This is a genomic window from Noviherbaspirillum malthae, from assembly GCF_015352985.1.
GTDB classification, from domain to species: Bacteria; Pseudomonadota; Gammaproteobacteria; order Burkholderiales; family Burkholderiaceae_D; genus Noviherbaspirillum; species Noviherbaspirillum malthae.
Genome location: NZ_JACYXF010000005.1, coordinates 114,869 through 172,275, shown reverse-complemented (window position 1 = coordinate 172,275; position 57,407 = coordinate 114,869). Strand labels below are relative to the sequence as shown.

Genomic DNA, 57,407 nt, shown 5'->3' with positions numbered 1-57,407 from the left:
TTCGGCTTTCAATTTGCTTTCAGCCGGCTGCGCGGATACTGCATCCGGCGCGAATTTCATTCCTCAATCGAGACACCACCATGCGAATTCTCCTGGTCGAAGATCATGCCGAACTGTCGCGCTGGATCAGCAAGGCGCTGCAGGATGCGCGGCTCACGGTCGAATGCGCGATGGACGGCGCCGATGCCGATGCGCTGCTGCACACCCAGGAATATGCGCTGGTCATCCTCGACCTGACGCTGCCGCGCATGGACGGGCTCGAGGTGCTCAAGCGGCTGCGCGCGCGCGGCAGCAAGACGCCGGTGCTGGTGCTGACCGCGCGCGGCGGGCTCAGCGAACGCGTGCAGGGGCTCAACCTCGGCGCCGACGACTACCTCCCCAAGCCCTTTGAACTGGCCGAGCTGGAAGCCCGGGTCAAGGCCCTGCTGCGGCGCTCTCAGGGCAACGAAGCCGTCACCCTGACCTGCGGCGCACTCTCCTTCGATACGGTGTCGCGCATGTTTACCTACGGCGGCGCGCCGCTGGCCCTGACGCCGCGCGAGCATGCGGTACTCGAAGTCCTGCTGACCCGCGCCGGCCGCGCCGTGTCGAAAGAGAAACTGTTCGATGAAGTGTTCGCGCTCGACGACGACGCCAGCACCGATGCCATCGAAATCTACGTGCACCGGCTGCGCAAGAAGCTCGAGCGCAGCGACGGCGAAGCCGGCCGCGTCGCCATCACCACGCTGCGCGGCCTGGGGTATCTGCTGGAAGAAAAGCTGCAATGACGGAACCGGCCGAACGGGCTCCGCTGGGCAGCCTGCGTTCGCAGCTGCTGCGCTGGCTGCTGATTCCGCTGGCGGCGCTGGTCATGATCGACGCGGTTTCCGTCTACAACAATGCGCTGGAGGCGGCCGACCAGGCCTACGACCGCTCGCTGCTGGCATCGACCCGGGCCCTCGCCGAACGGGTCACCATCGCCGGCGGCCGGGTGGTGGCCGACGTGCCTTACGTCGCGCTCGACAGTTTCGAAACCGATACGCTGGGACGCATCTACTACCGGGTCACCGGCGTCAAGGGCGAGCATGTGTCCGGCTACGAGGACCTGCCTCCGCTGCCCAGGAATGCGGCGCGCTCCGATGCCTATCCGGCGCTGGTGTATTTCTATCACGCCACCTACCGCAAGGAGCCGGTCCGCATCGCCGCCCTGTACCAGCCGGTGTACGACGATTCGATGCGCGGCATCGCGCTGATCCAGGTCGGGGAAACGCTGGAAGGCCGGCATGAACTGTCGCGCAAGATCCTGCTCGACACCCTGGCGCGCCAAGCCCTGCTGGTGCTCGCGGCGGCGCTATTGGCATGGTTTGCGGTGCGCTTCGTGCTGCGCCCGCTGATGCAGCTGACCGCCGACGTGGAAGCGCGCTCGCCGACCGACCTGTCCAATTTCGATCCCGACCTTGTCCACCGCGAAGTACGTCCCCTGGTGGCCGCGATGAACGGCTACATGGCCCGCCTGCAGACCCTCATTTCCGGCCAGAGGCGCTTCATTGCCGATGCCTCGCACCAGCTGCGCACGCCGCTGACCGTGCTCAAGACCCAGGCCGAACTGGCGCTGCGGGCCGACGATCCGAAGGCCATGCGCGAGATCGTCGAAAGCATTGCCCGCACCACCGATGCCACGGTGCATCTGGCCAACCGGCTGCTGACGCTGGCGCGCGCCGAGCATGGCGCCGCGGTCGCCGACCTGCAGCCGGTCTCGCTGGTGGAAACCGCTCGCCAGGTCGGCCTCGACCTGGCGCTGCAGGCGGTGCGCAAGGACATCGATCTCGAATTCGACACTGATGGCGAGGAAGACGTTACGGTGCAGGCCAATCCGCTGCTGCTGCATGAGCTCATCTCCAACCTGGTCGACAATGCCCTCCGCTACACGCCCGCCGGCGGCAGAGTCAGCCTGCGCGTATGCAACGACGATGGCGGCTTGCTGGAAATCGAAGACAACGGCCCGGGCATTGCTCCGCCGGAGCGCGACAAGGTGTTCGCGCCGTTCTACCGCGCGGCGGCCTCGCAGGCCGCCAATGCCGACGGCAGCGGCCTCGGCCTGACCATCGTGCGGGATATTGCCGCCATGCACAAGGCGGATATCGTACTGTCGGAAGGCAGCCGGGGCGCCGGCCTGAAGGTCAGCGTCCGCTTCCCGGTTTTCGTAGTTTGAACAAGGTTTGCGTATGGCATAAATCAACGCGGACGGGCCGACTCTCCACTAAGGTGGGAAGCTGTGCCCATGCTGCCGGCGATTTGCAGGCAAGCTGCAACCGAATGTAAAACCGACCGTCTAACCCGGGTTTTATCTTTACGGTATGCCGGTCAGGCCTACCCATTTTGCAAAGGAATTCTCATGGGGCGAACACAACGCTCGATCATCCCCCTCTTTCTCGCGTCGCTGATCCTGACCGCCTGCGGCGGCGGCAGCGACGGAAACAACAGCGTCACCACTTCCGCCAATGCAGATGCCTCGATCTCTCCGCAGGACACCGGCGTTCCGCAGGCTACCGGCAACACGGCAACCGATGGTTTGAACTGGTTCAACTTCCGCCGCCGCCAGCTCGGCATCCAGGCGGTCAATCGCAATACCGTCATCGATACGGCGGCGCTCGGACATTCGGTCTATCAGCGCGACAATGACACGATCACCCATGAGCAAACCGCGGGCAAGCCGTCGTTCACCGGCCGCACCGCCGGCGACCGGCTGCGCGCAGCCGGCTATGCGATTCCTGCCAGCGGCTTTGCCTACGGCGAGGTGATCTCGGCCACTACCGATACCTCCGGCTTCAATGCCGCCGAAGACTTGATCGCGGCGATCTACCACCGCTTCGTGATTTTCGAGCCGATGTTCAAGGAAGCAGGCGCCGGGTCCGCCGCCCGTTCGGGAGGACTGACCTACTTCACCACCAATTTCACCGCAATCGGTCTGAACAGCGGACTGGCCCAGGGCAATGTGGTGCATTATCCGGTTGCCAACCAGACCCGCGTGCCGCGCAATTTCTTCAGCGACAATGAATCGCCGGACCCGGTTCCGAACGCCAATGAAGTTGGCTACCCGGTGAGCGTGCATGCCAATATCACCGACCGCCTCGAAGTGCAGACCTTCACCATCACGCCGCGCGGCGGCAACGCGCTGCCGGTCCGTCTGCTGAGAAAGGCGGACGATGCCCAGACGCCCGAATCGGCCGTTGCCATCATCCCCCTGTCGCCGCTGGCTCAAAACACTGCCTATGACGTGCGCTTCGTCGGCAGGCTGTCGGGCGTCGGCAGCAACAATGCACCATGGTCAAGCAATATCGACCGCAGCTGGACCTTCACGACGCAGTAAGCTGCGCAAGGTTTGCATTCTTGAAAACGGCACCCGTTCCGGGTGCCGTTTTTGTTTTGGCCACGCCGGCCGCCGCAGGCCCACTATTCACATTTCCTGTGCCCAATCCTGTGGATAAGCTTGGGTCAACTAAGTTAGTTCCTTGTTTAGAAAGGATTTTTTCACCATGGTCAAAATGGGAGCAAGCGAGAACATCTGGCTTTTCGCATAGTCCTACTTCGACTTGAGGACTTGAACAAAGGAGAACGCCATGGCAGCAGTGAAATACACCAAGGCAGACTGGGTTGCGCAAGCCGACATTCAGGAGCTGGCCAACGGCCAGTTCCAGGGAGTGGTATTGGTTAGCCATGAAAACGGCAAGTCGAGTGAAGAGGCACGTCATACCGTCGCCGCCCCTTCCGACAGCCCGGAACAGGCGCTCGAGCAGGCCACCGCGCTGGCCCATCGGCTTCTTGCAGATGTAAAGGCATGAACTTTACTTATCGGCTTCTTCATGCCGGCTTGTTCACAATTTCCGTGGACAAGAATGTGGATAAGTGGAAATGAATTTCCGTAAGCCAATGATTTTTCAGGAAAATTCCGTCTTGATCAAAATCAAGGCTGCAGGAATGGCTTTTGCGTCCCATGCCAGCAAACGATCACAAGGAGTGCACCATGTTGGATATCGCTATTGCGTTCGGCAGTTATCTGGTCCTGATCGGCACCACCCTGGCGATGCGCCGCTCGCTGCGTCTTCGTGAAGCACGCAGCGGCGAACGACCGCGCCGGCGATGATCAGGTAATTACTACTTTCCAATACAGAACCGGCTGAAAATCACGCCCAGCAAATCGTCGGAGGTGAATTCCCCGGTGATGCTGTTGAGCCGCTCCTGGGCAATCCGCAATTCCTCGGCCAGCAGGTCCAGCGCCTGGTCGCTGGTCTGTTCGCCTTGCGCGACGTATTCGGCGGCCAGGTCGAGGTGATCGCGCGCCGCCCTCAGCGCGAGCAGATGCCGTTCGCGCGCGAGGAAACGCGATTCTCCGGTCTGCTGCCAGCCCGCCACGCGCAGCAGTTCGGCGCGCAGCAGGTCGATGCCGAGGCGCTCGGCGGCCGACAGATAGATGTGCGTGGCATCGCTCATGCGGTCAACCGCCGGCTTGTGGCCGGACAGGTCGATCTTGTTCCAGATGCGCAGCACCGGCACGTTGGGCGGGAAGCGGCCGACGATCTCTTCGTCGGCCCGCGTCGGCCCCCGGCTGGCATCGAGCAGATGCACGATCACGTCGGCCTTGTGCACTTCGCCCCAGGTGCGCTCGATGCCGATGCGCTCGACTTCGTCGCCCGCGTCGCGGATGCCGGCGGTATCGATGATGTTGAGAGGAATGCCCTCCATCTGGATGGTTTCCGTCACCTTGTCGCGCGTGGTGCCGGCAATCGGCGTCACGATCGCCACATCGGCGCCGGCCAAGGCATTGAGCAATGAAGACTTGCCCACGTTCGGCTGGCCGGCCAGCACTACGTTGAGGCCGTCGCGCAGCAGCGCGCCCTGCGAGGCATTCTCGAAGATGTCCGCCAGCGTGGCCCGGATGCGTTCCAGCTGGCCGCGCGCATCCGACTTCTCCAGGAAGTCGATTTCTTCTTCCGGAAAATCGAGCGTGGCCTCGACCAGCATGCGCAGGTGAATGACCTTGTCGACCAGGTCATGGATGGCCTTGGAGAACGCACCCGACAGCGATTCGGAAGCCGACTTCGCGGCGGCTTCGGTGGACGCCTCGATCAGGTCCGCCACCGCTTCCGCCTGGGCCAGGTCCAGCTTGTTGTTGAGGAAGGCGCGATGCGTGAATTCGCCCGGCTGCGCCAGCCGCAAATCGATATCGGCGCCCGCCTCCAGGCAGCGCGCCAGCAGCATCTGCATCACCACCGGGCCGCCGTGGCCCTGCAGCTCGAGCACATCCTCGCCGGTATACGAATGCGGCGCCTTGAAATACAGCGCAATGCCCTGGTCGATCACGCTGCCGTCGGCATTGCGGAAAGGCAGGTAGGTGGCATGGCGCGGCTGCAGTTCCTTGGTGCCGCAGACTGCCGACATGACGGCGCTCAGGTTTTTTCCGGAAACGCGCACCACGCCGATGCCGCCCCGCCCGGGTGCGGTGGCAATGGCAGCGATAGGGGAAGAATCGTAATTCATGGACTGATTGTAGTTTTCGAAGTTTGCAGCCTGCAACTGCCGGCCTGCGGCACGATGCCGATTTGCCACAAGGACAAAACGGCTCGCAACAAATAAAAAAGCCCGTGCGGCGCACGGGCTTTTGTCGGCGGCTGAACCGATTATGCCGGTTTGGCGCTTTCGATGTTCTTGGTAATCACCCACTGCTGCGCGATCGACAGCACGTTGTTCACCACCCAGTACAGGACCAGGCCAGCCGGGAAGAAGAAGAACATGACCGAGAACACGATGGGCATGAACATCATCACCTTGGCCTGGATCGGATCCGGCGGCGTCGGATTGAGCTTGGTCTGGATGAACATCGAGACCGCCATCAGCACCGGCAGGATGTACCACGGGTCAGGTGCGGCCAGATCGTGAATCCAGCCCAGCCACGGCGCGTTGCGCATTTCCACCGATGCCAGCAGCACCCAGTAGAGCGCGATGAAGACCGGGATCTGCACCACGATCGGCAGGCAGCCGCCCAGCGGATTGATCTTCTCTGTGCGGTAGAGCTCCATCATGGCCTGGTTCATCTTGGCCGGATCGGACTTGAAGCGCTCGCGGATCGACTGCATTTTCGGCGTCACGGTCTTCATCTTGGCCATGCTGCGGTAGCTGGCCGCCGACAGCGGGAAGAAGGCCAGCTTGATCAGCACGGTCAGCGCGATGATGGTCCAGCCCCAGTTGCCGAGGACCTTGTGGATCTGCACCATCAGCCAGAAGATCGGCTTGGCGATGATGGTGAGAACGCCGTAATCCTTGACCAGGTCCAGGCCCGGCGCCAGCTTTTCCAGCGTGTCAGATTCCTGCGGACCCGAATACAGGCGCGAGTCGAGCGCTGCGGTAGCGCCGGGAGCCACCGTGCCGACCGGCAGGATGGTGCCCGTCGAGAACAGGTTGTCGCCGATTTTCTTGGTATAGATTTCACGCGCCACGTTTTGCGGCGGCAGGATCGCGGTCACGAAATAATGCTGAACCAGCGCCACCCAGCCGTCGTTTGCCTTGCTGGCATGCTTGGCCTTGCCCGCCGCGACGTCGTCGAAGGTCATTTTCTGGAATTTTTCCGCGTCGGTATAGACCACCGGACCGGTAAAGGTGCTGTAGAAGTGTGACTCGCCTTCCAGCTTGTTGCCGTCGCGGACCAGCTGCAGATAGAGCGACGGATTGATCGGCGCGCCGCTGTTGTTGACCACTTCATGCCGTGTGCCGATGGTGTAGTCGCCGCGCTTGAAGGTCAGTGTCTTGACCAGCTTGACGCCGCCCTGCTCCGCTTCCAGCACCAGCTGCACCGTGTCGCTGCCGTCAAGCGTGCGCGGGCCGGGGCGGGCGGTAAAGACCGATTTGTGATTCGGGAAATCGCCGCCGATCAGGCCGGTCTGGCCGAGATAGGTGTGCTTTCCGCCGGTCTCGAACAGCACCATGTTCCTGGTCGGATCCACCGCATCCTTGTGCTTGAGCAGTTCCAGGCGCTTGATTTCGCCGCCCAGGGTATCGACATCCACCTTCACGACATCGGTCGTGATGGTGATGATTTCACTCTTCGCGGCAGGCGCGCCGGAGGGAACGGCCGCTGCGGTGGCGCCCGGCGCGGCGTTTGCGCTGGCCTGCGGCACGTCACCCTTGGCCGGGCTGCCGCCCGCTGCCGCCGGCGCGGCCGCTTGTTGGGTAGCGCTCGGGAAGAACATCGAGGGCTTGCCGTTGTAGCGCATCCAGTTGTCCCATAACAGCAGCAGGGACAACGAGAACACAACCCACAGGACGGTACGTTGGATATCCATAAATATAGTCAGTCAGTGGTCAGGAAAATTCAGTGGTGATGGCAGCCGCAGCCTTCGTCTTTCGATGCATCCGTCTTCTTTCTCGGCACCGGGTCGAATCCTCCGGGATGCCATGGATGGCATTTGCACAAGCGCTTTGCCGTCAGCAGGCTGCCCGCCGCCGCGCCATGCTCGCGAATGGCTTCGGTCGCATATTCGGAACAGCTCGGATGAAAACGGCATTTCGGCCCGAGGAACGGGCTGATGCCCAGCTTGTACGCGCGCAATAGTAGCAGCAAAAGCGATTTCATTTCCGTGCCCGCGTCTGTGAATTCAGCAGCTGCGCCAGTTCGGCGCGCAGCAGGGCTTTCAGGCCGGGCGTGGTGGCCGGTCCGGCCTTCGAGTTGACGGGCTTGGAAAGACGGACGATGCAGTCGATCGTCGGCAATTCGGCTTGGCGGAACAGTTCGCGCGTGACGCGCTTGATGGTGTTGCGAGTGACCGCGCGCGGCGCAAAGCGCTTGGCAGCGACAATGCCGAGCCGGGCATGGCTCAACTGGTTGCTGCGCGCGTAGAGGACGAAATGCGCGGTCCGATAGACGGGCCGCAAACGAAAAACGGATGAAAAATCATCCGTTTTAACGATTCGCCGATCGCGTGCGTAGCTGTGTGAACGAGGTTCACTCACGGCCGGCAGCGTCGGTTGGGTCGATGTGGCTTAGACGGCCAGGCGCTTGCGGCCCTTGGCGCGACGAGCGTTGAGGACAGCGCGGCCACCGCGGGTTGCCATGCGTGCGCGGAAGCCATGGGTGCGCTTGCGGCGGACGACGGAAGGTTGGTAAGTACGTTTCATGTTGGTCTCGCTATTCAGCAAAAATGGGTGGAATCATCAGCGGCCCATTCTTGTTTTGTGCGCAACACACACAAAACGCAACAGGCAGTGAACCCGCAATTAGACACTGTTTTGCGTTTCCCTGTCAATTATTTAGGCACGCCGGAATGGCGAAGCGCCGCGCCGGCATTGCCATGATGGCACTGCCGGGACCGGCTGTGTATTTCCTTGCATGAAATAAGCACAATCGTGCGGATTGGCGTGCGCATGCCGAAAATACGGTCGATGGCAAGCAATTTATTGTGTAGGAAAAATGACGCAGCCTGTGGATAACTCAGGTTCCCGAAGGTAGAATAGCTCTCCCATGTGGACAGCTTCAGACCCCGGAAGGCTTATTTTCCTGGCAAAGCGGGTTTGGCCGGACGCAGGCCAAGTTCGTTCCACATAACAAGACAACAGAAAAGTACATGGAAGATTTTTGGCAAACTTGCTCTGCCATGCTGGAGCAGGAACTTACGCCGCAGCAGTTCAGCGCGTGGATCAAGCCGCTGGCGCCGCTCGATTTCGTGGACGGCCGCCTGCGCATCGCAGCGCCGAACCGATTCAAGCTCGACTGGGTGAAGACCCAGTTCGCCGGCCGCATCACCACCCTCGCGCACGAATATTGGGAAGCGCCCATCGATGTGCAGTTCGTGCTCGACCCGCGGGGAAACGGCGTGCGCAAGCCTTCGTCGGCACCCTCTCCTGCCGCCGGCCAGTCTTCCTCCAGCCAGCATGGCCAGGCTGCCCAAGGCAGCGCCAACCCGCTTGACGACATTCCCGATCCGATCGAGCGCGCCGACATTGTTATCGAAGATACAAAGAAGCGCGACCAGAGCAAGATCAACGCCGCGCTGACCTTCGAGAGTTTCGTCACCGGCAAGGCCAACCAGCTGGCGCGCGCCGCAGCCATCCAGGTGGCCAACAATCCCGGGGTTTCCTACAACCCGCTGTTCCTCTATGGCGGCGTCGGCCTCGGCAAAACCCACCTGATCCACGCCATCGGCAACCAGCTTCTCGGCGAGAATCCGAACGTCCGCATCCGCTACATCCACGCCGAGCAGTACGTTCGCGACGTAGTGACTGCTTACCAGCGCAAGGGCTTCGACGATTTCAAGCGTTACTACCATTCGCTGGACATGCTGCTGATCGACGATATCCAGTTCTTTGCCGGAAAGAGCCGCACCCAGGAAGAATTCTTTTATGCCTTCGAAGCGCTGATTGCCGCCAAGAAGCAGATCATCATCACCAGCGATACCTATCCCAAGGAAATCAGCGGCATGGATGACCGGCTGATTTCCCGCTTCGATTCCGGCCTGACCGTCGCGGTGGAGCCGCCGGAGCTGGAAATGCGGGTTGCCATTCTGCTCAAGAAAGCCGCCCAGGAAGGCGCGGTGCTGTCGGACGACGTCGCCTTCTTCGTCGCCAAGCACCTGCGCTCGAACGTGCGCGAGCTTGAAGGCGCGTTGAGGAAAATCCTCGCCTACTCGCGCTTCCACGGCAAGGATATTACGATCGATGTTGTCAAGGAGGCATTGAAAGATCTGCTTTCGGTCCAAAATAGGCAGATATCGGTCGAGAACATCCAGAAGACCGTCGCCGACTTTTTCAACATCAAGGTCGCCGACATGTACTCCAAGAAGCGCCCGGCCAATATCGCCCGTCCGCGCCAGATTGCGATGTACCTGGCAAAGGAGCTGACGCAGAAGAGCCTGCCCGAGATCGGCGAGCTGTTCGGCGGCCGCGACCATACGACGGTGCTGCATGCGGTACGCAAGATCGCCGCCGACCGCAGCAAGAACCCGGAAGTCAATCACGAGCTGCACGTGCTCGAACAGACGCTCAAGGGTTGATTTTCCGCTGCCCGGAAGCTTGTGGATAAGTCCCCTGCCGCGGACGCCGGATTCCCCTGCCTTTGGGCGAACAAACGGCCCTTCAAATTCATTGGAGGGAACCTTTTTCTGTCAAAATAGAGGGTATTCAGCGCTAGAGCGCTTTCGGCTTGGCTGGACTAGGCGAGGCCGAGGTGATTTGCCTGCGGAACAAGGCGTGGTGACGCGACATGGCGGGGCCATGGCAAGGAGGACTCGGCGTCCCCACACAACGCAGTGCTGCAGACAAATCAACCGGGATCGGCAGTACAGTCAAGCCGAAAGTGCTCTAATGTAATCCGGTCCGCACCGCCCCAGCCAGAAGCCAGGAAGCGGCCGGCCTTTGCTCCGATTCACAGCATCGTCTCAACTCACACAAGGATAAAAAGCATGCAATTGGTGAAAACCCAACGCGACACGCTTCTCCGGCCGCTGCAGATCGTGAGTGGTATTGTCGAGCGTCGGCACACGCTGCCGATTCTGGCCAATATCCTCATTCGCAAGGAAGGCGAAAAGGTGTCTTTCCTGTCGACCGACATCGAAGTGCAGATCACCACGCATGCCGACGTCGGTGCCGGCGGCGAAGTGGCGGCCACCACGGTGGCCGCGCGCAAGCTGCTCGATATCCTGCGCGCGCTGCCCGATTCCGGCGACGTGACGCTGTCCCTGGCCAACAAGCGCATGACGGTCCAGTCCGGCAAGTCGCGCTTCGCGCTGCAGACGCTGGCCGCGGAAGAGTTTCCGACGGTCGCCCAGGCGGAGCACTTCAATGCCAAGGTCAGCCTGCCGCAGAAGACGCTCAAGCATCTGTTCAACATGGTCCATTTCTCGATGGCCCAGCAGGACATCCGCTATTACCTGAACGGCCTGCTCCTGGTGGTCGACGGCAAGAACGTGATCGCCGTTGCCACCGACGGCCACCGCCTCGCCTTCTGCCAGGTCGAGACCGACCAGGACTTCGAGCGCCAGGAAGTCATCATTCCGCGCAAGACCATCCTGGAACTGCAGCGCCTGCTCGAGGACAGCGACCAGCCGGTTGACCTCGAGATCGCCAACAACCAGGTCAAGCTGAGCTTCGCCGACATCGAGCTGATTTCCAAGCTCGTCGAAGGCAAGTTCCCCGATTACACCCGCGTCATCCCCAAGGGTTACAAGAACAACTTCACGATCGACCGCCAGACATTGCTGCATTCGCTGCAGCGCGCGGCCATCATGACCAGCGACAAGTTCAAGGGCGTGCGCTGCATCATCAGCCCGGGCAGCCTGAAGATCAGCTCGACCAACGCCGACCAGGAAGAAGCGGTGGAAGAACTCGAGATCGATTATGGCGGCGACGCCATCGATATCGGCTTCAACGTGACCTACCTGCTCGACGTCCTGAACAACCTCAAGAGCGACAACGTCAACATCGCGCTCGGAGACGCCAATTCGTCGGCATTGATCACCGTGCCGGAAAACGGCGACTTCAAGTATGTCGTGATGCCGATGCGTATTTGATGCCTTGCACAGGGAAGCAAGCAAAGGGGGCCGCTGCAGTCGAGCGAGCCCCTTTGCCGCATTTATGAAATATTCATTTGCCGGCTGCCGGCCGCGCTTTCGTGAACAACGGGCGCCGTCAGCCGGATCGTTCTTTTAGTCGTCATTCGTTTCATCAGAAAGCAGCCATGTCCGCGATTCCTCAAGAAACCATTCCGCAACCGCAGCAAAGCCAGTACGGCGCCTCCTCCATCCAGATCCTGGAAGGACTGGAAGCGGTACGCAAGCGCCCCGGCATGTACATCGGGGATACGTCTGACGGCACCGGTCTGCACCACCTGGTGTTCGAAGTGCTCGACAACTCGATCGATGAAGCGCTGGCGGGCTACTGCAGCGAGATCCACGTCACCATCCATTCCGACAACTCGATCTCGATCACCGACAACGGCCGCGGCATTCCCACCGGCATCAAGTGGGACGACAAGCACGATCCCAAGCGCAGCGCCGCCGAAATCGTAATGACCGAATTGCACGCCGGCGGCAAGTTCGACCAGAATTCCTACAAGGTCTCCGGCGGACTGCACGGCGTCGGCGTGTCCTGCGTGAACGCGCTGTCCAAGCTGCTCAAGCTGACCATCCGCCGCGACGGCAAGGTGCACACCATGGAATTCTCCAAGGGCATCGTGCAGAACCGCGAGATGGAAACCGTCGACGGCGTCGTCACTTCGCCGATCAAGGTCATCGGCGAAACCGACAAGCGCGGCACCGAAGTGCATTTCTGGGCCGACGAGGAAATCTTCAGCCATGTCGAGTTCCACTACGACATCCTCGCCAAGCGCATCCGCGAACTGTCCTTCCTCAACAACGGCGTGCACATCAAGCTGAGCGACCAGCGCACCGGCAAGGAAGAGGATTTCGCATTCGAAGGCGGTACCCGCGGCTTCGTTGAATACATCAACAAGGCCAAGACGGTGCTGCATCCGACCGTCTTCCAGGCCACCGGCGAAAAGATGTCCGAGCAGGGCACGCTGATCAGCGTCGACGTCTCCATGCAGTGGAACGATGCCTTCAACGAGCAGGTGCTCTGCTTCACCAACAACATTCCGCAGCGCGACGGCGGCACCCACCTGACCGGCCTGCGCGCGGCGATGACGCGCGTCATCAACAAGTACATCGAGGAAAACGACTTCGCCAAGAAGGCCAAGGTCGAGATTGCCGGCGACGACATGCGCGAAGGCCTGACCTGCGTGCTGTCGGTGAAAGTGCCGGAACCGAAGTTCAGCTCGCAGACCAAGGACAAGCTGGTGTCGTCCGAAGTGCGCGGCCCGGTCGAGGAAATCGTCGCCAAGACGCTCACCGACTACCTGATGGAAAAGCCGAACGATGCCAAGATCATCTGCGGCAAGATCGTCGAAGCCGCGCGTGCGCGCGAAGCCGCACGCAAGGCGCGCGAGCTGACCCGCCGCAAGGGCGTGATGGACGGCCTCGGCCTGTCGGCCAAGCTGGCCGACTGCCAGGAAAAGGACCCGGCGCTGTGCGAACTCTACATCGTCGAGGGTGACTCCGCGGGCGGCTCCGCCAAGCAGGGCCGTGACCGCAAGTTCCAGGCCATCCTGCCGCTGCGCGGCAAGGTGCTCAACGTCGAGAAGGCCCGCTTCGAAAAGATGCTGTCCTCCGAGCAGATCACGACGCTGATCGCCACGCTCGGCACCAGCATCGGCCCGGATGAATTCAATGTCGAGAAGCTGCGTTACCACCGCATCATCATCATGACCGATGCGGACGTCGACGGCGCCCACATCCGCACCCTGCTGCTGACGCTGCTGTACCGCCAGATGCCGCAGCTGGTCGAGCGCGGCCACGTCTACATCGCCCAGCCGCCGCTGTACAAGGTCAAGCACGGCCGCGACGAGCGCTACCTGAAGGACGACGTCGAGGAAGCGCAGTACATGATGCAGATCGCGCTCAACGATGCGGCGCTGATTCCGACCGAGAACGGCCAGCCCATCATCGGCGATGCGCTGTCGGAACTGGTCCGCCAGTACAACACCGCCAACGCCATCATCATGCGCCTGTCGCGTGCGGTCGACGATGCGGCGCTGTCGGCCATCATGACCGGCGTGACGCTCAATCTCGACAACGTCGCCAATGCGGAAGATTCGGCGCAGGCGCTCACCAAGGCCATCAATGATCCGGACGTCGAAGTGCTGGTGAAGTCCGACGAATTGTCCGACAAGCACATGCTGCGCATCCAGCGCCGCCACTTCGGCAATCTGAAGATCAGCACCATCGACGCCGATTTCGTCCACGGCCCGGACTACCAGGTGCTGGCCAGCGCCGCCGCCACCTTCAAGGGCCTGATCGGCCCGGGCGCGATGGTGCGCCGGGGCCAAGGCGACAAGGCCAAGGAATTCGCGATCCGCGACTTCCATGAAGCGATGTCCTGGCTGCGTGACGAAGCCGAGCGCGGCGTCTCCAAGCAGCGCTACAAAGGTCTGGGCGAGATGAATCCCGAGCAGCTGTGGGAAACCACGATGGACCCGACCGTGCGCCGCCTGCTGAAGGTGCAGATCGAGGATGCGATTGCAGCTGATCAGATCTTCACCACGCTGATGGGCGACGATGTCGAGCCGCGCAGGGCGTTTATTGAACTCAATGCGCTGCAGGCGGGTAATATCGACGTTTGACATGAGGCTGCAGCCTGCCTGGTCGGCGGGCCAGCGCATTGGTTTCATGATGACCGCAAAAATAAAAGGGCCAGTCGCCAGTCGATTGGCCCTTTTTGCTGTTGCCGGTTCGTTGGTTGCGGGTGCCCGCAAAGTGCTCTGATGCGACGAGTCGCGGCGTCGGCATCTGTACTCGATACCGCACACATCGAAAAATGCGCAAGAAGACGCAGGGCTGTTGCATTGCCTGATTGTTAACTGTATTGCTATCCTTCGGCCTTGTCTTGTTGAAAGGATGGCAATGTCGATCAGCCAAGCTCTGCGGGAAACCTATGCAAGCGTCATGCGTACCGTCTCTACTGAAGCCGCAACCATGGCGCAATCCAACGAAGCCTGCTTCAGGGACTTCCAGCTGATCGAGATCCCGGAGGTCATGGCGCGTATGCATGCAGGCGTCGGCGCTGCATTGATGAAGCGCTGGTTCAATAGCCCTTCTTTCATTCTCCCGCCGTCATGGAAATCAGGTGCGGTCGACTTCCGTGCAGTCTCACGGAAGAACATTGATACTGCCGTTCTGAAGATGTCATGGCTTGCCGGCTTTGCCAGAGCAAGGAAGGCCATATCGATGCTCGAAATCCAGCGCACGCAGACGCCGGCTGCGGCAAGGGAGCTGAAAAGAGTGCTCATGCGCTCGGCACTGCTGTCAGGCACACGTTGCGCGATCGGCGGCGCGACCGATGCCGTTATCCTTCACGAGACCGCGCACCTGAACATGATCAGAGTCGGATTCGGAAGCAGCACCGATCCGCTCGACTGCGCACTTGGCAGTTTCACCCTGCATATGGCAGTAAGCGGCTTTGTGCAACCTTTATCCAAACGGGTCGACGGCTGTTCGCATCAGGTCGACATCCATGCGCTGCATTTCTATGTCCGCGACAACTACGACTTCACGGCGGATGACGAGCCGCTCGGGCATTGGGGGCGTGACGGTGCATCGACCCTGTACAGTCCCGGAAAGGTGTTCGTCGAAAACCACAGCTTCCGGGAATGGCGCAAACGACACGCGCGGGGTGGCGACTTCGTCGTCTTTTCCGACATCATGACCAGGCCGCTGACGAAACCTTTGATCATCAGGATATGAGCGCCATGATTTCCCGCGTGTTGACGACTTCCTGCTTGCTGCTTGTCTCATTGGTCAGTGCCATCGCATTCGGCGGATATGTCGAGGTCAAGGATACGATCAGCTTCCATTGGTCCGCCGGCGCATTTGACCGGCTGCTGTTCTGGATCGCCTATGGCGGCCTTGCTCTGCTGTTTGTCTGCCATCTGTTGCGCGTGTTCGCGGCGCGTCTCCTGCTGGGCGCCACGCTTGCGGCGTGCATTACATTCACGCTGTATTCCCTGGCAGGCTATCCGGCCAATCATGACGATGCGCATGCAGCGCCTGTGCTGTCACATACACAGACAGAGCTTTACTGGCTGCTCCTGATCAACAGCCTGCTGTTGCTGGCGGTATGGCTGTTGCCGCAGATAGGAAACAAGATGTGCAAAAAATAAAGCCCGGCGGACTTCCGTCCACCGGGCTTCGTCTGTGCCGAGTTTAGTCGACTTCGTTGGCTTTATTCGCCGCCGTAGGCGTAGGTGAATTTATTGTTGACGATCCTGCCCATCACACGCGAACGCTGGTCCAGGCCGACATGATCCTTCGGGTTCATGTTGATCACGCCCTGCGGCACCATCAGGTTCTTCGTGTTTTCGATCGCAGTGCGCAGCGCGGCGCGGAATTCCCTGGTGCCGGGCTTGCCCGCCTTGAGCGCCTGCGGCATCGCATTTTCCAGCAGCAGGTAAGCGCCCCAGGCATCGGCCGAGAATTGCGTCATCGTGTCAGGGCCATACGCGGCTTCGTAGCGGCGCAGGAACTCCATGCCGGTCTTCTTGATCGGGTTGGAGTTGGGCAAGGTTTTCGCCACGACGCCGGGGCCGGACGGGAAGAAGGTACCTTCCACATCCTTGCCGCCGACCCGCAGGAAGTCGAGCGTGCCGATGCCGTGAGTCTGGTAGATGCGTCCCTTGTAGCCGCGCTCGACCAGCGTTTTCTGCGGCAGCACAGCCGGCGTTGCCGAGCCTGCCACCAGGATGGCGTCGGGCTGGGCGGACATCAGCTTGAGAATCTGGCCGGTGACGCTGGTATCGGTGCGCGCATAGCGCTCGCTGCCCACGATCTTGAGCTTGCGGATCTCAGCCACTTTGGAAAACTCGCGCCACCAGCCTTCGCCGTAGGCATCGGCGAAACCGATGAAGCCGACGGTCTTTACGCCGTTGTCGGACATGTGCTGGGTGATGATGGTCGCCATGTGCGAGTCGTTCTGCGGAATCTTGAATGCCCATGCGCGCTTGGCGTCCATCGGCTCGACGATGGCAGCCGACGCCGCCAGCGCGATCATCGGGGTTTCCGTTTCGGCCGCGATATCCAGCATCGCCAGCGCGTTCGGCGTGGTGACCGGGCCCACGACCGCATCCACTTTCTCTTCGGCGGTCAGGCGGCGCATGTTGCGCGTGGCGCTGGTGACGTCGGAAGCATCGTCAAGGATGATGTACTCGGCCTTCTGGCCGGCGATTTCCTTGGGCCAGAGCAGCATGGCATTCTTGGTCGGAATGCCGATCGCGGCCGCGGGGCCGGTGGAAGAGATGGTGACGCCGATCTTGATCTGTGCAAAGGACGGCGCTGCCGCCATCGCAAGGCTTAATGACAAGGGGGCGAAGAGGGCGGACAGGCGGCGCAGGGGAGAGGGCATGGACTTTCCTTTGCTGAGAAAGTGGAAATTATAAATCCCATGCCCGCGTTCGTCCGGATTCCTCCGAAGTTTGTTCTGCCACACCCGAGCCGCGCTGCGGACGCGGCCCGGGTCTTCTTGCTGGATCGGAGCCTGGCGGCGACTCCATGAACGGAAAAGTAAGAACTGCCCAATGTGTTCAATGCGGCTTGTTGTCCATGATCGAAATCATCGAGCTCATTGCGAGGCGGCAGGCGGGGGCGCCCAGCGACTGCAGGCATGAGTCCCATGGACCGATGAATCCTCGCGGCGTCGGCATCAGGACAACGTGTGCGGGAATGTAGGTGCGCAGCGTCTGCCGCACTTGCGCGCCGTTGCTGGTCAACATCTGCTGATAGGCGCCGTCGCCGAGGGCCATCATGTCGCGCAGGGGCTGCGGATCCACATAGGGCAGGTCGCCGAGGGTCAGGAAGACTTGCGGCATGTAGGACGCTGCGGGGATCGGGCCCTTCAGGGTGGGCTGCGGATCATTGAACAGTTCCCAGCGGCGCGTCGGCATGACTTCAACCGCCATGCCGCCCTGGCCGGCAGGTGCGCTGAATGCCACGATGCGGGCGAGCAGCACGCCGTTCGGCAGCGAGGTCGTATCGAAGTCCAGCCATGCCAGCGTCTTGTCCGCGGAGATGGTGAATGTGCCCAGCTTGGGTGTGTAGCTGCCGGTGGGGAGAAGCTCGACGTTTTCCAGTCCGCTGCCGCGGACCTGCAGACGGACGGTGCCCTTGGGTGCGCTGCCGTCGGCCGGCGCGTCAAGCAGCATGGCAGCGAATGCTGCGGGGGCCGCATGGCTTTGCGCCGATGGCTGCTGCGCTGTCGATGCATTGCCGCTCACTGCAACGGTGGATGGCAGGCTCGCGGAAGAACCTGATGACGTGGTGGGCTCGCTGCCTCCGCAGCCAGCCAGCAGAACGCAGATGCATGCACCGATAACGCCTTGAATCCCTGATTTCATGTAACACCTCGAAGCGAATTGTGAAGAAACCCCGTGTGGGGTTCGATGAGAGTAATCGAGTATTCGAGGCGTCTCCGACGATCTGCGCCGGCGTTTGATTTCCGTTAAAAGTGCTGTTCCTCCAATGCCACATTGACATGAATGCAGCATTTGCGGCTTGCGCACCGCGCCGGAATCGGTGAAGATGAGTGCGGTTCGATCAGCCCGCGGTCGGGCCGCATGCGTGCGCAATCAGCTTTTATCCGCGCGGCTGCGCTGCTTGAGCTCGGTGTATTTCGCCGCCGATCCATACGATTCTTCGACCGGGTACTTCTCCGCATTCTTCCGCAGCTTGTTCTCCGCCGCCTTCAGCAGATCGATGCCGCCTTCTCCCGCCACCAGCAGCAGATAAAGCAGGACATCCGCGCACTCGTCGGCCAGCTGTTCGCGAAACGTCTCGTCCGATGCCGACAGCCGCAGCAATTCCTCGTCGGACTTCCATTGGGTCAGCTCGAGCAGTTCCGCCGCTTCAAGGTTGAGCGAGATGATCAGGTTCTTCAGGTTGTGAAACTGTTTCCAGTTGCGCTCATCGCGGAAGCGGATGAGCATCGTGCGGATTGCATCGAGATCGGCCATGTCGTGCTCCATTGATTGACTTTGCGCCAGTGTGCACCGCTTTCGAACCGGTCGCCAGCATGGGCCGCCTTAACGGGTTAACATGCGCGGATGGAGAAAGCAAAGCAAGCGGTATCTGAGTCTTCCGTCATCGTCATCGGCGCCGGCATCGTCGGCCTGTGCGTCGCGCATGAATTGCGCAAGGCCGGTTACGAGATAAGCATCGTCGATCCGGAGGAGCCCGGCTCGCAGTGTTCATACGGGAATGCCGGGGCGATCTCCGCCGGTTCGGTGGCGCCGCTGGCCATGCCCGGCGTGATGAAGAATGCGGCCGGCATGCTGCTGGATACGGACAGTCCCCTGCATGTGCCGTGGCATTACTGGCTGCGCGCGGCGCCCTGGCTGCGGCGCTTCGTCGCATCGGCCACGCCCGAGCGGGTCGAGCAGATCGCGCAGGCGCTGCAGGATCTGTTTGCCGACGCATTGGCGAATCACCAGGCGCTTGCGCGCGAAGTCGGCTGTCCGCAGCGCGTGGTGCAGACCGGCCAGCTTCACCTGTATCGCGATGCGGCGGCAATCGGCAAGGATACCGGCGGCTGGCGCCTGCGCGAAGGACACGGCGTGCGCTTCGAGCAGCTCGATGCCGACGGCATCCGTGCGCTGGAACCCGCCGTCAGCAATGCCTACCGCGCAGGCATCTTCATGCCGGAGCAGGGGGCGGTGACGGAACCTTTCCGCTATGCGGGCGCGATCGCGCAGGCGGTGCGCCAGCAGGGCGTGAAATTGATTCGCGATCGCGTGCGGCGTCTGCAGCCTTCATCCGAACGCAGCGGTGCATGGCAGGTGGAGTGCGAGCAATCCGGCTTGCAGGCTGCGCACGTCGTCATGGCCGCCGGCATCTGGTCCGCCGAACTGCTGCGCATGCTTAACCTGCGTGTGCCGCTGGAAAGCCAGCGCGGCTATCACCTGCATGTAGCCGATCCGGGCGTGTCGATATCGAGGCCGCTGGTGCTTGCCGATCGCAAGGTGTTCATGGTCCCGATGGAGACCGGTATGCGCATTTCCGGCACGGTCGAATTCGGCGGACTATCCATGCCGCCGACCCCGCGCCGCAGCGAACTGCTGGGCGTGGCCGCCGCCGAAGGGCTTCCTGGACTGCGGCTGGAAGGTGCATCGGCATGGATGGGCCATCGCCCCTGCCTGCCCGATTCGCTGCCGGTCATCGGCCCGGTGCCGAAGCTTCCCGGCCTGTGGTGCGCATTCGGTCACGGCCATCTCGGCGTGACCGGATCGATCAATACCGCGCGCTGGATAGCGCAGGGCATGCGCGGGCGGTTCGATATGGCGCGCTTTGCGCCGTTCAGCGTTGCGCGATTCTGAAGCAGGAAAAATGCAATAACAATAATTCCTGCGTTAAGAAGTCGCTGCGTCGTGCTACCTGACTTGAATCGTCACGCCGGATCCGGCGCCAGCCCGAACAACTCCTTGAACGCCTGACGATATTCCGTCGCGCCCAGCCGCATGCTGTTGTTGTGCGTCCCGCCTTCCACCAGGATCAGCTTCTTCCTGCCGCCGGCGGCTTCGTAGAGTTTCTCGCTGAAGCGCGACGGCACGTAGCGGTCGCTGGAGCCGTGCACGATCAGCACCGGCATGCCGACGCGAGAGATCTTGCCGACAGAATCGAATTTCTGCGACAGCAGCAGCTGCAGCGGCAGCCAGGGATAGGTGAGCGAGCGGGCGATGTCGGCCAGCGAGGTGAACGAGGATTCGACGATCAAGCCCTTCGCCGCCGGTTGCGCGGCTTTGCCTTCGTCTCTGTCGTCGTCGCTTCCGTTCAGATGCGCGGCCAGGTCGATGGCGATCGCGCCGCCCAGCGAATGGCCGTAAATGAAGCGCTTGCCGGCATCCGGCTGCAGGCTGGCCAGGTGCTTCCAGGCGACCTGCGCGTCTTCATACACGGTGCGCTCCGAGGGCAGGTCGCCGTCGCTCTTGCCGAAGCCGCGGTAGTCCACCGCGAGCACGGAAAAGCCGAAATCATGCAGCTGCTGGATGCGGAACAGCTGTCCGGTGAGATTCCAGCGCGCGCCGTGCAGGTAGAGCACCGCCGGCGCATCCGGCTTGTCTGCCGGCCACCACCAGGTGTGCAGGTTCTGGCTCTTGCCGTCGGCCTGCACGACGAGATTGGACTCCACCAGGCCCTCGGGCAGGCCGCTGTACCAGCTTGCCGTGCCGGGTTCGACGCGGAAGGTCAGCTCGCGCTCCTTGTGCGCAAGCTGGCCGCAGCCGGCGGCGGCCAGTACGGAAACCAGGCTGGAAGCTGCGGCAATGGAGATGCCGCGGCGGCGGATGAATTGGGCAAGGCGTGAAGAAGCAAACTTGAGGGCCATGAGTGCAAGCGGTCGGCAAAATCAGTCGGAAAGCGCGGACAGGAGAGCTCGCATGAGCTGGAAACTGTCCGCCTGGATAGACTTATCTGCGGGCAAATCGTTCTGGCAAAAGGGAAGAGTTGCAACATGCGGCGAAACACATTGCAGACTCGTCAATCACAAGTCGTTCAAGGATGCGGATGCTTGTGGATAGGATCGACCCAATGCACTTCCTGCGGCCGTTCCACGGCGGCAATATCGAGGTTGATGACTACCGCTTCATTGTCGCTGCGCACCAGCACGCATTCCAGCGGCTCGTTTTCGCTGGCATTGATTTCCTGGTGCGGCACATAAGGCGGCACGTAGATGAAATCGCCGGGGCCGGCTTCGGCGGTGTATTCCAGTTCGTTGCCCCAGCGCATGCGCGCCCGGCCGCGCACCACGTAGATCACGCTTTCCAGCGCGCCGTGATGATGCGCGCCGGTCTTTGCATTCGGATGAATGGTCACCGTGCCGGCCCACAGCTTTTGCGCGCCGACCCGCGCGTAATTGATCGCGGCGGCCCGGTTCATGCCGGGCGTCTGCGGCGTGTTGGTGTCGAGATTGTCCCCGGGCACCACGCGCACGCCGTTGTCGCGCCAGTCGGGCCGGCCTGCTTCTTCGGTCAAGTTGTCGCTCATGTCTTCCTCCATGGCCTGATGTGCAACCATGATACGACGCGGCGTGGGAACCTGCCGCCGGCCTGTGCGCTTTGTTCTCCTTTGCTCACCTTTGTTCTATCCCAGCATGGTGGCAGGGCGATTCAATACAATGGATCGCGCATTTTCAGGCGATGTTTCATGCTAAGAGGGAACATCGACAACAGGAGAGCGATGCATGCAATACGAACTGTATTACTGGCCGGGCATCCAGGGGCGCGGCGAATTCATCCGCCTGGCGCTGGAAGAGGCGGGCGCCGATTATGTCGATGTTTGCCGCCGCGCCGAAAGCAGCGGCATGGGCATGGCGGCGATGATGCGGCTGATGGAAAGCCCGGAACTCGTCCACCTGCCGTTCGCGCCGCCCTTCCTGAAAGCGGGCGAACAGATCATTGCGCAGACGGCCAATATCCTGCTTTTCCTCGGGCCCCGGCTCGGTCTGGTGCCCGACGATGAGGCAGGGCGCCTGTGGGTGCATCAGCTGCAGCTCACCATCGCCGACATGCTCACCGAAGCGCACGATACCCATCATCCGATCGGCAGCGGCCTGTATTACGAAGACCAGAAACCGGAAGCGCTGCGCCGCGCACAGGACTTCACGCAGATGCGCCTGCCGAAATTTCTTCACTATTTCGAATCGGTCATTGCACGCAATCCTGCCGGCACCGACTGGCTGGCAGGCAGCGCAATCACTTATGCCGACCTGTCGATGTTCCAGCTGATCGAAGGCTTGCGTTACGCCTTCCCGCGCAACATGAAGCGGGTGGAGAAAGACACTCCCCTGCTGGCGGCGCTGCATGACCGCGTCGCTGCCCGCAAGCGCATCAAGGCCTATCTGACCTCCAAGCGCCGGCAGGCCTTCAACAACGACGGCATCTTCCGCGCCTACAAGGAGCTGGACCAGTAAAGCCCGGACAGCTGGATGCAAGGCCGCTGCCGGCGACAGGCGGTAAAATGCATGCATGCCGATCCTCGCATTCATCCGCTCCCGTGATGCCGTATTGTTCACTTTCCCTCATTGCCCATGGTGCCTGACCCGGTGATCGACAACGCCGACAACGCCGCCCAGGATCACCTCCAGGCCTGCACGGCAGCCGAGCGCACGCTCGTTTCGCTGCTGGCGCTGCACAGCGAACCGCTCGGCAAGGTGCGGCTGCTCGAATGCCTGCGCATGCTGGGTGCCATCGACGACGAAGGCCTTCCCTATACCTCCGATACGCTGGCGATGCTGATCGACGCCATGAAGCGCAAGGCGCTGCTGCAGGATGCGCCAGGCAACGGCTACGTCTGTCGCGATGCGTTGCTGCATGCCGCGCTCCATGCGGCGCTCGACAGTCCTTCCTTCGGCGCCCTGTGCCGCGCCGTCGAAAGCGCGACGCCGGTGGGCCGCACCTACGACGGCTATGTTTTCCTGCGCAGCTACCGGCAGGCGCTGTCGCGGCTGCGCATGGCCCTGTTGCAGGGTCAGCCGCCGGACAAGGTGACGCCCTGGCTGGAAACCTGCACCCGCTTCCCGGAATACCGGCAGCTGCATCCCTACGTCGTGCTGTTCGGACAACCCTTCGATGCGGCGCTGTTTTCGCATCTGCATCCGGCCGTGCAGGACGAGGCCATGGCCTGCCTGCTGGCGCATGCGCAGGACGAGCCTGAGTCTCTGTCGCCGCTGCGCGACTGGACGCGGCAGCGCCTTGCCACGGATGTCGCCGATTCCGCGGAAGCCGGCAATCTCAAGCTGGCCTTCGCGGAACAATTGCTGCTCTGCGGCCAGCTCGACGAAGCCGCCGCGCTGCTCGACGGCTGCGACTCGGTGAGAGCGGATTTTCCGCGCGCTGCGATCCTGTCGCTGCGCGGCGAGCAGCCGCAGGCGCAAGCCGCCTTCGAAGCGGCGCTCAAGTCGCTGCGCAAGGAAACCGGCAAGCGCAACGTGATGCTTGACGGCCCCTCGGCCTACCTGTTCGTGCTGGCGATGCTGCGTTCGGGCGATGCGCGGCACCGCAAGCTGGTCGATGCCTTCCTGCCTCTGGCGCGGCGCAATGCGCAGTACGGCAGCCTGCACATGTTCAATGTGCTGCAGGCGCTGCATGACGTACAGGCCGGCGCGCAGAAGACGCCGTCGCTGCCGCCGCTCGATGCGGCGCATGCGCAGCGCATGCTGCCGCGGCTGTTTCATGCGCTGGTGGCCGACTGGCTGGGCCAGGCGCTGACCGGCGAGGACAAGGCGGCATTGATCGACCTGCAGCGCCGGGCGCAGGACAACGGCTACTTCTGGGTGGCCGCTCAGGCAGCCGGTTTGCTGGCGCGCCTCGGCGAGGAGGCCTACAGCGACGCAGCCGCGGCATTGCGCCGCCAGCATAGCCTGGATGACGTGTGCGACTGGTTCGAGCAGAAGGAGCCCTGGGAGCGCCAGTTGGAAGCCTTGATGGAATTGCGCAAGCCCGCTGCGCCGAAGACGGAAGCGCCTGGCCGGCTGATCTGGCTGATTGCCTACGACGCGCAGCGTCACACGGTCGAGATCGAGCCGCGCGAGCAGCATGGCGATGCCGCAGGACAGTGGGGACGCGGCCGGCCGGTGGCGCTCAAGCGCCTGCGCGACGAGGCTGAGCCGCCGGAATTCCTGACGCCGCAGGACCGCGAAGTGATCGCCGCCATCGGCGTCAGTCCGTCGTTCTATCGCGGCGCCAGCTATGACATCGACAACGACCGCGCGGTACTGGCGCTGGTTGGTCATCCGCTGGTGTTCTGGCAGGACCAGCCGGACACCCGGGTAGAGCTTTTGCAGGGCGAGACCGAACTGCTCGTGACCGAGAGCGGCGGCAAGCTGCGTCTGTGCCTGCAGCCGCCGGTCGACAGCACATCGCGCCGCCAGGTGACGATCGTCAGGGAGACGCCGGCGCGGCTGCGCATCTATCCGGTCAGGGAAGAGCACCGGCAGATCGCCGTCATCATCGACAATGACCTGGTGGTGCCGGCGCATGCGCGCGAACAGCTGCTGCGCGCGGTCGGCGCCGTGTCCACGCTGGTGACCGTGCATTCCGATCTGGATGCCAGCGTCGACGAAGTGGCGCAGGTGAACGCGGAGGAACGCCTGCATGTGCACCTCATTCCCTACGGCGACGGCCTGAAGATGCAGATCCTGGTCAAGCCGTTCGGCGAACAGGGACCGGCCTACCAGCCCGGCAAGGGCGGCGAGCAGGTGATCGCCGAAGTGGAGGGCAGGCGATTGCAGGCGCGGCGCGCGCTCGACACCGAGCGTGCCGCCGCCGCTGCGCTGGTGGAGCGCTGTGCGGCGCTCAACGAAGCCGTCGATGCGCATGGCGACTGGTATCTGGCCTCGCCGGAAACCTGCCTGGAACTGCTGATGCAATTGCATGCCTGTGACGACATCGCGCTGTCATGGCCGCAGGGCGAGCGCTTCCGCATCGTGGCCGAGGCCAAACCGTCTCAGATGCATCTGACGGTGAAAAGCGAGCGCGACTGGTTCGCCGCCGAAGGCAAGCTGCGCATCGATGACAAGACGGTGCTGAACCTGCGCAGCCTGCTGTTCAATGCGCGGCAGAGGCCGGGCCGCTTCGTTCCGCTCGAAGGCGGTCGCTTCATCGCCCTGACCGAGGAATTCCACCGCCGCATCGCCGAGCTGGCGGACGTCGCCGATGTGGACGGAACGGATGACGAGAGCGAGGAGGGCGTGCGCATCAGTCCGCTGGCCGCCGGCGCGCTGGAGGAATTCGCAGGGGAGTGCGGTGCGGTCGATGCCGACCTGCAATGGCGGCATCACCTGGAACGCATGCGTCAAGTGCAGGACCATGCGCCGCAGCTGCCCGGCACCTTGCGCGCCGACCTGCGTGACTATCAGTTCGAGGGTTTCGAATGGCTGTCGCGGCTGGCGTTCTGGGGCGTCGGCGCCTGCCTGGCCGACGACATGGGCCTCGGCAAGACGATACAGACCCTGGCGCTGCTGCTGTTGCGCGCGTCGCAGGGGCCGGCGCTGGTGGTAGCGCCGACGTCGGTCTGCCCGAACTGGCTGGATGAGGCGGCGCGTTTCGCGCCCACGCTCAAGGTCCGGATGTTCGGCGGCGCCGAGCGGGCACAGATGCTGGACAATCTCCAGGCCTTTGATGTCATCGTGGCCAGCTACGGCCTGCTGCAGCAGGAAGCGGACCGCTTCGCCGGCGTGCGCTGGCATACGGTCGTGCTCGACGAGGCGCAGGCGATCAAGAATGCACAGACCAAGCGCAGCCAGGCGGCATTCCGGCTGCAGGCGGATTTCCGCCTTGCGCTGAGCGGCACGCCGGTGGAAAACCATCTCGGCGAACTCTGGAGCCTGTTCCGCTTCATCAATCCGGGCCTGCTGGGCTCGGCCGAGCAGTTCGGCGAGCGCTTCGCCCTGCCGATCGAACGCCACAAGAGCGTGCAGTCGCGCCTGCGGCTGCGCCGCCTGATCCAGCCCTTCATCCTGCGCCGGACCAAGGCCCAAGTGCTGACCGAACTGCCGGCGCGGACCGAGATGGTGCGGCATGTCGATTTGAGCCGGGAAGAAACGGCGCTCTACGAAGCCCTGCGCCGCAGCGCGCTGGAACGCATCGAAAAAGACGACATGCCCGGCACGCAGAAGGCGATCCAGATCGTCACCGAACTGATGAAGCTGCGCCGCGCCTGCTGCCATCCCGACCTGGTGGCGCCGGAGCTGCATCTGTCCGGCAGCAAGCTGGCCGTGTTCGGAGAACTGCTGGAAGAGCTGCTGGAAAACCGCCACAAGGCGCTGGTGTTCAGCCAGTTCGTCGATCATCTGGCGCTGGTGCGTGCCTGGCTGGAGCAGCGGGGCATCCGCTACCAGTATCTTGACGGCGGCACGCCGATGGCCGAGCGCAAGCGCCGCGTCGACGCCTTCCAGCGCGGCGAAGGCGATGTCTTCCTGATCAGCCTGAAGGCCGGCGGCACCGGGCTCAATCTGACGGCGGCCGATTACGTGATCCATCTCGATCCCTGGTGGAATCCGGCGGTGGAAGACCAGGCATCGGACCGCGCCCATCGCATCGGCCAGCAGCGGCCGGTGACGATCTACCGGCTGATCGCGCGGCATACGGTGGAAGAGGGGATCGTCGACCTGCACAAGCGCAAGCGGGAACTGGCGGACAGTCTGCTGGAGGGCAGCGAGGCGGCGGTGAAGTTGTCGCCGGACGAGATGCTGGAGTTGCTGAGGCTGGAGCGGGGACGGCTTGACGAAGCAGCCCTTGCAGCCCCTTTCCCGCAGGCAGGAGAGGGGTGAGGGCAGTTGCCAAGTCCTCTCTCTTGCAAGCCCCCTCATCCCCAGCCCTTCTCCCGCTTGCGGGAGAAGGGAGCATTCTCTGGTCTTGAGGCTAGAGTAGGTGCGTCAGCCTCCATAGCCCCTCTCCCGCAGGCGGGAGAGGGGTAGGGGTGAGGGAGCTCACCAAGTCAGGCGCTCTTTTGCAACCGCCCTCATTCCCAACCCTCGCTCCGCGCCCCACGACCCGGCTTGCAAGCCGGGTCGGCTACGGCAGCGCAAACCGGTGGTTTGCAAAACCCTGCCTTCGCCCCGCTTGCGGGAGAAGGGAGCCAAACACCTCCCTCAAACCTCCACCACCAGCCGCGCATCAAACCTCGGATTCTCCCACTCAACCATCCCGATCTCCGTCGCCGCCCGCCGATTCAGCGCATACCCGCGCGGATTCGCAATCACCCGCGTGCCCGCCAGCTCGTAATCGAAGCTGTCATGCACATGCCCGTGTATCCACAATTTCGCCTTCCCCATCAGCGGTGACAGGTCACTAACGAAAGCCGCATTGAGCGGCGAACCCGCAAATCGCGGATGCACCGAATTCGGATGCGGGCTGTGATGGGTCACCACCACGGTAGGTCCGTCGAAGGGCTCCTCGAGCCTCGCCGCCAGCCAGTCGCGAGAAGCTTCATGCATGCTTAATGCATCCGCCGTGCTGAACAAGCCTTCGTCGGTGCGGATCAGGCGATGGTCGTACAAAATCTTTTCCGCCTCGGCCATCGCCGCTTCCTGCCCCAGTTCGCTGAACCGGTAATCCGTCCACAGGCAGCAGCCGAGAAAGCGCACGCCGCCGATCACGCAGACATCGCCCTCCAGGTAATGCACTCCGCTGCCCACTGAAGCACTGCGCAGGCGGGCAATCAGCTCCGGATAATGCTCATGGTAGGTCTCATGATTGCCATTCACATAAATAACCGGCACCGGCCAGTCGGCAAAAGCCTCGATCGCCGCCGCGCCGTGATGGATGTCGCCGGCGATCACCAGCACATCGGCATCGGCCGGCTCCACTGCGCGGTAGCCGGGAAATTGCTCCTGCAGCAGGTCGAGATGCAGGTCGGAAGCGATCTGTATTTTCATGAAGGAAAAATGTAGCGAAGAAGGAAGAGTTTATTTCACCAGCCGCAGCATGTCCTTGAACCTCGGATGCGCAGCGCTGCGCATCCATTCGAACATGACCATTTCGGTGGTGAGCAGTTCGGCGCCGGCCGACTTGGCCCGCTCCATCGCGACCTGCCGGTTGAACGGCACGCGCGAGCCGATGGCATCGGCGACGAGGCGCACATGACGGCCCCGCCCCAGCAGGCCGAGCACCGTCTGCAGCACGCAGACATGCGCTTCGCAGCCGGCGACGATCAGCTCGCCGCGCTGATCGGCAAGGGCATCCAGGAAAGCTTGTTCCGCGCAGGCATCGAAATCCATCTTGGCAAACACCTTTTCGCACTGCGCATGCACTTCGGCCACGTTCGGGCCGAGCCCTTCCGGATTCTGCGCGGTGCCGATCACGGGAATGCCGAGCAGCTTCGCCGTCTGCGAAAGGCGCAGCGCATTCCTTACCACCGTATCGCCCTCATGGATGGCCGGCATCAGGCGCTCCTGCAGATCGATGATGATCAGCGTCGAGCGGGAGGCGTCGCAGAGTCCGTTCATGTCTTCACCTGCTGGATGAGTTTTTTTACATAGGCGGAAAACAGTGCGCGTCCGTCCTGGCCGAACATGCGGATGCGCCCGGTGTGGGTCAGCAGCAGCAAGCCGACGCAGTGCCCGAACAGGGAAGTAGTCTCCTGCAGCGCCGCCTTTTTCGTGAAGCCGAGCGTGACCAGGTTTTCCTCGATGCCGTCGAGCGACTCGCGCAGGCGCCGGTTCAACTGCTCATTGAGTTCAGGCGTCAGGCCCAGCGGCTTCATGCCCTGGAACAGGTAGAAGCCGAGATCGAGTTCGCGCGGGTTGTCGAGATAGAAATCATGGAAAGCCATCGCCTGCCGTTCGATGCGCTGGGCGGGACCGCCCTTGGGGCCGTCGCCGGCATGAACCGCCTCATGGAGACGCTCGAGAGACTGCGACAGCAGGTCGCCGTAGATGTCTTCCTTGCTGGCGTAATGGTTGTACAGCGCGCTGGCGGTATAGCCGGCTTCGGATGCGATGGCGCGCATGTTGGCACCGAGCAAGCCGTCGCGTTCGAAAACCCGCCGCGCGGCATCAAGGATCATCTGGCGCTTCATGTCCTTGACGGCGCGAAGGCGTACCAGGCGCGGTTCGTCGGCCTCGGGCGGCAAGTCCTGGTTTTGCTCGGATGATGATTTTTTCATGAGGCAAATTTAGCACATCGCTCGGCTTCATTTAACGGCTTGACTGAAAAATGAACATTGTTCATATTTGTGGCAAAGTGTTAGCGAACGTGCCGCATCGGCGCGCTGCGGCCATAACGCACATAACGTGAGGAGACCAACATGCTGATGTCATCTGCGCAGTACCGTGAATCCCTGAGACAATACAAGCCGACCATCTACCTCGACGGCCGGCGCGTCGAATCGGTGGCCGACGAACCGGCCTTCGCGCCCGGCATCAATGCGCTGGGCGTAACCTACGACTATGCGCTCAAGGAAGAATACGCACCGCTGATGCTGGCCACCCAGCACAGCAGCGGCAAGCAGGTCAACCGCATGCTGCACATCGATACCAGCAGCGGCGACCTGCTCAACAAGCTGGAGGCGGTGCGCCTGCTGTGCCAGGAAACCGGCTGCGCGCAGCGCTATCTCGCGCACGATGCCTTCAATGCCATCTATCAGGTCACGCACCGCATCGATGCCGACAAGGGTACGCAGTACGCGCAGAATTTTCTGAATTACCTGCATGACGCGCAGGAGCGCGACCTCTCCGTCGGCATTGCCATGACCGACGCCAAGGGCGACCGCAGTCGGCGGCCGCACCAGCAGGCCAATCCGGATTCCTACGTGCATATTGTCGAGCGCAATGCCGGCGGCATCGTCATTTCCGGCACCAAGGCGATCGTCACCGGCGCGCCCTACATGCATGAATTCCTCGTCATGCCCTGCCGCAACATGACGCAGGAAGATGCCGACTTCGCCGTCTGCTGCGCGGTGCCCGGCGATGCGCCCGGTCTCACCATGGTGGCGCGTCCCGCCGGCCGGCCGGGGGAAAAATCGGCGCTGTTTTCCAACAAGTTCGGCCAGTCGACCGCGGTGCTGATCTTCGACCGGGTATTCGTGCCTTGGGAGCGGGTGTTCTACGCAGGGGAATGGGAGCACTCCGGCTACATGACCTACAACTATGCGACGCATCACCGCCATAGCTGCATCGGCGCGCGCGCCGGCTTCGGCGACCTGCTGATCGGCGCCGGCGCGCTGATGTGCGAAGCCAACGGCTTCGATCCCGGCAAGGAAACCCACCTGCGCGAACAGATGGTGGAACTGATCAAGATCACCGAAGGCTTCTACGCCTGCGGCGTCGCCGCTTCGGTGTATGCGGCGCAGGATGCGCAGGCCAAAACCTTCGTGCCGGATGCGGTGTTTTCCAACATCGGCAAGCTGCTGCTGGCCACGCAGATCTACGACATGCACCGCATCGCGCATTATGTGTCGGGCGGGTTGATTGTCACGCTGCCGGGGCCGGACGAGGACCACAACCCGGAAACCGCGGCCAGTCTGGCCGACGTGCTGCGCGCCAATCCTGATGTGCCGTATGACAAGCGCATCCAGGCAGCGCGTTTCATCGAGGACCTGACGGCGTCGTATCAGGGCGGGTGGTACTCGGTGATCAGCCTGCACGGCGGCGGCTCGCCTGCGGCGATGAAGCAGGAGATCTACCGCAATTACCCGATCGGCAACAAGGTGGAACTGGTGGAGCGGCTGATGGAGCGCGGTATTGTCGAGGATCCGCGGCGGCCGATTACCGCGAACAGGCAGCCGGGCAAGTGCTGTTCGACGGGGTGTACGGTGCCGGGATCGCCGGTGATGGTGGATCTGCCGCAGTCGAGGAAGTGAGGGGGTGCTCGTCGGAGATAGCACTCGTCTTCGATTTCTTCCCTTTAAAGGAATAATCATCATCGATCGCCCGCAAAGGCCCTGAATTTCCCTCCCCTTCAAGGGCGGCCGGCGAGGTGGAGGGCTAGGGCGGGGATGGGTTTCGTGTGCGTGAGTTGAACCCATCCCCACCCCGACCCTCCACCTCGCCGGCCGCCCTTGAAGGGGAGGGAGTGAGGCGAAGGCGCATCAACCAATCCTCAACCCTCCTTCCCCCTTGCAATATGCCTTACCGACGTCGATGCCGGCGCAAGCGCCTCGATAATCAAATCCAGCGCCTGCTGCGGCCGCGCGTCGCCGCACATGAACACATCGGCGGCGGCAAAGCCAAGCTCCGGCCAGGTATGCACCGAGATGTGCGACTCGGCCAGCAGCACCACGCCGGTCACGCCCTGGCCGGCGCCGAAGGCGTGGAAATGGCTGTAGATGATGGCGGCTCCCGCAGCTATTGCGCTGCGCTTGAGCAAGCCTTCCATCGCCATCGGATCGGCCAGCATGTCGCCGGAAATGCCATGCAGATCGGCGATCAGGTGCATGCCCGAAGGCTGGTGAGGCGTATTCATTTATGTCCTCCTCCGCTGCTGCCCCAGGAACCCGAACTGGAGCTCCAGCTGCTGCCGGACTGGCTGCTTGACCATGAGGTATTCGACGACATCAGCTTGCTCCAGCTGATGAGGGTGGAGACCAGTGAAATCACCAGCGCATAGACGACGAACTTCGCGTTCATGAAGCCTCGCGGTCCATGAGGCTGAGAATCCATGCCGGGATGTAGATCGCCGCGGCGGCAAAGGCGAGCACCCGCCAGGTCGTGCCGAAGGAAAACAGCAGCGGCACGAAGTTGAAGATCAGCAGGCCATACACAAAGTATTTGGCGATCTTCAGGATGGACGTCTTCGGCGGCAGCTTCGCCGCCTTCACCGTCGTGCCGAACCAGGCGCGGATCTGGTCGGGCGGCAGCGGCGCCGACAGCGACCAGGTCAGTTCATGTTCCGTCAGCTCGGCGGCCAGGCGGTTGCTGCCGTTCTTGAATTCCGCCACCTGGACCTTGTCGCCGGCCTTGACCAGCCAGTTGAAGGCGCCGGCGGCGAACACGACTTCCGCCGTATAGTCGTAGAGCTTGCTGAAGTTCTGCGCACCCAGCTTTGCATTGCCGCCGCCGCTCCACTGCGGCCAGTCGTCCAGCACCTTGGTGCGGAACCAGCCTTCGTCGGTCTCGATCAGCCAGGTGAAGCCGCCGCGCGGGTGGTACATCAGGTATTCGGTCCAGACCGTGCCTTCATCGTCGCGGCGTTTCATCACGCCGATGATTTCATGCGCGGCATTGCCGATCTTCGCCTGTGCGCCGAGCTCCAGCGTGGTCTCCGCCTTCGCCATGCGGTGGCCGGCATCCAGCACCACCGCAATGCGGGCGCTGGTGTCGACCTGGGCGCGGCAGCTGGGGCAGATGATTTCACGGGTCACGCCCGGCACGAAGCGCACGCTGCTGCCGCAGGACGGGCAATTCAGCGGTTCTACCTTGGAGCGGATTTTGCCGGCGGAATCGCGCACCGTGTCGTCGTCGCGCAGCAGCTGGCACTTCAGCTGGTCGAGCTCGACGGCTTCGCCGGCATAGATTTTCGGGCGTTCGGATTCGGAGTAGTCGAGCGTCAGGAAACGCTTGCCGCCGCGGAAGTCGGCCACCCGCGCCTGCCAGCCGCGCCCGACCCGGAACGGCAGTTCGCCCTGTCCGCCGATGCAGTCGGCGACGCGGATGTCGGCGGCAAAAAATTGCTGGCCGAGCAGGACATGGGATTGCGCCGGACGAAGATCCTCGAAGGACGGCAGCGCTTCGCCGCCGTCCTTCTCGAAAGTGAAGGTGTATTGGCCGGACGCTTCCGACAGCCAGGCCGTCCTGCCGTCATCGCAGAGTACATGCCATTCGTTCCAGAGTCCGCCTTCATAGCGCAGCTGGATGCGGCCGATGACGGTGAAGCCGGTGCCGGAATAGGTGCCGGACGTGCCGATCTGCAGCGGCGAATAATCTTCCAGTACATCCGACATGCGGCCCATGTCCCTGACCGCGTCGGCATCCTTGAGCACGGTGGTCTTGCAGTACTCGCAGACCGCCATCACCGAAGCATGCGACTTGAAGACGACCGGCGCGCCGCAGCTCGGGCAGGAAACGTTTTGCATCAGGCCAGCCTTAACCGATCAGCTTTTGCAGCACCTTGGCTTTCGCATCGTCGTAGTCGGCCTGGGAGATCAGGCCCTTGTCGAGCAAGGCTTTCAGTTTTTCGAGACGCGCTTCGGGCGAGTCGGCTGCCGGCTGCGCGGCGGGAGCCGGAGCAGGTGCCGTCGGTGCTGCGGGCGCAGTAGGTGAAGCCGGCGCGCCGCCCAGACCTTGCGCCATCACTTGCCCGACCGCCATCCCGGCCGACAGCCCCGCACCCAGTCCGGCCAGCCCGCCTTCGTTCTGCGCGGCCAGTGGAATGGCTTCCGCGGTCTGGAAGCGGGTATAGCCTTCCAGCTTGGCAGCGCCCAGGCTGCCTTTCATGCCGGCGCCGATGCGCGCGTCCAGCGCCTGCTGCAATTCATCCGGCAGGCTGATGCTGCCGACGTTGAATTCATCGAGCCCCAGGCCGTAGCGGGCGAACGCGGTTGCCAGGTCGCCCTTGACCTGCTGCGCCATCAGCGCCTGGTTGGCCGCCATGTCGAGGAAGGGAATGTTGGAAGCGCCTAGCGAGGTCGCCATGGTGGAGAGCATGATGCCCTGCAGCTGGGCTTCGACATCGTCGCGGGTATAGGCTTCACGCGTGCCGCTGAGCTCGGTGAAGAACAGCTTGGGGTCGGCGACGCGGTAGGAAAACATGCCGAAGGCGCGGATGCGCACCGCGTCGAAGTCCTTGTCGCGGATCGTGATCGGCTGCGGCGTGCCCCACTTGCGGCCGGTCTGGATGCGGGTGCTGAAGAAGTAGACATCCGCCTTGAAGGGCGATTCGAACAGCTTGTCCCAGTTGCGCAGGTAGGTCAGCACCGGCAGGGTGCGGGTGTTGAGCGTGTAGTTGCCGGGACCGAAGACGTCTGCGATCTGGCCCTCGTTGACGAAGACCGCCACCTGCGATTCGCGCACGGTGAGCGCCGCGCCGTTCTGGATCTCGAATCCCTCCATCGGAAAGCGCCAGGCCAGCACGCCTTCGGTTTCTTCATTCCATTGCAGGACATCGATGAATTGCTTCTTGACGAAAGAGAAAAGGCCCATGATTGGCTTCCTTGGCAATGAATCACACGATCACGGCGGATCAGGAAATGCAGGCGGCGTTGATGGCGCCGACCGACAGCGAAATCGCCCCCAGCATGCCGCCGAAAGCGATGTTGCCCGCCTCGATATGCTCCCTCGAGATGCGCATCAGCTTGGTGGTGACGATGTAGGCCAAGAGCTGCACCAGCAGCGCGGCGACCGCCCAGGCGGCGAATTGCATCACGTTGTTGGTATGCAGTATGCAGGAGGCGACCGTGAGAGAAAAGCCCAGCATCGCGCCGCCAAGCGACAATGCCGCAGCGCAATTGCCCTGGCGGATCAGCAGCACTTCATCGAAGGGCGTGACGCGGGTATAGACCACGAAGAAAAAAACAAGCAGGATGCCGGCAACCAGCAGATAAATGAGATAGTTGGCGAAGGCGAGCAAGGTATTCTCTCTGGGTAAGAAATCGGCTTGCCAATATACTAATCCAAATCATGACCGTGTCCAGAGTTTTCCCGTCCGCAGAAATTCCGGCAGCCCGCCAGCGCCCATGACCAAGCATATCCTGATCCTTTCCGTTTTCATCGTCGCCTCTTGCGGCCTGGCTTACGAACTGATCGCGGGCGCGCTGTCGAGCTACCTGCTGGGCGATTCCATCTTTCAGTTCTCCACCATCATCGGCTGCTACCTGTTCGCCATGGGCGTGGGCGCGCATGTCTCGAAGTATGTGAAGGACGAAGATGTGCTGGGCCGCTTCATCGACATCGAGCTCGCGGTCGGCCTGATCGGCGGCATGTCGGCCGCGCTGCTGTTCCTGACCTTTTCCTGGATGGGCGCTCCTTTCCGCACGATGCTGTACGTGCTGGTGTTCATGATCGGCGCCTTCGTCGGCACCGAAGTGCCGCTGGTGATGCGGGCCCTGAATGCGCGCCAGACCAGCTTCAGCGAACTGGTCAGCAGGGTGCTGACCTTCGACTACCTCGGCGCGCTCGCGGTGTCGGTGCTGTTCCCGCTGGTGCTGGCGCCGCAGCTCGGGCTGGTGCGCACCGGTTTCCTGTTCGGCATGTTCAATGTCGGCGTCGCGCTGTGGACCATCCATGCGTTTCGCCGTGAACTGGCCAATGCCGGATCGCGCGTGCTGCGCGCCAGCGCGGTGATGTTCGCGCTGGTCTGCGGCTTCGCCGCATCCGACCAGCTGGTCTACTGGGGCGAGCACAGCATCGTGGGCGACAACATAGTCTATTCCACCTCGACGCCTTACCAGCGCATCCTGATCACGAAGTGGAAGGACGACCTGCGGCTTTACATCAACGGCAACCTCCAATTCTCCAGCCGCGACGAATACCGCTATCACGAGGCGCTGGTGCATCCGGCGCTGCAGACCTTGCCCTGGGCGCGCTCGGTGGTGATACTCGGCGGCGGCGATGGCCTGGCTTTGCGCGAAGTGCTGCGTTATCCGAACATCAGGCAGGTCACGCTGGTCGACCTCGATCCGGCAATGACCAGGGCCTTCAGCCAGCGCGAGGAACTGGTGCGCCTGAACCAGGGCTCGCTGAGCGATCCGCGCGTCACCGTCATCAATACCGATGCCGCACTCTGGCTGCAGCAGACCGACCAGGTCTTCGATGCCGCCATCATCGACCTGCCCGATCCGTCGAGTTTCGCGCTCGGCAAGCTGTATTCGGTGCCGATCTACAGCATCCTGAAAAAGCGCGTCTCCGCCAACGGCCTGGTCGCGGTGCAGTCGACCTCGCCCTACTTCGCGCCGCATGCCTTCTGGACCATCGACGCCACCCTGCGCGAAGCCGGCTTCAAGACCTCGCCCTACCACCTGTACGTGCCTTCGTTCGGCGAATGGGGCTTCATCATGGCGTCGCCGCAGGCGCCTTACACGCCGCCCGCGCAGTATGCGCTGCCGATGCGCTATCTCAACGGCGACACCACGCGCGAAATGTTCAGCTTCCCGCCCGACATGAAAAAGCTCGACATGCCGCCCAACCGGCTCAACACCCAGTCGCTGGTGCATGAATTCGAAAGCGACTGGCGCAGGGTGATCCGCTGATGCTGCGCAGGTCGTTTCTTCTCGGCGCGGGCGCGGCCCTTGCGCTGGGTTCGGCGGCCGCCTTCCGGCGCTGGCAGGAAATCACGCCCGTCATCCACGCGCCCGGCCGGATGGAAGGCCACTTCCTGCGCGATCTGAAGACCCTGCCGGGACCTTCCCATGAAGTGAAGACCGACGTCGCCATTCTCGGCTCCGGCGTGGCTGGTCTCACGGCCGCATGGAAGCTGAACCGGGAAGGCCACAGGAATTTTCTCGTCATCGACGGACCGCAAGCCTACGGCAATGCGGCGGGCGGCAGCTACGGCGATCTGGCCTATCCGACCGGCGCGCATTACCTGCCGCTGCCCACGGCCGAGTCCATGCATGTGCGCGAACTGCTGCATGACCTCGGCATCCTGCTGCGCAATCCCTCGTCTGCGCATCCTTACTATGACGAGCGCTTCCTGCTGCATGGACCGCATGAACGCGTTTTATTCGAGGGGAAGTGGCACGAAGGCGTGCTGCCGAAAGAGGGCTTGCCGACGTGGGAGCTGCAGGAGCATGAACGCTTTGCCGCACTCACGGCGAAGCTGCGGCAGGAGCGTGGAGCCGACGGCAAGCGATTGTTTGCGCTGCCCAGCACGGCATCGTCGAATGATCCGTCAATGCAGGCGCTTGACCGCATCGGCATGAAGCAATGGCTGCAGCAGAACAATTTCCGCTCGCCGGCGCTGCACTGGTATGTGGACTACGGCTGCCGCGACGATTACGGCATATCCCATGATCAGACTTCGGCCTGGGCTGGCCTGCATTATTTCTGCAGCCGCGGAGGCGGCGCCGAAAACGCGGAAGACGGCACGCTGCTGACCTGGCCCGGAGGGTTGTCGCCTCTGGTTGCGGCCATGGACAAGGCGGCCGGCAGCCGGCGCCGCCCCGGCACGGTGATATCGGTGAAGGAAGTTGCAACGGGCGTGGAAGCGCTCTGCGTGGAATTCGAGGCAGGGCAGGTCCGCAGCTTCGTCGTCAAGGCGCGCAGGGCCATCTGCGCGATGCCTCTGTTCGTTGCCGCAAGGGTCATGCCCTCGCTGCGCGCATTCGGCTTTGATCCGCAGAGCCACATGCCGTCCTACGCGCCGTGGCTGGTGGCCAATTTTCTGATGAGGGAGTTTCCGCAGGAGCGGCCCGAGGCGCCGCTGTCCTGGGACAACGTGGTCTATGGCAGCAAGGGGCTCGGGTATGTGCTGTCGACGCATCAGGACATCCGCGTCACGCCGCCGGGCAAGACGGTGTTCACCGCCTATCATGCGCTGGCTGGGCAGACGCCGCGCGAAGCCAGGGGCTGGCTGGAGAGCGCCGCGCCGGAGGCATTGCTGGAGCTGGCTTCGCAGGATCTGCGCGCCGCCTATGGTCTGCAGTTCTCGCGCTGCGTGGAGCGGGCCGACATCACCTTGCGTGCGCATGCGATGTGTTCGCCGCTGCCCGGATTCCGGTCGAACGCCGGCCTGCATGCCTTGCGCGATGCCGACGGCGCCATTCTGTTCGCGCACGCCGATCTGTCGGGATTTTCTGTATTCGAGGAAGCCGCCTGGTGGGGATGCCAGGCGGCGCTGAAGGTGCTGGGTAAAGGCTGATCAGCCGCGCTCGGAGAGCAGGCGCCGCAGTTCCTGCTTGCCTTCGCGCCGCACCCGGCGCGAAGCCTGGTGCGACCCGTGCGCGCCGGCCTGGCGCAGCTTGGCGGCCGGGACCAGCGGGTTGCGCGGCTTGAGTGTCTTGATGGTCAATTTCATTGCTTATCCTTTCACGCAAATCACCTGACGCAGCGTATGCACCACTTCGACCAGATCGGTCTGGTGGGCCATCACTTCGTCGATGTTCTTGTAGGCGCCCGGGATCTCGTCGATCACGCCGCCATCCTTGCGGCATTCGATGCCGCGGGTCTGCTGCTCCAGGTCGATGCGGCTGAAGCGCCGCTTGGCTTCGGTGCGGCTCATCCTGCGTCCGGCGCCGTGCGAGCAGGAGCAGAACGAATCCGGGTTGCCCTTGCCGCGCACGATGTAGCTGCGCGCGCCCATGCTGCCGGGAATGATGCCGAGTTCGCCTTCCTTTGCCGAAATCGCGCCCTTGCGGGTGATGAACAGGCGCTCGTTGCCATGGGTTTCCCGCGACACATAGTTGTGATGGCAATTGATGGCCTCGCCGTCGAGCTTGAACGGCGGCAGATGCTTTTCCAGCGCGCCGAGCACCAGCCGCATCATTTCGCGCCGGTTGATCATCGCGTAGTCCTGCGCCCAGTCAACGGCTTCCACATAGTCGTCGAACAAGGTCGAGCCTTCGCTGAAGTACGCCAGGTCCTTGTCCGGCAGATGCATCCTGTGGCGCTCCATGTCCTTGCGCGCCGCCGCGATGAAATAGCGGCCGATCACGTTGCCGATGCCGCGCGAACCCGAGTGCAGCATCACCCAGACGCGCTCTTCCTCGTCGATGCACAGTTCGATGAAATGATTGCCGCCGCCCAGCGTGCCGATCTGGCAAATCCAGGTCTGGGCGAATTTCTGCTGCATTTTCATGATGCCGCCGTGCTTTTCGACGATGCGGTCGAGGCGGTCGTTGAGCGGGCGGCCGACGCGCGCATGCTGCGAGCCGCGCACCTTGTTCCATTCGTGCTGATCGAAACCGACCGGCACCGTGGCTTCGATCGCGCTGCGTACGCGGGCCAGGTTATCCGGCAGCTGGCTTGCGGTCAGGGTGGTGCGCACCGCATTCATGCCGCAGCCGATGTCGACGCCCACCGCCGCCGGAATGATGGCCGAACGGGTGGGGATGACGCTGCCGACGGTGGCGCCGATGCCGGCGTGCACGTCGGGCATGGCAGCGACGTGAGGATGAACGATAGGCAATTGGGCGATATTGAGCAGCTGCTGCAGCGCTTCGTGCTCGATATCGTCGGTATAGATATGCACCGGCACATGGCCTTTGTGCAGGGTTTGCTTGATGGGCATGATGGTCCTTCTGTATCCGTATGTCTTCAGTGTCGAACGACAGCCGGCTTCGGCTGATGAAGCCGGAGGCATTTGCAGCGGACCTGTCATGTCCGCAGGAAAGCAAAAACCCCGGCGAGCTTGCTGGCCGGGGTTGTTGATGAAACGACCGGCTCGGGTCGGCGATGTCGCCGCAGCCCCGAGCGATGCGCGGGGCTAACTCTGCAGTTGATGATTAGCCATTCCGGGCATGGTCGGTCCTTTCTTGAAAGAGGGTTAACACAATTCGTCGAGCCGCGATTGTGAGGCAATCGACGCGGCCATGTCAAAAGATTCCGCGCGAACCGGATGGTTCCGTTGTACCGAGGATGCGCTCTAATTCGCCGCATCCGGCCGACGATAAAAAAGCCCGCGGACACGAGGTCGGCGGGCATAAATCCAACTCTTGGAGAGAGTGGAGGAGACGCTTTACATCAAACAATCCTGTTGGCGCGGCCGGATATCGAACCCATCGCCGCGCCGTTCTGCAACAAGACTACGGGCGCTTACTCGCCTGCTGCGGCAGTGCGGCCTTTGGAGGCAGCGAGCGCTTCCTGGCGAACTTCGTCGCGAGTCTTGGTCGAAGCGACATTGGTGAACTCGACGAACTCGGAGGTGCCGTTGTTGGCCATCTGGCCTTCGGCATAGGCTTTTTCGAGTTCGGCGCGGACTTCGGCGCGGGTCTTGCCCGATGCGACCGGAGTGCTCTTGAATTCGACGAATTCGCTGTTGCCTGCGACCTGGCCGTTTGCCTTGGCCTGGTTCATTTCAGCGATCACTTCGGCGCGGGTCTTGGTCGACTTGAAGTTGCTGAAATCCACCCATTCGCTTGCAAAGGCGGAGCTGGCAGCAGCAAAGACAGCAACAGCAGCAATCATTTTCTTGGCATTCATTTTTATTTCTCCACAAATAAGGTTGATGACTCCGGGCTCAATGTCTTTCGAGTCCTTCGAGAGTCGCACTGCGTTGTGTGCTCATCGATGAAGCACAGTCTATCCGTCGCGCGTAAGAAGAAAAACAGCAAATGCCGCAATGCACCATTTCTTAAAACGAAATAATCGCGGGCTGAAACCTCTTCCGTCGCGCGTCTCTCCTTGAAAACCTGCCTGCCCGCCGCGCATGGGGCCGCGGGCAGGTCAATATCACCAGCCGCCGCCCAACGAGCGGATCAGCGCCACCGTGGTCGCTGCCCGCGCGCCGCGCAGCTGCACTGCGTTGCGTTCGACTGCGGCGAGGTTGCGCTGGGCGTCGAGCAGTTCCAGATAGCTGGAGCGGCCCGCGGAATAGAGCTTGCCTGCCAGATCCACCGAACGCCGCGCCGAGGCCACGGCGTCGTCGATAGCCTGCGCCTGGCCGGACAGCGTGCGCAGTCCCACAAGGTTGTCTTCGACTTCGGCGAAGGCGGCCAGCACGCTCTGCCGGTAGCTCGCCACCGATTCTTCCAGCGCGGCTTCGCTGCGGGCGATGTTGGCCCGGTTGCGGCCGCCGTCGATGATCGGCAGCGACAGCAGGGCGCCAACCACCCAGGTGCGGCTGGACCATTTGAACAAATCGGAGAGGTCGGCCGACTCGCCGCCGCCCGCGCCGGTGATGAACAGGGACGGGAACATCGCCGAGCGCGCCACGCCGATGCGGGCATTGGCTGCGATCATTGCCCGCTGCGCGGCGGCGATGTCGGGACGGCGCTCCAGCAGCGCGGATGGCAGGCCGGCCGGAATGCCGGGCGGAGCAAACGACGCCAGCAGCGGATTGCTGTCAGCGGCGAAGCGGGCCGCCGGCTTGCCCAAGAGGACCGCGAGCGCATGTTCGTACTGCGCGCGCTGCCGTTCCACCGCGATTGCTTCCGAGCGCGTGGTCGACAGCTCCGTCTTTGCCAGCGAGAGATCGAGTTCTCCGACGTCGCCGAGGTCGTAGCGGCGCTGCACGATGCGCTGGTTTTCCTCGCGCAGCCGAACGGTTTCGTTGAGGAAGGCCAGTTCCGCATCGGCCGCGCGCAGCAGGAAGTAGGTCTGGGCGACATCGGCCTGCAGCGCCAGCAGCACCGAGCGGTAGCTGGCTTCGCTGGCGGCGGCGTCGGCTTGGGCGGCGCTGATGTTGTTGCCGACGCGGCCGAACAGGTCGACCTCATAGCTTGCCGTCAGCCGTCCCTGCCAGATGTTGACCGGAGCCACCGGGCTTCCCGCCGGCAGGCCGCGCGACACCGCTGAAGCGCGGGTGCGCTGGCCGCCGACTCCGGCGCTGACCGACGGGATGCGGTCGGCTTCGGCGATGCCGGCAATCGCCCGGGCCTGCTTGACCCGGGCTGCAGCCACCGCCAGGCTGGCGTTGGCCGTCGTGGCTTCATCGACCAGCTGGTTCAGCGTCGCATCGTTGAAGGCCTTCCACCATTCGCCGCGCGGCTGCGCCTCTGCCGGCTGGGCCGGTTTCCAGCGGGCGGCATCGGTCTGGGTAGCGGCCGCGTTATCAGTCTTGATGGCATCCGCTTCCTTGAAGCCCGAGGGAATGTCGAGTTCCGGCGCGCGCAGCTGCGGCGCTGCGCAGCCGGCGAGGATCAGCGCCGCCAGCAGCGGCGTCACCAGTTTCGGCAGAAATGTTGGCATCGTCATGATCGTGTTCTTGTTGGTTGTCATTTACACGGCTCCTTCGGTTTGGGCCGGCAGGACAGCCGCCGGCTTTTCGAAGCGCTTGGCGAAGGTGCGCAGCAGCACGTAGAACACCGGCGTCAGGAACAGGCCGAAGAGCGTCACGCCCAGCATGCCGGCGAACACCGCCACGCCCATCGCATGCCGCATTTCCGCGCCGGCGCCGGAGGAGAACACCAGCGGCACCACGCCCATGATGAAGGCGATCGAGGTCATCAGGATCGGGCGCAGACGCAGGCGGCAGGCTTCCAGCGCCGCATCCACCACGCTGCGGCCGTGCATTTCCAGTTCGCGGGCGAACTCGACGATCAGGATCGCGTTCTTCGACGCCAGCCCCACCAGTACGAACAGTGCGATCTGGGTGAAGATGTTGTTGTCGCCGCCGGTCAGCTTCACGCCGAGCAGCGCGCACAGGATCGACATCGGCACGATCAGGATCACCGCCAGCGGCAGCGTCCAGCTTTCATACTGGGCAGCCAGCACCAGGAACACCAGCAGCACGCACAGCGGGAACACGATCACCATGGTGTTGCCGGCCAGAGTTTCCTGATAGGTCAGCTCCGTCCATTCATAAGTAATGCCCTTGGGTAGAACTTCCTTTGCAATCTTTTCCATGGCCGCCTGTGCCTGGCCGCTGGAGATGCCGGGTGCCGGGCCGCCGTTGATGTCGGCCGAGACGTAGGCGTTGTAGCGCTGCACGCGGTCGGGGCCGTAGCTGTCCTTCACCCGCATCAGGGACGACAGCGGGATCATCTCGCCCTTGTTGTTGCGCACCTTCAGCTGCGCGATGTCTTCCGCGTGCGAACGGTAGGGCGCATCCGCCTGCACCTTGACCTGGTAGGTGCGGCCGAACTGGTTGAAGTCGTTCACGTACAGCGAGCCGAGGTTGATCTGCAGCGTCTGGTAGATCGTCGACAGCGGCACGCCGAGCTGCTTGGCCTTGGTGCGGTCGATGTCGGCGAACAATTGCGGCACGTTGATCTGGAAGCTGGAGAACACGCCCGCCAGTTCCGGCGTCTGCCATGCTTTCATCTGCAGCGCCTGCACCGCCTTGTACAGCTCGTCATAGCCGAGGTTGGCGCGGTCTTCGATCATCAGCTTGAAGCCGCCGATGGTGCCCAGGCCGTTGACCGGCGGCGGCGGGAACACCATGATGAAGGCGTCCTCGATGCCGCCCAGCTTGGCGTTGATCTGCTGCGCAATCGCGCCGCCCGACAGCTCCGGCGACTTGCGCTTGTCGAAGGCGTCGAGGCCGATGAAGACGATGCCGGCGTTCGGCGCATTGGTGAAGCCGTTGATCGACAGGCCGGGGAAGGCGATCGAATCCTTGACGCCCGGGATGGTCTGCGCGATATCCGACATGCGGCGGATCACCGCGTCGGTACGCTCGAGCGAGGCGGCGTCGGGCAGCTGCGCGAAGCCGACCAGATACTGCTTGTCCTGGCCGGGCACGAAGCCGCTCGGCACCGACTTGAAGACGAACACGGCGGCAATGCCCAGCACCGCATACACGGCCAGCGCGAGCGCCTTGCGGTTGAGCACGGTTTTCACGCCGCCCTCGTAGCGCTCGGAAGCGCGGCCGAAGACGCGGTTGAACCAGGCAAAGAAGCGGCCGAACACCTTGTCCATGCCGCGCGTGAGCGCATCCTTCGGCGCGTCATGCGGCTTGAGCAGGGTCGCTGCCAATGCCGGCGACAGCGTCAGCGAGTTGAATGCGGAAATCACGGTCGAGATCGCGATCGTCAGCGCGAACTGGCGATAGAACTGCCCCGACAGGCCGGACACGAAGGCGATCGGCACGAACACCGCGCACAGCACCAGCGCGATCGCGATGATCGGCCCGCTCACTTCCTTCATCGCCTGCACCGTCGCATCGCGCGGCGACAGGCCGGCGTGGATGTTGCGCTCGACGTTTTCCACCACCACGATCGCATCGTCGACCACGATACCAATGGCCAGCACCAGGCCGAACAGCGACAGGGTATTGATCGAGAAGCCGAACATCATCAGCACGGCAAAGGTACCGACGATGGATACCGGAACCGCGACCAGCGGAATGATGGAAGCGCGCCAGGTCTGCAGGAACACGATCACCACCAGCACCACCAGCGCAATCGCTTCCAGCAGGGTGTGGATCACCGCATTGATCGACTCGCGCACGAACTGCGTCGGGTCGTACACCACGTTGTATTCGACGCCTTCCGGGAAGTCCTGTTTCAGTTCTTCCATCTTGGCGCGCACGTCGGCCGACAGCTGCAGCGCATTCGACTGCGGCGCCTCGAACACCGCAATCGCGGCGGCGGACTTGTTGTTGAGCAGCGAGCGCAGCGCATAGTCGGTGGAGCCGAGTTCGACGCGCGCCACATCCTTGAGCAGGGTGACGGAACCGTCGGCGCCGGTGCGTACGATGATGTCGCCGAATTCTTCTTCCGACTGCAGACGGCCTTGCGTATTCACGGTGAGCTGGAATTCGGAACCCTTCGACGGCGATGCGCCGATCACGCCGGCCGCGACCTGCACGTTCTGCTCGCGGATGGCGGCGACCACGTCGCTGGCCGTCATGCTGCGCGCCGCGATCTTCTGCGGATCGAGCCAGACGCGCATTGCATAGTCGCCGGCGCCGAACAGCAGCACCTCGCCCATGCCGGGAATGCGCGACAGCTGGTCCTTGATGTTGAGCACCGCGTAGTTGCGCAGGTAGACATCGTCATAGCGGCCGTTGGGCGAAGACAGATGGACCACCATCGTCAGGTTGGGCGAGCTCTTGACGGTGGTCACGCCGATCTGGCGCACCTCTTCCGGCAGGCGCGGCAGCGCGCGCTGCACCCGGTTCTGCACCTGGGTCTCGGCCTGCTCGACGTTGGTGCCGATCTTGAAAGTCACGGTCAGGGCCAACGCGCCGTCGGAGGTGGCCTGCGACGACATGTAGAGCATGTTTTCCACGCCGTTGATCTGCTCTTCGAGCGGCGCGGCGACGGTTTCGGAAATCACTTTCGGATTGGCGCCGGGATACATCGCGCGCACTACCACCGACGGCGGCACCACGTCCGGATATTCGGAAATCGGCAGCTTGAACAGGGCAAGCACCCCGCCCACGAAAACGATGATCGATAGAACGGCCGCAAAGATGGGGCGGTCGATGAAAAATCTTGAGAAGTTCATGAAGGCTCTCGCGTTCAATTAAATTGGGTCGGCTTGCCGCTGCATTTGCAAATGCGTTTGCAAGGGCATTTAAAAGCGCAGGGACAAGCGCCGCTCGCCAGCGTCGTCTACCGGGATCCGGGGTGAACGACGCTGGTCTCCGGCTTGCGCCGGGAGACGGCAATGTAGGTGTTACGGGGTCGGTCTTGCGGCGGACCGGTCAGGACTTCGACGATGCGGAATCGGTCTTGGCTTCCGCTTTCTGATCGGTCTTGTCGCCCTTGCCGGGAGCGCTGTTGCTTGCCTGCGGCGGCGCATCCATCGGCACCATCTGCGCGGTGACCGGCGCGCCGGGTCGTACGCGTTGCAGGCCGTTGACCACGATCTTTTCGCCGGGCTTGAGGCCGTCGCGCACCACGCGCAGGCCGTCGATGACCGGGCCCAGCCTGACCGCGCGGTATTCGGCCTTGCCGTCGGCGTTGATCACATAGACGAACTTGCGGTTCTGGTCGGTGCCGACCGCGCGGTCATTGATCAGCGCCGCCTTTTTCTGGCCGCCGCCATCCGCCAATTGCACGCGTGTGAACAGGCCGGGAGCAAGCGCGTTGTCGGCATTGCTGAAGGTGGCGCGCATGCGCACGCTGCCTGTTGCCGGATCGACGCGGTTGTCGACGAATTCCAGCTTGCCCTCGTGCGGGAAACCTTCTTCATTCGCCAGTCCGATGCGCACCGGCACCGGCTTGCCGTTGCGGGCCTGGGCGCCGACGCGCAGGAAGGTGTCCTCGTCGCCGTCGAAGCTGGCGTAGATCGGGTTGTTCGACACCACCGAAGTCAGGATCACGCTGCCGTCCACCAGGTTGCCGGTGGTGACTTCGGCCTTGCTGACACGGCCGCTGATCGGCGAATGCACCTGGGTGAAGCCGAGATTGAGCTTCGCGGCTTCATAGGCGGCCTGGGCGGCGCGTGCCGTGGCTTCCAGCTCCTTCACGCTGGAGGCTTTCTCGTCGGCTTCGCGCTGGGCGATTGCCTTTTCAGCCACCAGCTTTTCGGCGCGCGCCAGCTCCAGCTTGGCCAGATCGGCCTTGGCGCGGGCGGCCAGCGCCGCGGCTTCGGTGCGGCTGGCTTCGGCCTGGTACGGACGCGGGTCGATGACGAACAGCACCTCGCCTTTCTTGACTTCGGCACCGGGCTTGAAGTTGACCGATGCGATGAAACCCGACACGCGCGGACGGATTTCCACCCGGTCCACGGCTTCCAGCCGCCCCGAAAACTCCTGGGTTTCGACGACCTGTTTTTCGAGGACTTCGGCAGCCGAAATCGGCGGGCCGCCCGCAGGCTTGGGCGCCTCTTGGGCGGATGGCTGTCCGCAACCGGACAGGATGAATGCGGCGGCGCTCAGGGCGAGCGCCGCAGGCAGATGGCGCAGTGTGGTCGAGTTGGCAATATTTTTCATGTTCTTGTTCCTTGGACTGACAATGTGGTGATTCGGCAATTCGGCAATTCGGCGACGAGTATCCGGCCTCCCGCAGTGGGAGGGTCAAGCGCTCGATCGATCAAGCTATCTATCAGGAGGCTGGGTCGGGCCGGAGTCCGGCGATGAAGGTTTCCACTTCATGCAGCGCGCTTTCCTTGCGCGCACAGCTACATCGGGCATTCGGATCATCGAGCGCGATCGGCGCAAGCCGGCGCACGGTCGTCGGTACGCCGGCGGCGATCAGCTTGGCGCCGTAATGCTCGGCCTCGTCGCGCAGCGGATCGTCGTCGGCCGACAGGATCAGTGCTGGAGGCAGGTGCTTCATGCGGCTCGACTGCAGCGGCGACGCATACGGATGCACGCGGTCGACCGCATGCGGCAGGTAATCGCGATAGGATGCGGCGCAGGCATTGGCGGCCCGGACGCCGCCGTTTCTTGCGGCAACGGTGCGCATCGAACAGGTGGTCAGGCCGGGGTCAAGCATGGGCATCATCAGGATCTGCGCTGCCAGCGCAGGACCGCCGCGGTCGCGCGCCATCAGGGCCGAGACGGCGGCCAGGTTGCCGCCGGCTTCCAGGCCGGCCACGATCAGGCGGGCGGCGGTCCATCCCTTGCGCTTGCAATAACGGCCGGCCCAGGACAGCACCGCATGCGCATCTTCGGCTGCGGCGGGAAAGGGCTGCTCGGTCGCCAGCGTATAGCTCGATGCCAGAACGGCAAGCCTGGTGCGCGCCGCGAGCACGCGGCAGAACAGTTCGCACATTTCCAGCTCATCGGCGATGAAACCGCCGCCCGGGAAATACACGATGAGCCCTTCGGCGGCAGCCGGCGGCTGGAAGAGCAGCGACGCAAGCTCGCGCTGCGCGCCCTTGACCGGCTGCCGGCGCACTTTTACCTGCGCGGCCAGCGCATCCAGGTCCGGCGGAAGTTCAGCTCGTTGCACACCCATGGTATCGACTCATGCCATTCAATGATCCATCATGGGCCGCACTATAGCGTTGTTCTTCAAACTGGATAAATAGCAGTGCAGCGAATTGACTGTTCGGCTTCCTGAACAATACGTCGTGCTTTTAGCGCTTGCCGAAGATGAGTTACATTGCTGTTTCGGCGGGAGCTACCCAAAAGGCTGTTTCCTGCGTTCATTGGTTTTGAGGGAGATCCCCATGGACAAATTGCAGGCAATGGAAGTCTTTGTGCAGGTCGTCGATGCCGGCGGCTTCACGCGCGCAGCGGAAAACATGCAGCTGCCGAAAGCGACGGTGTCGACGCTGATCCGCAACCTGGAAACCGAGCTTGCGGTCAAGCTGCTCAACCGCACCACGCGGCATGTGAGCGTGACCGCCGACGGCGCCGCCTATTATGAGCGCTGCCTGAGCATTCTGGCGGACGTGCGCGATGCGGAAGAATCCTTGTCCCGCAACCGGGCCAGTCCCAGCGGACGGCTTCGGGTCGACGTGCCTACCGGCATCGGACGCCATGTGATCATTCCTGCCCTGCCGCAATTCTTCGAGCGCTATCCGGAAATCGAGCTGGAAATCGGCTGCGGCGACCGGCTTGTCGATCTGATCGAGGAAGGCATCGACTGCGCGCTGCGCGGCGGCGTGCTGGCCGACTCCAGCCTGATCGCGCGCCGGGTTGGCATGCTGCATTTCGTCACCTGCGCGGCGCCGTCTTATTTGTCCAGGCATGGCCGCCCCCAGCATCCCAATGACCTGATGCAGCACCGCTGCATCAATTATTTTTCGGCGAAGACGGGCAAGATCTACGAGTGGGATTTCGGCCGCGAAGGCGAGCGGATACAGATCCGTGTGCCCGGACGCGTCGCCGTCAACGATGCCGATGCGTATATGGAAGCCAGCCTGTCGGGACTTGGCATTGCGCAGGCTTCCCTGTTTGCGATTCAGCCCATGCTGGCTTCAGGCGAACTGGAACTGGTGCTGGACGACTGGTGCGTCGACCCGGTGCCTCTGCATGTGGTGTACCCGCAGAACAGGCATCTGTCGGCGAAGGTGAGGGTGTTCGTGGAATGGGTCGCCGAGCTGTTTGCAACCTGCGACGGCTTGCAGAACGGCGTGGGGCGCTGCTCGAAGATGCTAGGGAAAATACAGCCGAAGGCTGCGGAGCCGGCCGCGGTGCCCTTGCCCCTGCTGGGGGAAGGGCAACCGCTGGTCCATGGACTGGCCGGCGACGCCTAGCGGCCTGAATGCTTAGGCTGCAGCCATCGGCTGAGTGGTGGCTGCGGCTGCAGCGGCGGCTTCGGCGCGTTTCTTGGCGCTGTCTGCCTTGGCGCGGACGCGGGACGGCGGCAGGCGGCGCAGTGTGCGCAGCGACTGCAGGTCGTGGATCACGATGGCGCGCTGGTCGACCGAGATCATGCCGATCGCGTTGAATGCCGAGAACGTGCGGCTGACAGTCTCGAGCGTCAGGCCGAGATAGTTGCCGATTTCCTGGCGTGTCATGCGCAAGTTGAATTGCGAGCCGGAGTAACCCATTTCGGCGAAGCGCTCGGACAGGAAGACCAGGAAGCGTGCCACGCGGGCTTCGGCGCTGAGCGAACCCAGCGTACCGATCATGCCCTGCTCGCGCACCAGTTCGCGGCTCATCACGCCGTAGATCGCGGCTTCGAGTTCGGCGTGGGTACGGCCCAGGGTGGAGAAGATCTTGAACGGAACCAGGATCACGTCGCAGTTGGTCAGCGCCACGGTTTCGGTCGAGTACTGCTTGCGGTGGATGCCGTCGATGCCGAACATGTCGCCCTTCATCGGGAAGCCCAGCACCTGTTCATTGCCGAGTTCGTCGATCATCACGGTCTTCAGGAAGCCGGAGTTGACGATGTAGAGCATGTCGAACGGCTGGCCGATGGTGTGGATGCGCTGGCCGGCCTTGAACTGCATGTGCTGGAACTGGAAATCGTCGTTGGTGATGCGCGCCGAAATGCGCAGCAAGTCGCACACTTCTTTCAGGCTGGACCACAGTTTCGCCTGACGCTGCCATGCGGCGCCGGACGGGGAAGGTGTTGCCAGGGAGATGCCGTTGGAACGTACGTCGGTCATGTGCGAAGTCAACATTGCTGTACCTTTTTCAAATAATTGGTGGTTATTCTTCGCCGCAATTTGTTTGCGACGTCGCAATCAGTGGTTGAGATTATGTCCATTCAACTGATTCTCGGAAATCAGCGAGAGGATGATTAGCAATGTCGGTACACAAGGCGCCTGTATCAGATTATTCCTACAAACCGGCTAACACTTTGTTACTGCTTGGAATAAAAATTGCTGGAGGGAATGGAAAATGCACATGAAGAATCGGGCGAAAGCCTCATTTCATGCGGGTTTGCGGGGAATTTGAAATAGCCGGGTGGGCGGTTACGTCTTGTTACCAGCTTGCGCTTACTCAGCGGGGTTGTTTGACGTGGCTGCTTGACGATGTTGCCGGGCAATCTTGATGATGGCGTTGCGGATGCTTGTCAGGACGGTAGCGCCGTTGAAAGGCTTGACGATGAATCCCTGCACGCCGCTTTCCATGGCCCGCTGCACGGTCGCTGCTTCCATCTTGCCCGACACGAGAAAGATCAAGGCTTTCGGCAAACTGCTGCGCAGGGTGTCGAGCCTGCCGAATCCCTCGTCGTCCGGCGTGCCGATATCGATGCACACCAGCTGCGGCTGCAGCTTGATCATCGCCGCCATCCCTGCCGCACTGGTATTGGCGTCGCCCACCACGTCATGTCCGCCGCTCGTCAGTACGCTGGTCAGCAGGTTGCGGGAGATTGCATTGGCATCGATGACGACAACTTTCAGCATCGGACAAAATCCTTATTGTGAACGGGACGGCTTTGCCTATCATGGAATAACTAGCCTCCAGTGTATGCGAGAAACTTTCCTTGTGGCATTTTCGTGTCTTTTTTCACATACAATGCCTCGACTTGCCGGACAATTGCCGAATATTCAATGAGGAGCCGACCATGGTCACACACCTGATTCTTTCGGGCCTGCTGCTTGCCGCAGCGGCGCCTGTGATGGCGCAGCCGGATGCGGCCTGTCCGGCGCTCCTGAACCAGCGCTTCAACCGGCTGCAGGACGATGCGCCCCAACAGCTCTGCAAGTATGCGGGGCAGGTGGTGCTGGTGGTGAATACGGCCAGCTATTGCGGCTATACCAGCCAGTACGAGGGACTGGAAAAACTCTACGCCAAATATCAGCCGCGCGGCCTCGTCGTGCTCGGCTTCCCGTCCAATGACTTCGGCGGCCAGGAGCCGGGCGACAGCAAGCAGATCGCCGATTTCTGCTTCAATACCTATGGCGTCAAGTTTCCGATGTTCGCCAAGAGCTCGGTCACCGGCAAGGAGGCCAATCCGCTGCATGCGGAACTGGCAAAGATCACGGGGACTTCACCCAAGTGGAATTTTCACAAGTACCTGATCGACCGCAGCGGCAAGGTGGTAGCCAACTACGGAAGCCGTGTGACGCCCGATGACAAGCAACTCGTATCCGACGTCGAAAAGGCGCTGGCGCAGAAAAATTAAAAAGCCGCCGTCGATCATTCATCATGCGCTGGCAGCGCACGCAGCCTGACATTGCGCAAAACCGATTGCCGAAGTCCACTTGCGCTGTATGATGAATCAGGGAGTCAAATTTTTAACATCGCGGCCAAGCGCGCGTACTTACACATTCACTTACCAAGGGGGCAAGCATGTATCAGAAAATACTGGTCGCCTATAACGGCACGCCGGAAAGCCGGCTCGCGCTGCAGGAATGCATACGGCTTGCGCCGGGGCCGGCCGCCCAGGTGCATCTGCTTGCGGTAGTATCGCCGACGCCGATCGTTCTGGCCGGGGAATTCGTAGCCGCGGTGCCGACCATGGACGAGGAACTCGCCGAACGCGATGCGATGGCGCAGGTGCTGGAGTCCGGCCGCAGGATGCTGGCCGAAGGCGGCCTGAGCGTGACGCCGCATCTCGAGGTCGGCGAGCCTGTGACCGTCATCGGCGACCTCGTCAACCGCCTATGCATCGAGCTGGTGATCGTCGGCCACTCGCGCCACAAGCCGTTCGCAATGCGGTGGTGGCGCGGCGCCATGGATGCGGTGCTGGTGGAGAAAATCCGCTGCAGCGTGCTGGTGGCCGCGGAAGCGAAGCAGATCTAGCAGATCCGGCAGCTTCACGTTCTTTGGATGACGTGAGACCGCTTCAAAGGCGCAAGGCTTAAAGGAAGCGGTCGAGGATCTTCTTGCTGGCCTTGTCCAGCGCCTGCGTGTCGCGGATCAGAAACTGCACGCCGTGGCTGTCGGCGATCAGCAGCGTCGATTCGGCCACGCGCCGGATGTCTTCCTCGCCCTTGAGCACGAAGCTGGCAAGGCCGCGGTCGGTTTCCACCTTCCAGGTGCTGGGCACGGCGAACGTCGACACTTCGACGATGCGCCTGATTTCCGGCAGGAACTCGCGGCTTTTCAATTCCTCTTCCAGAAGGGTCCGGGTCGCCTGCGGCAGGTCGGCCAGCCGCTCGATCCAGGCGAGCTCATGCCCGTCGGTGTCCACCAGCGCGATGCCGGTGTCGGGCGCGGCAATCGGAAAGGCGCGCACCGGCACCACGCCCACATGCGTGCCCTGCTCCGAGGCAAACACCAGCTTGCCGAAAGGATTGCGAGTCAGTGTGAAGTCGTTCATGCCATGTCCTCGCTCATTTCAACCAGTCCTTCGTTTTCGGCCTGGCGCTGCTGCGCCTGGTACAGCTTGAAGTAGGCGCCGCCGCGCGCCAGCAATTCCTCATGCTTGCCGACTTCGACGATCTGTCCCTTGTCGAGTACCACGAGGCGGTCCGCCTGGCGCAGCGTCGACAGGCGGTGCGCGATGGCGATGGTGGTGCGGCCGCGCACCAGGTTGTCGAGCGCCTTCTGGATTTCCTTCTCGGTGCTGGTATCGACCGAGGAGGTCGCTTCGTCGAGAATCAGCAGCTGCGGATCGATCAGCAGCGCGCGGGCGATGGAAATGCGCTGGCGCTCGCCGCCCGACAGCGTCTGGCCGCGTTCGCCGACCATGGAGTCGTAGCCGTGCGGCAGGCGCAGGATGAATTCATGCGCATTGGCCGCGCGCGCTGCGGCGATGATGTCTTCGCGCGTCGCGTTCGGCTTGCCGTAGGCGATGTTGTCGGCGATGGTGCCGAAGAACAGGAAGGGCTCCTGCAGCACCAGGCCGATGTGACGGCGGTACTCGGCCACCGGCAGCGAACGGATGTCGACGCCGTCGACCAGGATCGCGCCGTCCGAGACGTCATAGAAGCGGCAGATCAGGTTGACCAGCGTGCTCTTGCCCGAACCGCTGTGGCCGACCAGGCCAATCATCTCGCCCGGCTTGATCTGCAGATCGACGCCGCGCAGCACCGCACGGTTGCCGTAGCGGAAGCCGACATCCTTGATGTGGATGCTGCCCTCGATGCGCTGCAGGTGCACCGGGTTCTGCGATTCCGGCACGCTGGAGACATGGTCGAGGATGTCGAAGATGCGCTTGGCGCCGGCCGCCGCCTTCTGCGTGACCGACACGATGCGGCTCATGGAATCGAGTCGCGTGTAGAAGCGGCCGATATAGGCCAGGAAGGCGGTCAGCACGCCGACGGTGATCAGGCCCTTCGATACCTGCCAGATGCCGACCGCCCAGACGATCAGCAGCCCGATTTCGGTCAGGAAAGTGACGGTCGGGGAAAACAGCGACCATACCTTGTTGACGCGGTCGTTGATCTGCAGGTTGTGCTTGTTGGCTTCGCGGAAACGCGCCGCTTCGCGCTTTTCCTGGGCAAAGGCCTTGACCACGCGGATGCCGGGAATGGTGTCGGCCAGCACGTTGGTGACTTCGCCCCAGACCCGGTCGATCTTCTCGAAGCCGTGGCGCAGCTTGTCGCGCACCACATGAATCATCCAGGCGATGAAGGGCAGCGGCAGCAGTGTCACCAGCGCCAGCCAGGGATTGATCGACACCAGGATCACCGCCGTCATGCCGATCATCAGCACGTCGGTGGCGAAGTCGAGCAGGTGCAGCGACAGGAACACGCAGATGCGGTCGGTCTCCGAGCCGATGCGCGCCATCAGGTCGCCGGTGCGGCGGCCGCCGAAGTACTCGAGCGACAGCCGCAGCAGATGCTCGTAGGTCGAGGTGCGCAGGTCGGCGCCGATGCGTTCGCTCACCAGCGCCAGGATGTAGGTGCGCGCCCAGCCGAGCACCCAGGCCACCAGCGCCGCGCCGAACAGGCCGGACAGATAGAGCGCGACCAGATCGACATCAATGGACTGGCCGTTCTGATAGGGAATCAGCACGTTGTCCATGAGCGGCATCGACAGATAGGGCGGCACCAGCGTGGCCGCGGTCGACGCCAGCGTCAGCAGGAAGCCCAGCAGCAGCTGGCCCTTGTACGGCTTGGCGAAACGCCACAGGCGAAACAGTGTCCAAGTCGATGGCGGGGTATGAATTTCCCGCGTGCATATCGGGCAATCTTCCTGGTCTTCCGGCAAGGGCGCCTTGCAGCTCGGACAGACGGCCTGTTCCGGCTCCCTGTGAGCATGTCCGCTCAGCATCGCCTCGCGCTGCTGCTCGAAGTGCTTGATCAGCCGCAGCGCCTCGGGATTGTGGCCGAGGGTGTATCGCCAGGCGGAGAGCCGATGTTGACTGTCATGCAATTCCAGCGTGCCCACGCCGGCATGGTCATGGTGCGCCAATGCCAACTCGGCCCGGAACGGCCACTCCTGCCAGTCGGCATCCGCTCCTGACGCCGCCAGCAGGCGCCGGCTGGTCACGATGACAATGCCCGCGGCGAAGCGCAGGTTCAGGTCGAGATCGAGTTCAAGCGCGGCAATGACGGTTTCGCCGTCGCGCAGATGCGGATGCAGCTTTTGTTGCCATGCCGCCGGAAGCGGACTCTTGGCAGGCAGTGCCATGGGGGATGCTGTGTTCATTCAAGCTCTGAAAGGGCAAACAGGAGGTAATTTGTTTGCAGAATGTAAATTTGGCGTGCGGCCGGTGCACTGATGTGGCGCCAAGTATACCGAGAGGCGATAATGTTGTTTTGCAGGAGCGGATTCTGTCCGATAATTTTTTCGCGCTTTCAGTAAACTATCGTCCTTTTGATGCGTTATCCATACACCGGCCAACAAGAGACAGTTTAAAAGATCCTCGGAAACCAACGGCCCTTACTTGGCACTTATCCTTAAGCCTCTCGTATTAAATGAACAACAAAACCATTGAGATCATCAATGTGATGTCTCTGCGCGGCCCGAATATATGGACCTATCGTCCGGTGATCGAGGCATGGGTTGACATCGGCGACCTGGAAGATTCGCCTTCCAACACCATTCCCGGATTCTACGACCGCCTGACCGCCTGGCTGCCCGGCCTGATCGAGCATCGCTGCGGCATCGGCGAGCGCGGCGGTTTCCTGCAGCGCCTGCGCGACGGCACCTGGCCGGCGCACATCATGGAACACGTGATGATCGAGCTGCAGAATCTTGCCGGCGTGCAGACCGGTTTCGGCAAGGCGCGCGAGACGTCCAAACGCGGCGTCTACAAGCTCACCGTGCGTGCCCGCTACGAAGAGGTCAGCCGCGCCGCGCTGGTCGCCTCGCGCGACCTGGTCATGGCGGCCATCGAGGACAAGCCCTATGACGTCGAAGCCACCGTCAAGAGCCTGAGCGAGCTGGCCGAATCGGTTGCGCTGGGCCCCAGCACCGCCAATATCGTCGATGCCGCCGTCGACCGCGGCATTCCCTCGCTGCGCCTGAACGAAGGCAACCTGGTGCAGCTCGGCTACGGCAGCCGCTCGCGCCGCATCTGGACCGCGGAAACCGACCAGACCAGCGCAATCGCGGAAAGCATTTCGAGCGACAAGGACCTGACCAAGAGCCTGCTGTCGTCCTGCGGCGTGCCGATTCCGGAAGGCCGCCTGGTGGACAGCATCGAGGAAGCCTGGGATGCCGCGGAAGACATCGGCATTCCGGTCGTGGTCAAGCCTTCCGACGGCAACCATGGCCGCGGCGTGTCCACCGATCTCAATACCCGCGAGGAAGTCGAGTCCGCCTACAGGCTGGCCGAGCAGGAAGGCAGCGGCGTGATCGTCGAGCGTTTCATCCGCGGCAACGAACACCGCCTGCTGGTGGTCGGCGGCAAGATGGTGGCCGCCGCCAAGGGCGAGCTGGCGACCGTCGTCGGCGACGGCGTATCGAATGTGACCGAGCTGATCAATTCCCAGATCAATACCGATCCGCGCCGCGGCGAAAACGAGGAATTCCCCCTCAACCTGATTACCTACGAGGAAGACCCGACCGTGCTGCTGGTGCTCGAGCGCCAGGGGCTCGGCCCCGACTCGGTGCCGCCGGCCGGCAAGACGGTGCTGATCCAGCGCCACGGCAACGTCGCCTTCGACATCACCGATGAAGTGCATCCGCGCGTCGCGGCAGCCGCAGCCCTGGCCGCGCGCATCGTCGGCCTCGACATCGCCGGCGTGGACCTCGTGGCCGAAGACATCTCCCGTCCGCTGGAAGAACAGGGCGGCGCCATCGTCGAGGTCAATGCCGGCCCCGGCCTGCTGATGCACCTGAAGCCGGCCAGCGGCAAGCCGCGTCCCGTCGGTAGCGCCATCGTCAACCACCTGTTCCCCGAGCAGGAAAACGGCCGCATTCCCATCGTCGGCGTCACCGGCAGCCGCGGCAAGACCATGGTGTCGCGCCTGATCGGCAGCCTGATGCGCCTGCACGGCCTCAATGTCGCGGTCGCCGGCAGCGACGGCCTCTACCTCGGCCAGCGCCGCATGGACAAGGGCGACTGCGCCAACTGGAAGTCTGCGCAGCGCGTGCTGATGAACCGCGCGGTCGATGCCGCCGTACTCGAAGCCGGCTACCGCTCCATCCTCACCGAAGGCATCGCCTATGACCGCTGCCAGGTCGGCGTGGTCACCAATATCGATCCCGAAGCCAGCCTGCCGGAGCTGTACATCGACGATGCGGACCAGATGTTCAAGGTCGCCCGCACCCAGGTCGACATCGTGCTGCCGGAAGGCGTCGCGGTGCTCAACGGCGCCGATTCGCGCGTTGCCGAGATGGCTGAGCTGTGCGACGGCGGCGTGATCTTCTTCAGCATGTCGCCCGACAACGATGTCGTCGCCCAGCATCGCGCGCAGGGCGGACGCGCGGTCTTCGTGCGCGGCGGCCAGATCGTGCTGGCCAACGGCGCGCATGAAACGCCGCTGCTGAAGATCGCCGGTCTCGGCATCAAGAATCTCGACCGGCGCGGCTACGTGGTGGAAAACATCCTGGCCGCGGTCGGCGCCGGATGGGCGCTGGGCATCGCGTCGGATGTGATTCTGGCCGGCGTGGAAACCTTCGACTACAACGGCTGAAGCGGCTAAGTACTGCAGTACCTATCATCCGCGCCGTATCGCTGCGGCGCGGCGCATAACGAGAAAAGCAGGAAATGCCCGGCCGCAATGCTGCGGGGTCCGGGCAAGCAAGGAACATACTGATGGAAATTTCGCGACTCCGCGCACTGCGCGGGCCTAACTTGTGGAGCCGGCATACGTCGATCGAAGCAGTCGTATCGTGCGACGAGACCGAGCGCAATATCGCCGGGCTGCCGAATTTCGAACCGCAGCTGCGCGCGCGCTTCCCCGAACTCAAGTTCCAGGAACCCGCCGATCCCGGGCATCCGCTGTCGATGGCGCATGCGCTCGAAGCCGCCGCCCTCTGCCTGCAGGCCCAGGCCGGCTGCCCGGTCACCTTCAGCCGGGCGGTGCAGACGGTCGAGACGGGCACTTACCAGGTCATCGTCGAATACACCGAGGAAGACGTCGGTCGCCTCGCCTTCGAACTGGCCGAGGAACTCTGCCGCAGCGCGGTGGAAGACAAGCCCTTCGACCTCGACGGCGCACTGGCCCGCCTGCGCGAA

Annotated in this window: 49 protein-coding genes (1 of these 49 cut by a window edge); 20 read left to right on the top strand and 29 right to left on the bottom strand. The window is 62.8% G+C overall.

The annotated features are described in order from the left end of the window. The first annotated feature begins 80 nt into the window (after positions 1 to 80). From IGW03_RS10425 to IGW03_RS10410, 4 genes are all read left to right on the top strand, one after another. Positions 81 to 767 (top strand): response regulator, encoded by a 687-nt coding sequence (locus tag IGW03_RS10425; RefSeq protein ID WP_194722489.1) that lies wholly within the window; start codon positions 81 to 83, stop codon positions 765 to 767. Then, complete coding sequence (locus tag IGW03_RS10420; protein WP_194722488.1) at positions 764 to 2,191, top strand: sensor histidine kinase; 1,428 nt, start codon at positions 764 to 766, stop codon at positions 2,189 to 2,191. The genes IGW03_RS10425 and IGW03_RS10420 overlap by 4 nt, the downstream gene beginning before the upstream one ends. Before the next feature lie 183 nt (positions 2,192 to 2,374). Beyond that, a complete protein-coding gene (locus tag IGW03_RS10415; protein ID WP_194722487.1) occupies positions 2,375 to 3,349 on the top strand; it encodes a CAP domain-containing protein in 975 nt (324 codons plus the stop codon). A 250-nt stretch (positions 3,350 to 3,599) separates the two neighbouring features. After that, positions 3,600 to 3,821 (top strand): hypothetical protein, encoded by a 222-nt coding sequence (locus tag IGW03_RS10410; protein WP_194722486.1) that lies wholly within the window; start codon positions 3,600 to 3,602, stop codon positions 3,819 to 3,821. A 313-nt stretch (positions 3,822 to 4,134) separates the two neighbouring features. On the opposite strand, the gene mnmE is transcribed toward IGW03_RS10410, so the two are convergent. From mnmE to rpmH, 5 genes are all read right to left on the bottom strand, one after another. Beyond that, positions 4,135 to 5,517 (bottom strand): tRNA uridine-5-carboxymethylaminomethyl(34) synthesis GTPase MnmE, encoded by a 1,383-nt coding sequence (gene mnmE / locus IGW03_RS10405; protein WP_194722485.1) that lies wholly within the window; start codon positions 5,515 to 5,517, stop codon positions 4,135 to 4,137. Positions 5,518 to 5,657: 140 nt separating this feature from the next. Beyond that, on the bottom strand, positions 5,658 to 7,316 hold the full coding sequence (gene yidC / locus IGW03_RS10400; RefSeq protein ID WP_194722484.1) for a membrane protein insertase YidC: 1,659 nt from the start codon (positions 7,314 to 7,316) through the stop codon (positions 5,658 to 5,660). A 29-nt stretch (positions 7,317 to 7,345) separates the two neighbouring features. Then, positions 7,346 to 7,606: a membrane protein insertion efficiency factor YidD gene (yidD, locus tag IGW03_RS10395; RefSeq protein WP_194722483.1), complete on the bottom strand. Its 261-nt coding sequence runs from the start codon at positions 7,604 to 7,606 to the stop codon at positions 7,346 to 7,348. Next, a complete protein-coding gene (rnpA, locus tag IGW03_RS10390; protein WP_438943634.1) occupies positions 7,603 to 7,941 on the bottom strand; it encodes a ribonuclease P protein component in 339 nt (112 codons plus the stop codon). Before rnpA ends, yidD begins: the two co-directional genes overlap by 4 nt. 72 nt (positions 7,942 to 8,013) lie before the next feature. Continuing rightward, on the bottom strand, positions 8,014 to 8,148 hold the full coding sequence (gene rpmH, locus IGW03_RS10385) for a 50S ribosomal protein L34 (RefSeq protein ID WP_057289000.1): 135 nt from the start codon (positions 8,146 to 8,148) through the stop codon (positions 8,014 to 8,016). A 446-nt stretch (positions 8,149 to 8,594) separates the two neighbouring features. On the opposite strand from rpmH, the gene dnaA reads away from it, so the two are divergent. From dnaA to IGW03_RS10360, 5 genes are all read left to right on the top strand, one after another. Next, positions 8,595 to 10,019 (top strand): chromosomal replication initiator protein DnaA, encoded by a 1,425-nt coding sequence (dnaA, locus tag IGW03_RS10380; protein ID WP_194722481.1) that lies wholly within the window; start codon positions 8,595 to 8,597, stop codon positions 10,017 to 10,019. Positions 10,020 to 10,427: 408 nt separating this feature from the next. Then, positions 10,428 to 11,534, top strand: coding sequence for a DNA polymerase III subunit beta (gene dnaN / locus IGW03_RS10375; protein WP_194722480.1), 1,107 nt, complete (start codon positions 10,428 to 10,430; stop codon positions 11,532 to 11,534). A gap of 167 nt (positions 11,535 to 11,701) precedes the next feature. Next, on the top strand, positions 11,702 to 14,200 hold the full coding sequence (gene gyrB / locus IGW03_RS10370; RefSeq protein WP_194722479.1) for a DNA topoisomerase (ATP-hydrolyzing) subunit B: 2,499 nt from the start codon (positions 11,702 to 11,704) through the stop codon (positions 14,198 to 14,200). Between the two features lie 280 nt (positions 14,201 to 14,480). Next, entirely contained in the window at positions 14,481 to 15,320 is an 840-nt protein-coding gene (locus IGW03_RS10365; protein WP_194722478.1) for a DUF6402 family protein, read from the top strand. Between the two features lie 5 nt (positions 15,321 to 15,325). After that, entirely contained in the window at positions 15,326 to 15,736 is a 411-nt protein-coding gene (locus IGW03_RS10360; protein ID WP_194722477.1) for a hypothetical protein, read from the top strand. A gap of 62 nt (positions 15,737 to 15,798) precedes the next feature. Here IGW03_RS10360 and IGW03_RS10355 read toward each other — a convergent pair whose 3' ends face one another. The 3 genes from IGW03_RS10355 to IGW03_RS10345 form a co-directional block, all read right to left on the bottom strand. Further along, positions 15,799 to 16,974, bottom strand: a complete 1,176-nt coding sequence (locus IGW03_RS10355) for an ABC transporter substrate-binding protein (protein WP_194722476.1) — start codon at positions 16,972 to 16,974, stop codon at positions 15,799 to 15,801. A 178-nt stretch (positions 16,975 to 17,152) separates the two neighbouring features. Then, positions 17,153 to 17,962 carry a hypothetical protein gene (locus IGW03_RS10350; RefSeq protein WP_194722475.1) on the bottom strand — a complete coding sequence of 270 codons (810 nt, stop codon included), beginning with the start codon at positions 17,960 to 17,962 and terminating at the stop codon, positions 17,153 to 17,155. Positions 17,963 to 18,193: 231 nt separating this feature from the next. After that, entirely contained in the window at positions 18,194 to 18,577 is a 384-nt protein-coding gene (locus IGW03_RS10345) for a nucleotide pyrophosphohydrolase (protein ID WP_194722474.1), read from the bottom strand. Positions 18,578 to 18,667: 90 nt separating this feature from the next. Here IGW03_RS10345 and IGW03_RS10340 point away from each other — a divergent pair, with 90 nt between their 5' ends. Next, positions 18,668 to 19,936 (top strand): NAD(P)/FAD-dependent oxidoreductase, encoded by a 1,269-nt coding sequence (locus IGW03_RS10340; RefSeq protein WP_194722473.1) that lies wholly within the window; start codon positions 18,668 to 18,670, stop codon positions 19,934 to 19,936. A 71-nt stretch (positions 19,937 to 20,007) separates the two neighbouring features. Here the strand turns inward: IGW03_RS10340 and IGW03_RS10335 are convergent, their stop codons facing one another. Further along, positions 20,008 to 20,943 (bottom strand): alpha/beta hydrolase, encoded by a 936-nt coding sequence (locus IGW03_RS10335; protein WP_194722472.1) that lies wholly within the window; start codon positions 20,941 to 20,943, stop codon positions 20,008 to 20,010. 167 nt (positions 20,944 to 21,110) lie between these two features. After that, a complete protein-coding gene (locus IGW03_RS10330) occupies positions 21,111 to 21,602 on the bottom strand; it encodes a cupin domain-containing protein (protein ID WP_194722471.1) in 492 nt (163 codons plus the stop codon). Between the two features lie 196 nt (positions 21,603 to 21,798). On the opposite strand from IGW03_RS10330, the gene IGW03_RS10325 reads away from it, so the two are divergent. Next, complete coding sequence (locus IGW03_RS10325; protein ID WP_194722470.1) at positions 21,799 to 22,527, top strand: glutathione S-transferase; 729 nt, start codon at positions 21,799 to 21,801, stop codon at positions 22,525 to 22,527. A gap of 117 nt (positions 22,528 to 22,644) precedes the next feature. After that, positions 22,645 to 26,886 carry a DEAD/DEAH box helicase gene (locus IGW03_RS10320; protein WP_194722469.1) on the top strand — a complete coding sequence of 1,414 codons (4,242 nt, stop codon included), beginning with the start codon at positions 22,645 to 22,647 and terminating at the stop codon, positions 26,884 to 26,886. Between the two features lie 321 nt (positions 26,887 to 27,207). On the opposite strand, the gene IGW03_RS10315 is transcribed toward IGW03_RS10320, so the two are convergent. Genes IGW03_RS10315 through IGW03_RS10305 form a run of 3 tightly spaced genes read right to left on the bottom strand, consistent with a single transcriptional unit; the run spans position 27,208 to position 29,222 of the window. Further along, complete coding sequence (locus IGW03_RS10315; RefSeq protein WP_194722468.1) at positions 27,208 to 27,993, bottom strand: metallophosphoesterase; 786 nt, start codon at positions 27,991 to 27,993, stop codon at positions 27,208 to 27,210. A 30-nt stretch (positions 27,994 to 28,023) separates the two neighbouring features. Next, a complete protein-coding gene (locus IGW03_RS10310) occupies positions 28,024 to 28,563 on the bottom strand; it encodes an isochorismatase family protein (protein WP_194722467.1) in 540 nt (179 codons plus the stop codon). Further along, a complete protein-coding gene (locus tag IGW03_RS10305; RefSeq protein ID WP_194722466.1) occupies positions 28,560 to 29,222 on the bottom strand; it encodes a TetR/AcrR family transcriptional regulator in 663 nt (220 codons plus the stop codon). The genes IGW03_RS10310 and IGW03_RS10305 overlap by 4 nt, the downstream gene beginning before the upstream one ends. Positions 29,223 to 29,363: 141 nt before the next feature. Between IGW03_RS10305 and IGW03_RS10300 the strand changes: the two genes are divergently transcribed. Continuing rightward, entirely contained in the window at positions 29,364 to 30,917 is a 1,554-nt protein-coding gene (locus IGW03_RS10300; protein WP_194722465.1) for a 4-hydroxyphenylacetate 3-hydroxylase family protein, read from the top strand. A 239-nt stretch (positions 30,918 to 31,156) separates the two neighbouring features. Here the strand turns inward: IGW03_RS10300 and speD are convergent, their stop codons facing one another. The 5 genes from speD to IGW03_RS10275 are packed head-to-tail and all read right to left on the bottom strand — an operon-like array spanning position 31,157 to position 34,621. Beyond that, positions 31,157 to 31,519 (bottom strand): adenosylmethionine decarboxylase, encoded by a 363-nt coding sequence (gene speD / locus IGW03_RS10295; RefSeq protein WP_194722464.1) that lies wholly within the window; start codon positions 31,517 to 31,519, stop codon positions 31,157 to 31,159. After that, positions 31,516 to 31,683 carry a hypothetical protein gene (locus IGW03_RS10290; RefSeq protein ID WP_194722463.1) on the bottom strand — a complete coding sequence of 56 codons (168 nt, stop codon included), beginning with the start codon at positions 31,681 to 31,683 and terminating at the stop codon, positions 31,516 to 31,518. Before IGW03_RS10290 ends, speD begins: the two co-directional genes overlap by 4 nt. Next, a complete protein-coding gene (locus IGW03_RS10285) occupies positions 31,680 to 33,128 on the bottom strand; it encodes a DUF4178 domain-containing protein (protein ID WP_194722462.1) in 1,449 nt (482 codons plus the stop codon). Before IGW03_RS10285 ends, IGW03_RS10290 begins: the two co-directional genes overlap by 4 nt. Before the next feature lie 10 nt (positions 33,129 to 33,138). Continuing rightward, positions 33,139 to 34,194, bottom strand: a complete 1,056-nt coding sequence (locus IGW03_RS10280) for an SPFH domain-containing protein (RefSeq protein WP_194722461.1) — start codon at positions 34,192 to 34,194, stop codon at positions 33,139 to 33,141. Positions 34,195 to 34,234: 40 nt separating this feature from the next. Further along, on the bottom strand, positions 34,235 to 34,621 hold the full coding sequence (locus tag IGW03_RS10275; protein WP_194722460.1) for a DUF350 domain-containing protein: 387 nt from the start codon (positions 34,619 to 34,621) through the stop codon (positions 34,235 to 34,237). Positions 34,622 to 34,631: 10 nt separating this feature from the next. Here IGW03_RS10275 and IGW03_RS10270 point away from each other — a divergent pair, with 10 nt between their 5' ends. After that, complete coding sequence (locus IGW03_RS10270; protein ID WP_438943633.1) at positions 34,632 to 36,239, top strand: polyamine aminopropyltransferase; 1,608 nt, start codon at positions 34,632 to 34,634, stop codon at positions 36,237 to 36,239. Next, positions 36,239 to 37,849, top strand: coding sequence for an FAD-dependent oxidoreductase (locus IGW03_RS10265; protein ID WP_194722458.1), 1,611 nt, complete (start codon positions 36,239 to 36,241; stop codon positions 37,847 to 37,849). Before IGW03_RS10270 ends, IGW03_RS10265 begins: the two co-directional genes overlap by 1 nt. Here IGW03_RS10265 and IGW03_RS10260 read toward each other — a convergent pair whose 3' ends face one another. The 7 genes from IGW03_RS10260 to IGW03_RS10230 all read right to left on the bottom strand — a co-directional run bounded on the left by IGW03_RS10260 (position 37,850) and on the right by IGW03_RS10230 (position 47,441). Continuing rightward, positions 37,850 to 38,005 carry a hypothetical protein gene (locus IGW03_RS10260; RefSeq protein ID WP_194722457.1) on the bottom strand — a complete coding sequence of 52 codons (156 nt, stop codon included), beginning with the start codon at positions 38,003 to 38,005 and terminating at the stop codon, positions 37,850 to 37,852. 3 nt (positions 38,006 to 38,008) lie between these two features. After that, a complete protein-coding gene (locus tag IGW03_RS10255; RefSeq protein ID WP_194722456.1) occupies positions 38,009 to 39,217 on the bottom strand; it encodes an RtcB family protein in 1,209 nt (402 codons plus the stop codon). A gap of 524 nt (positions 39,218 to 39,741) precedes the next feature. Further along, on the bottom strand, positions 39,742 to 40,128 hold the full coding sequence (locus IGW03_RS10250; protein ID WP_194722455.1) for a DUF4148 domain-containing protein: 387 nt from the start codon (positions 40,126 to 40,128) through the stop codon (positions 39,742 to 39,744). Positions 40,129 to 40,377: 249 nt separating this feature from the next. After that, a complete protein-coding gene (locus IGW03_RS10245; RefSeq protein WP_228535311.1) occupies positions 40,378 to 41,865 on the bottom strand; it encodes an efflux transporter outer membrane subunit in 1,488 nt (495 codons plus the stop codon). Continuing rightward, positions 41,866 to 45,039 carry an efflux RND transporter permease subunit gene (locus tag IGW03_RS10240; RefSeq protein WP_194722454.1) on the bottom strand — a complete coding sequence of 1,058 codons (3,174 nt, stop codon included), beginning with the start codon at positions 45,037 to 45,039 and terminating at the stop codon, positions 41,866 to 41,868. Positions 45,040 to 45,238: 199 nt separating this feature from the next. After that, positions 45,239 to 46,471 (bottom strand): efflux RND transporter periplasmic adaptor subunit, encoded by a 1,233-nt coding sequence (locus IGW03_RS10235; protein ID WP_194722453.1) that lies wholly within the window; start codon positions 46,469 to 46,471, stop codon positions 45,239 to 45,241. Between the two features lie 112 nt (positions 46,472 to 46,583). Beyond that, the gene (locus tag IGW03_RS10230; RefSeq protein WP_194722452.1) at positions 46,584 to 47,441 is read right to left on the bottom strand and encodes an alpha/beta hydrolase; all 858 of its coding nucleotides are present in this window, start codon (positions 47,439 to 47,441) and stop codon (positions 46,584 to 46,586) included. 214 nt (positions 47,442 to 47,655) lie between these two features. On the opposite strand from IGW03_RS10230, the gene IGW03_RS10225 reads away from it, so the two are divergent. Beyond that, on the top strand, positions 47,656 to 48,687 hold the full coding sequence (locus tag IGW03_RS10225) for a LysR family transcriptional regulator (protein WP_194722451.1): 1,032 nt from the start codon (positions 47,656 to 47,658) through the stop codon (positions 48,685 to 48,687). 12 nt (positions 48,688 to 48,699) lie between these two features. Here the strand turns inward: IGW03_RS10225 and IGW03_RS10220 are convergent, their stop codons facing one another. Beyond that, on the bottom strand, positions 48,700 to 49,545 hold the full coding sequence (locus tag IGW03_RS10220) for a Crp/Fnr family transcriptional regulator (protein ID WP_228535309.1): 846 nt from the start codon (positions 49,543 to 49,545) through the stop codon (positions 48,700 to 48,702). A 333-nt stretch (positions 49,546 to 49,878) separates the two neighbouring features. Beyond that, complete coding sequence (locus IGW03_RS10215; protein WP_194722449.1) at positions 49,879 to 50,289, bottom strand: response regulator; 411 nt, start codon at positions 50,287 to 50,289, stop codon at positions 49,879 to 49,881. A 161-nt stretch (positions 50,290 to 50,450) separates the two neighbouring features. On the opposite strand from IGW03_RS10215, the gene IGW03_RS10210 reads away from it, so the two are divergent. Then, on the top strand, positions 50,451 to 51,011 hold the full coding sequence (locus tag IGW03_RS10210) for a glutathione peroxidase (protein WP_194722448.1): 561 nt from the start codon (positions 50,451 to 50,453) through the stop codon (positions 51,009 to 51,011). A gap of 167 nt (positions 51,012 to 51,178) precedes the next feature. Beyond that, positions 51,179 to 51,631 (top strand): universal stress protein, encoded by a 453-nt coding sequence (locus tag IGW03_RS10205; RefSeq protein ID WP_194722447.1) that lies wholly within the window; start codon positions 51,179 to 51,181, stop codon positions 51,629 to 51,631. Between the two features lie 58 nt (positions 51,632 to 51,689). Here IGW03_RS10205 and IGW03_RS10200 read toward each other — a convergent pair whose 3' ends face one another. Both IGW03_RS10200 and IGW03_RS10195 read right to left on the bottom strand, forming a co-directional pair. Further along, positions 51,690 to 52,151 carry a cyanophycin metabolism-associated DUF1854 family protein gene (locus tag IGW03_RS10200; protein ID WP_194722446.1) on the bottom strand — a complete coding sequence of 154 codons (462 nt, stop codon included), beginning with the start codon at positions 52,149 to 52,151 and terminating at the stop codon, positions 51,690 to 51,692. Beyond that, entirely contained in the window at positions 52,148 to 54,427 is a 2,280-nt protein-coding gene (locus IGW03_RS10195; protein WP_194722445.1) for a cyanophycin metabolism-associated ABC transporter, read from the bottom strand. The genes IGW03_RS10200 and IGW03_RS10195 overlap by 4 nt, the downstream gene beginning before the upstream one ends. 269 nt (positions 54,428 to 54,696) lie before the next feature. Between IGW03_RS10195 and IGW03_RS10190 the strand changes: the two genes are divergently transcribed. Then, on the top strand, positions 54,697 to 56,862 hold the full coding sequence (locus IGW03_RS10190; RefSeq protein ID WP_194722444.1) for a cyanophycin synthetase: 2,166 nt from the start codon (positions 54,697 to 54,699) through the stop codon (positions 56,860 to 56,862). A gap of 122 nt (positions 56,863 to 56,984) precedes the next feature. After that, positions 56,985 to 57,407, top strand: the beginning of a protein-coding gene (gene cphA / locus IGW03_RS10185; protein ID WP_194722443.1) for a cyanophycin synthetase. Its footprint extends 2,145 nt past the window's final position; 423 of the gene's 2,568 nt are visible here — the first part of the coding sequence; the start codon lies at positions 56,985 to 56,987; the stop codon falls past the right edge of the window.

Bases quoted from the DNA above. Each gene is read 5' to 3' on its own strand.
- IGW03_RS10425 (WP_194722489.1), top strand. From the start codon at position 81: ATGCGAATTCTCCTGGTCGAAGATCATGCCGAACTGTCGCGCTGGATC.
- IGW03_RS10420 (WP_194722488.1), top strand. From the start codon at position 764: ATGACGGAACCGGCCGAACGGGCTCCGCTGGGCAGCCTGCGTTCGCAG.
- IGW03_RS10415 (WP_194722487.1), top strand. From the start codon at position 2,375: ATGGGGCGAACACAACGCTCGATCATCCCCCTCTTTCTCGCGTCGCTG.
- IGW03_RS10410 (WP_194722486.1), top strand. From the start codon at position 3,600: ATGGCAGCAGTGAAATACACCAAGGCAGACTGGGTTGCGCAAGCCGAC.
- mnmE (WP_194722485.1), bottom strand. From the start codon at position 5,517: ATGAATTACGATTCTTCCCCTATCGCTGCCATTGCCACCGCACCCGGG.
- yidC (WP_194722484.1), bottom strand. From the start codon at position 7,316: ATGGATATCCAACGTACCGTCCTGTGGGTTGTGTTCTCGTTGTCCCTG.
- yidD (WP_194722483.1), bottom strand. From the start codon at position 7,606: ATGAAATCGCTTTTGCTGCTACTATTGCGCGCGTACAAGCTGGGCATC.
- rpmH (WP_057289000.1), bottom strand. From the start codon at position 8,148: ATGAAACGTACTTACCAACCTTCCGTCGTCCGCCGCAAGCGCACCCAT.
- dnaA (WP_194722481.1), top strand. From the start codon at position 8,595: ATGGAAGATTTTTGGCAAACTTGCTCTGCCATGCTGGAGCAGGAACTT.
- dnaN (WP_194722480.1), top strand. From the start codon at position 10,428: ATGCAATTGGTGAAAACCCAACGCGACACGCTTCTCCGGCCGCTGCAG.
- gyrB (WP_194722479.1), top strand. From the start codon at position 11,702: ATGTCCGCGATTCCTCAAGAAACCATTCCGCAACCGCAGCAAAGCCAG.
- IGW03_RS10365 (WP_194722478.1), top strand. From the start codon at position 14,481: ATGTCGATCAGCCAAGCTCTGCGGGAAACCTATGCAAGCGTCATGCGT.
- IGW03_RS10360 (WP_194722477.1), top strand. From the start codon at position 15,326: ATGATTTCCCGCGTGTTGACGACTTCCTGCTTGCTGCTTGTCTCATTG.
- IGW03_RS10355 (WP_194722476.1), bottom strand. From the start codon at position 16,974: ATGCCCTCTCCCCTGCGCCGCCTGTCCGCCCTCTTCGCCCCCTTGTCA.
- IGW03_RS10350 (WP_194722475.1), bottom strand. From the start codon at position 17,962: ATGAAATCAGGGATTCAAGGCGTTATCGGTGCATGCATCTGCGTTCTG.
- IGW03_RS10345 (WP_194722474.1), bottom strand. From the start codon at position 18,577: ATGGCCGATCTCGATGCAATCCGCACGATGCTCATCCGCTTCCGCGAT.
- IGW03_RS10340 (WP_194722473.1), top strand. From the start codon at position 18,668: ATGGAGAAAGCAAAGCAAGCGGTATCTGAGTCTTCCGTCATCGTCATC.
- IGW03_RS10335 (WP_194722472.1), bottom strand. From the start codon at position 20,943: ATGGCCCTCAAGTTTGCTTCTTCACGCCTTGCCCAATTCATCCGCCGC.
- IGW03_RS10330 (WP_194722471.1), bottom strand. From the start codon at position 21,602: ATGAGCGACAACTTGACCGAAGAAGCAGGCCGGCCCGACTGGCGCGAC.
- IGW03_RS10325 (WP_194722470.1), top strand. From the start codon at position 21,799: ATGCAATACGAACTGTATTACTGGCCGGGCATCCAGGGGCGCGGCGAA.
- IGW03_RS10320 (WP_194722469.1), top strand. From the start codon at position 22,645: ATGGTGCCTGACCCGGTGATCGACAACGCCGACAACGCCGCCCAGGAT.
- IGW03_RS10315 (WP_194722468.1), bottom strand. From the start codon at position 27,993: ATGAAAATACAGATCGCTTCCGACCTGCATCTCGACCTGCTGCAGGAG.
- IGW03_RS10310 (WP_194722467.1), bottom strand. From the start codon at position 28,563: ATGAACGGACTCTGCGACGCCTCCCGCTCGACGCTGATCATCATCGAT.
- IGW03_RS10305 (WP_194722466.1), bottom strand. From the start codon at position 29,222: ATGAAAAAATCATCATCCGAGCAAAACCAGGACTTGCCGCCCGAGGCC.
- IGW03_RS10300 (WP_194722465.1), top strand. From the start codon at position 29,364: ATGCTGATGTCATCTGCGCAGTACCGTGAATCCCTGAGACAATACAAG.
- speD (WP_194722464.1), bottom strand. From the start codon at position 31,519: ATGAATACGCCTCACCAGCCTTCGGGCATGCACCTGATCGCCGATCTG.
- IGW03_RS10290 (WP_194722463.1), bottom strand. From the start codon at position 31,683: ATGAACGCGAAGTTCGTCGTCTATGCGCTGGTGATTTCACTGGTCTCC.
- IGW03_RS10285 (WP_194722462.1), bottom strand. From the start codon at position 33,128: ATGCAAAACGTTTCCTGCCCGAGCTGCGGCGCGCCGGTCGTCTTCAAG.
- IGW03_RS10280 (WP_194722461.1), bottom strand. From the start codon at position 34,194: ATGGGCCTTTTCTCTTTCGTCAAGAAGCAATTCATCGATGTCCTGCAA.
- IGW03_RS10265 (WP_194722458.1), top strand. From the start codon at position 36,239: ATGCTGCGCAGGTCGTTTCTTCTCGGCGCGGGCGCGGCCCTTGCGCTG.
- IGW03_RS10260 (WP_194722457.1), bottom strand. From the start codon at position 38,005: ATGAAATTGACCATCAAGACACTCAAGCCGCGCAACCCGCTGGTCCCG.
- IGW03_RS10255 (WP_194722456.1), bottom strand. From the start codon at position 39,217: ATGCCCATCAAGCAAACCCTGCACAAAGGCCATGTGCCGGTGCATATC.
- IGW03_RS10250 (WP_194722455.1), bottom strand. From the start codon at position 40,128: ATGAATGCCAAGAAAATGATTGCTGCTGTTGCTGTCTTTGCTGCTGCC.
- IGW03_RS10245 (WP_228535311.1), bottom strand. From the start codon at position 41,865: ATGACAACCAACAAGAACACGATCATGACGATGCCAACATTTCTGCCG.
- IGW03_RS10240 (WP_194722454.1), bottom strand. From the start codon at position 45,039: ATGAACTTCTCAAGATTTTTCATCGACCGCCCCATCTTTGCGGCCGTT.
- IGW03_RS10235 (WP_194722453.1), bottom strand. From the start codon at position 46,471: ATGAAAAATATTGCCAACTCGACCACACTGCGCCATCTGCCTGCGGCG.
- IGW03_RS10230 (WP_194722452.1), bottom strand. From the start codon at position 47,441: ATGGGTGTGCAACGAGCTGAACTTCCGCCGGACCTGGATGCGCTGGCC.
- IGW03_RS10225 (WP_194722451.1), top strand. From the start codon at position 47,656: ATGGACAAATTGCAGGCAATGGAAGTCTTTGTGCAGGTCGTCGATGCC.
- IGW03_RS10220 (WP_228535309.1), bottom strand. From the start codon at position 49,545: ATGACCGACGTACGTTCCAACGGCATCTCCCTGGCAACACCTTCCCCG.
- IGW03_RS10215 (WP_194722449.1), bottom strand. From the start codon at position 50,289: ATGCTGAAAGTTGTCGTCATCGATGCCAATGCAATCTCCCGCAACCTG.
- IGW03_RS10210 (WP_194722448.1), top strand. From the start codon at position 50,451: ATGGTCACACACCTGATTCTTTCGGGCCTGCTGCTTGCCGCAGCGGCG.
- IGW03_RS10205 (WP_194722447.1), top strand. From the start codon at position 51,179: ATGTATCAGAAAATACTGGTCGCCTATAACGGCACGCCGGAAAGCCGG.
- IGW03_RS10200 (WP_194722446.1), bottom strand. From the start codon at position 52,151: ATGAACGACTTCACACTGACTCGCAATCCTTTCGGCAAGCTGGTGTTT.
- IGW03_RS10195 (WP_194722445.1), bottom strand. From the start codon at position 54,427: ATGAACACAGCATCCCCCATGGCACTGCCTGCCAAGAGTCCGCTTCCG.
- IGW03_RS10190 (WP_194722444.1), top strand. From the start codon at position 54,697: ATGAACAACAAAACCATTGAGATCATCAATGTGATGTCTCTGCGCGGC.